At 50.1% G+C, this 57,671-nt stretch carries 40 protein-coding genes (2 of these 40 cut by a window edge); 21 read left to right on the forward strand and 19 right to left on the reverse strand.

Annotated elements, in window-relative coordinates; translation table 11 throughout:
* From nuoK to ACN0YR_RS12700, 7 genes are all read left to right on the forward strand, one after another.
* On the forward strand, positions 1-128 hold the final stretch of the coding sequence (gene nuoK / locus ACN0YR_RS12670) for an NADH-quinone oxidoreductase subunit NuoK (protein ID WP_417849600.1). The gene continues 184 nt to the left of window position 1, outside the view; 128 of the gene's 312 nt are visible here — the last part of the coding sequence; the start codon falls outside the window, past its left edge; it ends in the stop codon at positions 126-128.
* A 66-nt stretch (positions 129-194) separates the two neighbouring features.
* Positions 195-2,642: an NADH-quinone oxidoreductase subunit L gene (nuoL, locus tag ACN0YR_RS12675; protein WP_417849601.1), complete on the forward strand. Its 2,448-nt coding sequence runs from the start codon at positions 195-197 to the stop codon at positions 2,640-2,642.
* Positions 2,643-2,689: 47 nt separating this feature from the next.
* Entirely contained in the window at positions 2,690-4,294 is a 1,605-nt protein-coding gene (locus ACN0YR_RS12680) for a complex I subunit 4 family protein (RefSeq protein ID WP_417849602.1), read from the forward strand.
* Positions 4,295-4,349: 55 nt separating this feature from the next.
* Positions 4,350-6,023 carry an NADH-quinone oxidoreductase subunit N gene (locus ACN0YR_RS12685; RefSeq protein ID WP_417849603.1) on the forward strand — a complete coding sequence of 558 codons (1,674 nt, stop codon included), beginning with the start codon at positions 4,350-4,352 and terminating at the stop codon, positions 6,021-6,023.
* A gap of 35 nt (positions 6,024-6,058) precedes the next feature.
* Positions 6,059-6,493 (forward strand): hypothetical protein, encoded by a 435-nt coding sequence (locus ACN0YR_RS12690; RefSeq protein ID WP_417849604.1) that lies wholly within the window; start codon positions 6,059-6,061, stop codon positions 6,491-6,493.
* A gap of 506 nt (positions 6,494-6,999) precedes the next feature.
* A complete protein-coding gene (locus tag ACN0YR_RS12695) occupies positions 7,000-7,770 on the forward strand; it encodes a TatD family hydrolase (protein WP_417849605.1) in 771 nt (256 codons plus the stop codon).
* Between the two features lie 906 nt (positions 7,771-8,676).
* The gene (locus ACN0YR_RS12700; RefSeq protein WP_417849606.1) at positions 8,677-8,985 is read left to right on the forward strand and encodes a hypothetical protein; all 309 of its coding nucleotides are present in this window, start codon (positions 8,677-8,679) and stop codon (positions 8,983-8,985) included.
* 302 nt (positions 8,986-9,287) lie between these two features.
* Here the strand turns inward: ACN0YR_RS12700 and ACN0YR_RS12705 are convergent, their stop codons facing one another.
* The 6 genes from ACN0YR_RS12705 to ACN0YR_RS12730 all read right to left on the reverse strand — a co-directional run bounded on the left by ACN0YR_RS12705 (position 9,288) and on the right by ACN0YR_RS12730 (position 17,634).
* Complete coding sequence (locus tag ACN0YR_RS12705) at positions 9,288-9,707, reverse strand: response regulator (protein WP_417849607.1); 420 nt, start codon at positions 9,705-9,707, stop codon at positions 9,288-9,290.
* 148 nt (positions 9,708-9,855) lie between these two features.
* Positions 9,856-12,453: a PAS domain S-box protein gene (locus ACN0YR_RS12710; RefSeq protein WP_417849608.1), complete on the reverse strand. Its 2,598-nt coding sequence runs from the start codon at positions 12,451-12,453 to the stop codon at positions 9,856-9,858.
* Positions 12,454-12,829: 376 nt separating this feature from the next.
* Positions 12,830-13,780 carry a C-terminal binding protein gene (locus tag ACN0YR_RS12715; protein ID WP_417849609.1) on the reverse strand — a complete coding sequence of 317 codons (951 nt, stop codon included), beginning with the start codon at positions 13,778-13,780 and terminating at the stop codon, positions 12,830-12,832.
* 372 nt (positions 13,781-14,152) lie between these two features.
* A complete protein-coding gene (locus ACN0YR_RS12720; RefSeq protein WP_417849610.1) occupies positions 14,153-14,818 on the reverse strand; it encodes an RNA polymerase sigma factor in 666 nt (221 codons plus the stop codon).
* A 50-nt stretch (positions 14,819-14,868) separates the two neighbouring features.
* Entirely contained in the window at positions 14,869-16,341 is a 1,473-nt protein-coding gene (locus ACN0YR_RS12725) for a hypothetical protein (RefSeq protein WP_417849611.1), read from the reverse strand.
* 195 nt (positions 16,342-16,536) lie between these two features.
* Entirely contained in the window at positions 16,537-17,634 is a 1,098-nt protein-coding gene (locus tag ACN0YR_RS12730; RefSeq protein WP_417849612.1) for an FAD:protein FMN transferase, read from the reverse strand.
* Positions 17,635-17,920: 286 nt separating this feature from the next.
* Here ACN0YR_RS12730 and ACN0YR_RS12735 point away from each other — a divergent pair, with 286 nt between their 5' ends.
* From ACN0YR_RS12735 to ACN0YR_RS12745, 3 genes are all read left to right on the forward strand, one after another.
* A complete protein-coding gene (locus ACN0YR_RS12735; RefSeq protein ID WP_417849613.1) occupies positions 17,921-18,463 on the forward strand; it encodes a peroxiredoxin in 543 nt (180 codons plus the stop codon).
* 177 nt (positions 18,464-18,640) lie between these two features.
* Complete coding sequence (locus tag ACN0YR_RS12740; protein WP_417849614.1) at positions 18,641-19,264, forward strand: carboxymuconolactone decarboxylase family protein; 624 nt, start codon at positions 18,641-18,643, stop codon at positions 19,262-19,264.
* A gap of 106 nt (positions 19,265-19,370) precedes the next feature.
* On the forward strand, positions 19,371-20,186 hold the full coding sequence (locus tag ACN0YR_RS12745) for a TIM barrel protein (RefSeq protein ID WP_417849615.1): 816 nt from the start codon (positions 19,371-19,373) through the stop codon (positions 20,184-20,186).
* Between the two features lie 128 nt (positions 20,187-20,314).
* Here ACN0YR_RS12745 and rsgA read toward each other — a convergent pair whose 3' ends face one another.
* The 3 genes from rsgA to ACN0YR_RS12760 form a co-directional block, all read right to left on the reverse strand.
* On the reverse strand, positions 20,315-21,490 hold the full coding sequence (gene rsgA / locus ACN0YR_RS12750) for a ribosome small subunit-dependent GTPase A (protein ID WP_417849616.1): 1,176 nt from the start codon (positions 21,488-21,490) through the stop codon (positions 20,315-20,317).
* Between the two features lie 419 nt (positions 21,491-21,909).
* Positions 21,910-22,380, reverse strand: a complete 471-nt coding sequence (locus ACN0YR_RS12755; RefSeq protein WP_417849617.1) for an FHA domain-containing protein — start codon at positions 22,378-22,380, stop codon at positions 21,910-21,912.
* 637 nt (positions 22,381-23,017) lie between these two features.
* The gene (locus ACN0YR_RS12760) at positions 23,018-23,470 is read right to left on the reverse strand and encodes a MarR family winged helix-turn-helix transcriptional regulator (RefSeq protein ID WP_417849618.1); all 453 of its coding nucleotides are present in this window, start codon (positions 23,468-23,470) and stop codon (positions 23,018-23,020) included.
* 673 nt (positions 23,471-24,143) lie between these two features.
* Here ACN0YR_RS12760 and ACN0YR_RS12765 point away from each other — a divergent pair.
* The 3 genes from ACN0YR_RS12765 (at position 24,144) to ACN0YR_RS12775 (ending at position 27,761) form a co-directional block, all read left to right on the forward strand.
* The gene (locus tag ACN0YR_RS12765) at positions 24,144-25,841 is read left to right on the forward strand and encodes a hypothetical protein (protein ID WP_417849619.1); all 1,698 of its coding nucleotides are present in this window, start codon (positions 24,144-24,146) and stop codon (positions 25,839-25,841) included.
* A gap of 197 nt (positions 25,842-26,038) precedes the next feature.
* Entirely contained in the window at positions 26,039-26,512 is a 474-nt protein-coding gene (locus ACN0YR_RS12770; RefSeq protein WP_417849620.1) for a hypothetical protein, read from the forward strand.
* A gap of 217 nt (positions 26,513-26,729) precedes the next feature.
* A complete protein-coding gene (locus ACN0YR_RS12775; RefSeq protein ID WP_417849621.1) occupies positions 26,730-27,761 on the forward strand; it encodes a ThiF family adenylyltransferase in 1,032 nt (343 codons plus the stop codon).
* A 65-nt stretch (positions 27,762-27,826) separates the two neighbouring features.
* Here the strand turns inward: ACN0YR_RS12775 and ACN0YR_RS12780 are convergent, their stop codons facing one another.
* Positions 27,827-28,027 carry a hypothetical protein gene (locus ACN0YR_RS12780; protein WP_417849622.1) on the reverse strand — a complete coding sequence of 67 codons (201 nt, stop codon included), beginning with the start codon at positions 28,025-28,027 and terminating at the stop codon, positions 27,827-27,829.
* Positions 28,028-28,321: 294 nt separating this feature from the next.
* Between ACN0YR_RS12780 and ACN0YR_RS12785 the strand changes: the two genes are divergently transcribed.
* Together ACN0YR_RS12785 and ACN0YR_RS12790 are read left to right on the forward strand one after the other, a co-directional pair.
* The gene (locus tag ACN0YR_RS12785) at positions 28,322-28,552 is read left to right on the forward strand and encodes a hypothetical protein (protein ID WP_417849623.1); all 231 of its coding nucleotides are present in this window, start codon (positions 28,322-28,324) and stop codon (positions 28,550-28,552) included.
* A gap of 22 nt (positions 28,553-28,574) precedes the next feature.
* Positions 28,575-29,327 carry a hypothetical protein gene (locus ACN0YR_RS12790; protein WP_417849624.1) on the forward strand — a complete coding sequence of 251 codons (753 nt, stop codon included), beginning with the start codon at positions 28,575-28,577 and terminating at the stop codon, positions 29,325-29,327.
* Here ACN0YR_RS12790 and ACN0YR_RS12795 read toward each other — a convergent pair.
* The 5 genes from ACN0YR_RS12795 to ispH form a co-directional block, all read right to left on the reverse strand.
* A complete protein-coding gene (locus ACN0YR_RS12795) occupies positions 29,317-31,167 on the reverse strand; it encodes an SUMF1/EgtB/PvdO family nonheme iron enzyme (protein ID WP_417849625.1) in 1,851 nt (616 codons plus the stop codon). The genes ACN0YR_RS12790 and ACN0YR_RS12795 overlap by 11 nt on opposite strands.
* A gap of 55 nt (positions 31,168-31,222) precedes the next feature.
* Entirely contained in the window at positions 31,223-33,973 is a 2,751-nt protein-coding gene (locus ACN0YR_RS12800) for a hypothetical protein (protein WP_417849626.1), read from the reverse strand.
* A gap of 97 nt (positions 33,974-34,070) precedes the next feature.
* The gene (locus ACN0YR_RS12805; RefSeq protein WP_417849627.1) at positions 34,071-35,657 is read right to left on the reverse strand and encodes a glycosyltransferase family 39 protein; all 1,587 of its coding nucleotides are present in this window, start codon (positions 35,655-35,657) and stop codon (positions 34,071-34,073) included.
* Positions 35,654-36,778, reverse strand: coding sequence for a DUF1559 domain-containing protein (locus ACN0YR_RS12810; protein WP_417849628.1), 1,125 nt, complete (start codon positions 36,776-36,778; stop codon positions 35,654-35,656). Before ACN0YR_RS12810 ends, ACN0YR_RS12805 begins: the two co-directional genes overlap by 4 nt.
* A 157-nt stretch (positions 36,779-36,935) precedes the next feature.
* The gene (gene ispH / locus ACN0YR_RS12815; protein WP_417849629.1) at positions 36,936-37,877 is read right to left on the reverse strand and encodes a 4-hydroxy-3-methylbut-2-enyl diphosphate reductase; all 942 of its coding nucleotides are present in this window, start codon (positions 37,875-37,877) and stop codon (positions 36,936-36,938) included.
* 236 nt (positions 37,878-38,113) lie between these two features.
* Here ispH and ACN0YR_RS12820 point away from each other — a divergent pair, with 236 nt between their 5' ends.
* From ACN0YR_RS12820 to ACN0YR_RS12830, 3 genes are all read left to right on the forward strand, one after another.
* Positions 38,114-38,803, forward strand: coding sequence for a 3-keto-disaccharide hydrolase (locus tag ACN0YR_RS12820; RefSeq protein WP_417849630.1), 690 nt, complete (start codon positions 38,114-38,116; stop codon positions 38,801-38,803).
* A gap of 166 nt (positions 38,804-38,969) precedes the next feature.
* On the forward strand, positions 38,970-41,159 hold the full coding sequence (locus ACN0YR_RS12825; RefSeq protein ID WP_417849631.1) for a M60 family metallopeptidase: 2,190 nt from the start codon (positions 38,970-38,972) through the stop codon (positions 41,157-41,159).
* Between the two features lie 498 nt (positions 41,160-41,657).
* Entirely contained in the window at positions 41,658-42,728 is a 1,071-nt protein-coding gene (locus ACN0YR_RS12830) for a PDZ domain-containing protein (RefSeq protein ID WP_417849632.1), read from the forward strand.
* Between the two features lie 329 nt (positions 42,729-43,057).
* Here the strand turns inward: ACN0YR_RS12830 and ACN0YR_RS12835 are convergent, their stop codons facing one another.
* Positions 43,058-43,969: an alpha/beta hydrolase gene (locus ACN0YR_RS12835; RefSeq protein ID WP_417849633.1), complete on the reverse strand. Its 912-nt coding sequence runs from the start codon at positions 43,967-43,969 to the stop codon at positions 43,058-43,060.
* 156 nt (positions 43,970-44,125) lie between these two features.
* Positions 44,126-46,288 carry an alpha/beta hydrolase family protein gene (locus tag ACN0YR_RS12840; RefSeq protein ID WP_417849634.1) on the reverse strand — a complete coding sequence of 721 codons (2,163 nt, stop codon included), beginning with the start codon at positions 46,286-46,288 and terminating at the stop codon, positions 44,126-44,128.
* Between the two features lie 539 nt (positions 46,289-46,827).
* On the opposite strand from ACN0YR_RS12840, the gene ACN0YR_RS12845 reads away from it, so the two are divergent.
* Both ACN0YR_RS12845 and mutS read left to right on the forward strand, forming a co-directional pair.
* Positions 46,828-48,558 carry a proline--tRNA ligase gene (locus ACN0YR_RS12845; RefSeq protein ID WP_417849635.1) on the forward strand — a complete coding sequence of 577 codons (1,731 nt, stop codon included), beginning with the start codon at positions 46,828-46,830 and terminating at the stop codon, positions 48,556-48,558.
* Positions 48,559-48,651: 93 nt separating this feature from the next.
* Positions 48,652-51,324, forward strand: coding sequence for a DNA mismatch repair protein MutS (mutS, locus tag ACN0YR_RS12850; protein ID WP_417849636.1), 2,673 nt, complete (start codon positions 48,652-48,654; stop codon positions 51,322-51,324).
* 117 nt (positions 51,325-51,441) lie between these two features.
* On the opposite strand, the gene ACN0YR_RS12855 is transcribed toward mutS, so the two are convergent.
* Positions 51,442-54,309 (reverse strand): multiheme c-type cytochrome, encoded by a 2,868-nt coding sequence (locus ACN0YR_RS12855; protein ID WP_417849637.1) that lies wholly within the window; start codon positions 54,307-54,309, stop codon positions 51,442-51,444.
* A gap of 671 nt (positions 54,310-54,980) precedes the next feature.
* Between ACN0YR_RS12855 and csrA the strand changes: the two genes are divergently transcribed.
* A complete protein-coding gene (gene csrA, locus ACN0YR_RS12860; RefSeq protein ID WP_145203653.1) occupies positions 54,981-55,184 on the forward strand; it encodes a carbon storage regulator CsrA in 204 nt (67 codons plus the stop codon).
* Between the two features lie 164 nt (positions 55,185-55,348).
* Here the strand turns inward: csrA and ACN0YR_RS12865 are convergent, their stop codons facing one another.
* On the reverse strand, positions 55,349-57,671 hold the 3' portion of the coding sequence (locus ACN0YR_RS12865) for a PQQ-binding-like beta-propeller repeat protein (protein ID WP_417849638.1). 2,183 nt of this gene lie beyond the right edge of the window; the window shows 2,323 of its 4,506 coding nt (coding positions 2,184-4,506); its start codon lies beyond the right edge, outside the window; the stop codon is at positions 55,349-55,351.

Consider the following 57,671-nt stretch of genomic DNA (forward strand, 5'->3'; position numbering starts at 1 on the left):
AGGTGATGTCGTTGTTTGTAATTGTTCTGGCAGCTGCGGAAGCCGCTGTCGCATTGGCGATTGTGCTGAGCTTTTACAACAATCATCGGACAGTGGATGTTGATCAAGCCACCGAGCTTAGCGGATAGAGTGTTCCTTTCAGCTGGCGATTGTTGTCGGCCTTCATACAAACAAATTGACTGCGGCGAGAAACGATGTCTCCCGAAATTTATCAACAAGTTGGTTCCCAGTTAGTGTGGCTGTTGACAGCTGCCTGGCTGTTGCCGCTACTTGGGTTTTTAGTCGAGATCTTTGGTGGTTACTGGAGTTCACGGACAAGTAAAGCCCCAGCGTATATCGCAGTTGGATGTATTGGATCGGGGTTCGTCCTGAGTCTGATCGCTGTTTGCGTTTGGATGAACGCAACAGATTTTGTGCCATGGAAAGTCGCTGAAACTCACGATGTCCATGTCACTGCTGAAGTTGACCATGACGATCACGCTCATGATCATGCTGACCATAAGCACGGTGAGGGCGAAGAAGCTCACGAGCATGGTCATGCCGACCATGGTGAGTCACATGCAAACGAACCTTATAAAAAAGCGTTTGCTGGAACCTTTTACCGGCTGGGCAAGTTCGGTTCCCTCAACATCACTCTTGACTGGTACATCGACGGTCTGACTGTCTTGATGTTTGCGATGGTCACATTGATCGCAACCTGTATCCACGTCTTTGCGATTGGGTACATGAGCGATGAGTTGACAGAGCATTATGAAGATCACTTCGTCCACACAAAAGATGGCGGACACTTCCATCGCGTCGGACGTTTCTATCGGTTCTTTGCCTATCTCTCCCTGTTTTGTTTTTCCATGCTCGGGCTCGTTCTGGCAGGGAATATCTTTCAGGTCTTCATTTTCTGGGAACTCGTCGGACTTTGTAGTTATCTGTTGATCGGGTTTTATGTTGAGCGTCACTCAGCGAGCACAGCTGCGAATAAAGCATTCATCATGAACCGAGTTGGGGACTTCGGGTTCCTGATTGGCTTAATGATTATCTGGACTTGGTTTGGTGTCTTTCAATTTGCAGAAACAAACCCGGAAACGATTGGTGAAACTGGTCTCTTCCAGATGGTTCGGAATGCCGAGGGCGAGATTGTTTCCCACGGAGAAGGGGCTGAAAAAACAGTTGTCTTGCAGGCCCGTCAGGGAATGCATCTGCAGCAAGAAGGTAACGAATCAACAATTCCTTACTGGCTGTTGGTGGTTGCCGGCTTAGGAATTTTTGCTGGCTGTGTCGGTAAAAGTGCTCAATTCCCGTTACAAACGTGGCTTCCAGATGCGATGGAAGGTCCAACGCCTGTCTCAGCTCTCGTTCACTCTGCAACGATGGTGGCTGCCGGGGTTTATCTGGTCGGTCGCTTCTATCCAATGTTCACCGAAGAGGTGTTGTTGGTCATCGCTTATGCTGGATGTATCACGCTATTCATTGGTGCGACAATTGCCGTTGTCGCAACCGACATCAAGAAAGTTCTCGCATACTCGACAATTAGTCAGCTTGGCTACATGATGTTGGCTTTAGGGCTCGGTGGTTGGCTTGCTGGACTGTTCCATTTGATTACACACGCTTTCTTCAAGTCGCTGATGTTCCTCTGCTCAGGTTCGGTGATTCATGGATGTCACCACGAGCAGGAAATGACCAAGATGGGCGGCCTGTATAAGAAAATGCCGATTACCTGCTGGACGATGTTCATTGGAGTTGTCGCGATTAGTGGCTTGGCGATTCCTCTCGTGACAATCCCAGGATTCGGAGCAGCAGCTTTATCTGGTTATCACTCAAAAGATGCAATTGTCGCAACCGCTTTGAGCTTTTCCGGATTGAATCCGCTGCACTCAATGTTGTTCTTCATTCCGCTGATCACAGCCGGGATCACTGCCTTTTACATGTTCCGTATGTGGTTCATGACTTTCTTTGGAACACCACGAGACCAAGATGTTTACGATCACGCTCATGAATCACCGCGATTGATGACAGCCCCACTGTTTGTGTTGGCTTTCTTTGCAGCGTTTTGTGCTGCCGGTGGTGAAAATGGTCCACTTGCTCAGTTAATTCTGTCTACTGAACCAACCCATGTGGCTGGAGGTGTCGAAGCTGGTGGAATCATTGGTTTGAATCTGCCGAGCCATCATCAGATTCACGAGGTCCACAGTGCTGCAGGGAGCTTTGCCCTTCTAGCTGCTTTGATCGGAACACTTTTAGCGTACTTGCTCTACAGCCTGAAGGTTGTCGATACAAATATGATGAAGAACCAGGGTCGTGCGATTCATGAATTCCTGACTGAAAAATGGATGTTCGATGAATTGTACGACTGGATGTGGGTCAGACCTGTTCATGTCGTTTCAAGCTGGGCAGTTGCTTTTGACAAGTATGTCCTTGATGCTTTCTTGCACTTCCTCAGTCGGATGGTCGTTTTGGTTGCCGTCTGGGATCGCAAATTTGATGAAGTTGTCGTAGACCGAATTGTGAATGTGTTTGGAGAAACGACTTACTCTATGGGACGGTCTCTGCGTGCAGTGCAAACGGGTCGCATTCGTCAATATGTGACCTTTATTGCCCTCAGCGTCGTTTCGCTGTTCATTTTGTTGTTTGTCTTTCTGCCTCGTTAGGTTTCGTCCAGCCATTTCAGAACACAATCTGACTGATTTATAAAGCTATGTCCGATCCTGTCACACTACTATCCGCAACGATCTTCCTTCCAGCATTGGGAGCAATCTTCCTCATGTTCTTCGACAAGAAGGCTGAGGATGCAATGCGATCGTTTGCACTGGTGATCACAGCAATCACCTTTGTCTTGAGCTTATTGATCTGGCGAGATTTCGACACATCAATCGGCACAATTCAAATGGCGGTTTCGATACCGTGGGTGCCCACCTGGAACATCAATTATCAACTTGGGGTGGATGGGCTGAGCTTGCCACTGGTTGTTTTGACCGGGTTGATCACCATGCTCTCTTGCATGGCGGCCTGGAGCATTAAGACCAAAGTTCGCGGCTTCCTCATGCTGTTTCTGATTCTGGAAACCGGCATGATGGGAGTCTTCCTGGCTCTCGACTTCTTCCTGTTCTACGTTTTCTGGGAAGTGATGCTACTCCCGATGTACTTCCTGATCGGAGTCTGGGGTGGTCCGCGTCGTGAATACGCAGCCATTAAGTTCTTCCTGTACACACTGGCAGGTTCAGTATTAATGCTGATTGCCATGTTGATGTTCTACTTCAACAGTGGATCGTCAGAACTCACTGGCAATCAGAACATCTTTGATCTGCTCCAACTTGCTGAGATTGCCAAGGCTGGCGGTTTCAACGTGAACATGCAGATTACAGCATTCATTTTGCTCTTCATTGGATTTGCAATTAAACTTCCATCATTCCCGTTCCATACATGGTTGCCGGACGCTCACGTGGAAGCGCCGACACCAATCTCAATGATTCTGGCGGGTATCCTTTTGAAGATGGGTGGTTACGGAATCATCCGAATCGCCATGCCATTGTGCCCGTACGGAGCACAATATGCAGCTTACACCCTCGTCGCGTTGGGGGTCTTCAGTATCATCTACGGAGCCTTCGCAGCGATGGCTCAAACAGACTTTAAACGTCTTGTGGCTTACAGTTCAGTGAGTCACATGGGTTATGTGTTGGTTGGAATGGCGGTCTGGAAAATCTCTGAGACCGGCGCGACTATGAACATCAATCACTGGCAAATGGGCCTCTCTGGAGGAATGTTCCAGATGATCGGTCACGGAATTTCGTCAGCGGGGATGTTCTTCATGGTCGGTGTTGTTTACGACCGTGTCCATCATCGCGATTTGAATAAATTCGGCGGTTTGATGCAGATCATGCCACAGTATAGTGCTCTGGCAATTGTCATCTTCTTCGCAGGCCTGGGGCTTCCGGGACTCTGTGGATTCATTGGCGAAGTTTACGTTGTCTTGAGTATGTGGAACTTCAGCCCGATCCTGGCAATCATTGCAGCCTCGGCTGTGATCCTCACAGCGGGATACATTCTTTGGACGATCCAACGTGTTTATCTTGGACCGGAATACAAGGGACCACACCCTGAGGCGTTAACTCCGATCACTGGTCGCGAAAAGACAGTTGCTTGGACGTTGGCAATTTTGGCTGTCGTGCTTGGAATTTTCCCTTATCAAACTGTGCTTGTTGTGATGGAGCCATCTGTCCAACACTTGACTGAGTCCTTGTCAGTTGGATACGCGGCGATTAACGAGACGATCAATGCTGCTGTCACACAGATTCCAAAGTAATTGAAAGCGTTCATTGAGTCTCACACCGGTCGACGCTAATAAGTAATAATTCACGATGCCTGTTCAATCGATTTTAGATCAAGTTCTGAAACATGAGATCCCACGCTCGCTGGAGATCTTTGCGCCTGAACTTGTGCTTTGTGTGACCGTTGTTTTACTTCTGCTGTGGCGGATGCTCGGGTTGCATAGTAAGGCTCCGACTTGCTGGATTGCTTTGTTCGGATCGTTACTGGCATTCTTTGGCGCCTTTGCCCAATTCATGTACCTCAAGTCCAATGGGGTCGATGCAACTGAAGGCCTGAAACTTCTGTTCAGTGTTTGGCCTCTTACTGCGGAAAACGTTGGAACTCCCGGTCCCTATTTCACCGGCTTGCTGATGCATGATCAGTTCGCAGTCTTTTTCCGCTTGGGGCTCAGTCTCTTTTTGGTGCTCTTGATTGCACTCACGATTCTGACTGGGATTCCGGACGAAGAAGATGGGCAGGATTTCTACACGCTTTTGATTGGTTCAACCATCGGGATGCTGATGGCAGTTGGTTCGAATCATCTGTTGATGCTGTTCATTTCAATTGAAATGATGAGTGTTCCCAGTTACGTAATGGTGGCCTTCCAGAAAGGTCGTCGACAAGCGACCGAGGCAGCTTTGAAATACGTTGTGTATGGTGCCGGAATTGCTGGTGTCATGCTCTATGGAATCAGTCTTATCGCTGGCCTTTTAGGGACAGCGGACATGAGTGAGTTGGGGACTCGATTTGCACTTCTGCTTGGAGACGAAAAGTTCACCATGCTTAGTGCGAATTCCGTCACACTCGTGCTTGGTATCATGATGGTTCTCGTCGGTTTGGCCTTTAAACTGTCACTGGTTCCGTTTCACTTTTGGTGCCCGGACGCCTTTGAAGGTGCATCTTCAGAAGTTTGTGCATTTCTGTCGGTTGCGTCGAAGGCTGCCGCATTTGCGTTACTCGTTCGATTCGTCATGGCATTTCAGGGGGCTGGTGAAGAGTTGTTACTCTTCTTCGGAGTTGCACTCGGTGTGATTTCGATTGTCACAATGACGCTCGGAAACCTCGCTGCTTACACGCAAACCAATATCAAACGACTCCTTGCATACTCAACCATTGCTCATGCTGGCTATATGGTGATGGGCGTTGCCGCGTTGCTCGTGGTAGTGAATTCTACGACGAAGGGTCTCGACGCAAACACTGCCGCTGTGGGGTGTGTTGAAGGTTTGATGTATTACATTTGTGTCTACCTGTTTATGAATCTCTCCGCTTTTGCGGTTGTCGCCTTCCTTCGTAATGAAACCTTCAGCGAAGAGATCGACAGTTATCGTGGAATTTTCCAGAACAACGTCGCGACAAAAGTGATTTGTGTTTGCCTGGGAATCAGTTTCTTCAGCCTCGTTGGAATGCCTCCATTTGGTGGATTCTTCGCGAAGATGATGATCTTCTACAGCGCGATCCAGGCGGGACATGTTCACTGGTTCTTGTGGGTCGTACTGGCGTTTGGTGCACTGAACACTGTCTTCAGCCTGTTCTACTATCTGAAGGTTCTTAAAGCGATCTTCATTTCAGAACCCTCATCAGAGACGAGAGAAGTGGCCGTTCCAGGGATGGCAGGGGCATATGTCCTGTTGGTCACTCTTCCGATTCTGGCACTTGGAATGACACCACTTCAGGGCGACCTGAGTGCGACTGCTCAATATGTTGCAGATGTGCTGTTTAAATAAATCGTCCTCATCAGATCATGACTTACGGAAGTTCGATGGATCCCTCAGCCACTAATTCTCTGGTCAATTCTCTGCTGATTGAGATTCATCGCAGTCTTGTCCAGTACGGTGCCGAAGCTTCTCCATGGTCGTCAGATGCCGACTCAGAGCTTCTGGACCGTATCCAGGATTTCGCTTCGAAGCAGGATAAGTCTGTCGCTGAAATGGTGGACTTTCTGCGTTCACGAAAGCATATTGTCGATTTTGGAGTTTATCCTCCGGAGTATACAAGTTTGCACTTTGTGGGTTTGGGCTATTTTCTGGATCGCATGAAGGAAAGCCAGGAACTGCTGCTCAATGACTTGGAATCTGCTGTCGGGCAACTTGCTGGAGATGCAGAAGCAGTCAAGCTTGTCGAAAGAGCAATCGAACAGAATCAGATTGTGCTTAAGTCACTCGGTGAAGTTCGGCTCGCAGCTACAACCTCGTAGCTATTTACGATCTCGTCTTGGCGGTGTCTCGTAGACGTTCAGCGTGAATTGTCAGATCAACGACTGAATCATGCCGACTCATATGTGTGCTGACTGGCTGTTGCGACGTCTCGTTCAGATCAGCAAAAGCATCTTTCGAATTGATGTACAGATTCTGCCTCGTGGCAAACAGCAATTTTATTGATGAAATGCGTTCTTCATGGGCACACGGTACAGCACACTGCTCTGGCGATTCGAAGATTTTTGTGCTTTTGTCCCCGCATCGCGTTTTTCATTTGATGAATTACTCTGTTGCACAAGACTGTGAATGCACAATTTATCAATTTGCTTTACAGCACATCAAATCTTGATCTTTAAATTCTGCCTTCAGGTGATCAGTTCACGAAATCGTAAGACTGATCATCATGGGTACGACGATTAAGTTTTGAAATGTTTTTCCAGTCATCGTATGTATCCCGATGTCTGATTCGATTCATTTTACTGCCGTGTCCAAGCTGGTGTCTTCTATGCTGATTGATACACATGCTCATCTCGACGAGCAATCATTTCACGTCGACCTCCCAGAGGTTCTTGATCGGGCCCAGCAAGCCGGTGTTAATGAGATTCTGACGATCGGAATCACGCTCGCCACCAGTCAGGCAGCTGTCGAGCTTGCCAAATCTTATCCTCAGGTCCATGCCGTGGTCGGAATTCAGCCGAATTATGTCGCGGAAATGAAGCCCGATGACTTTGAGCAGATTGTGGAACTGGCAAAAGAAGATTGTGTCGTCGGTATTGGAGAAACCGGCCTCGATCGCTACTGGGATCATGCCCCGATTGAACTTCAAGTTGAATGGTTTAGGAAGCACATTGAGCTTTCCCAGTCGATCAATAAACCGTTCATTGTTCATTGCCGTGAAGCAGAAGTGGATGTGGTCGAAGTGTTACGCGAGTGCTCGAAGAATGCTCCTCTGAATGGAGTCATGCATTCGTTTTGCGGTGATCGAGAAACGGCTGACGCTTGTCTTGAACTGGGGATGCACATCTCGTTTGCAGGGATGGTGACATTCAAGAAAAACAACGATCTTCGTGAAGTCGCCAAAGCGATTCCATTGAATCGAGTTTTCGTAGAGACTGATTCTCCTTACCTTGCTCCCGTCCCTTTACGGGGTAAGCGAAACGAACCTGCCAACGTTGTTCAGACCGCGCGCTGCCTTGCAGACCTTCATGATCTCACGCTTGAAGAGTTTGCAAATGCGACAACAGAAAACGCGCAGCGATTCTTTTCTCTTTCTTAATTCGTTTTCTTGCGCGCACGAACTTGGCTTTTGATCGCTTTTCGTCTCTTGTTTCAAAACTTTTTTCAAAATGGAGAAAAAAAATTGGAACACGAATCAACTGTCAGCTTGTGATGGCGACTCACTCAACGTGCAGTGAACTCTTTGATGCATCGCGCCGGTCGATGTGAAAATCGTTGGTTTGTCTCACTGCAAAATGTGTGGCGTCTTGACTTCACTTGTCTCGTGTCGGGCGGTTCAATTTGAACAGAGAGTCACTCCGATCGAGGTCTGGTAGTCTGTCCCTGTGCATACTCTCAGGCTTTGGTTCATACAGTGATCGCTCCAGCCTCTTTATGGGTGGAGTAGATTCACCGCATAAATCGTGCTGCGAAAGTGATGTTGTTCAATTTCTGTTCAAGAGTGTTCGAATCAAAAGTCTTGCGAAGGCGCTTCCGGGGTAGACCAGGATTCGCTTTTAATTTCTGGATGGTCTTCACTCAATGACTTTGAATTGTGATGTGTTATTCCATTCGTGACGTTGCACGAGTGAGCGTTTTGATGACAGTTTTTTCTGTACATCGAATAGGTTTCATCAACACAAAATTTCATGAATCGACTGCGTGTTCGAATTGAGCCATGCTGACGTGTTCGCTCGATGGCAGTGATGAAGTTCTGATGTCATCAAAATGGTTCAAAAAAGACTTGCAAGGATTTGCGCTTTTCGTAACATTTGCCGCAAGTCATTGTTGTCGTTGTGCCTTTGTGTTTTCATCAACCATGATTCACATTCATCATGACGATCACAGTCGGTTCGCCACGGTTGGCGAATCGGGATGGATTCGGCAATGTGGAAACTGAACATGATCTGCCCAGTAGCAACCTGTTCATTCCACAACCTAGAAGCTCTTGGAAGGAGGAGTTTCCGTGGCCAAGAAAAAGGCAACTAAGAAGAAAGCTGCAACTAAGAAGAAAGCAGCTCCAAAGAAAAAGGCAGCTGCTAAAAAGAAAGCAGCTCCAAAGAAAAAAGCAGCTGCTAAAAAGGCAGCTACTAAGAAGACAGCAGCTCCAAAAAAGAAAGCTGCAACTAAGAAGAAAGCAGCTCCAAAGAAAAAGGCAGCCGCTAAAAAGAAAGCAGCTCCAAAGAAAGCAGCTACTAAGAAGACAGCCGCTCCAAAGAAAAAAGCTGCTACTAAAAAGAAAGCAACTAAGAAAAAAGCGACCAAGAAAAAATAGTGATCTCTGCTTGAGATTACTGAGCTTTCGGTACGAGCGAATCAGGTCAAATCTGGTTTGCTCGTTCTTTTTTGCGCTGACACAATTTTCCTCGTGCAGGCCTGTCCTGGTTTCAGCAGTATGGCCTCTGATCGAGACGGCGTCTCTCTGTTTGCTCAGGAGAACCTTGAGAGGGTCAGGGACGCCTTCTGTGGGCACTCTCGTAGTGACTTACTCGTAGCGAGACTGCTTCACTGCCGCGACGTTGTCATCCGCAAGGATTGCTTCAGCGTCCCTCTGTAGGCAATGAGTTGAGCGGGTCACTACTGTTCCGGAAAATGGACCACATCTGCGTAAGCGTTGATGAGTTGGACCAGTTTTTCGCAATCTTCGCCAATGTCCTGTTTTAGCAGATAGCCTGAAATCCCGAGGCTATAGGCGGCGATCACATCGCGTTCTTCGTCCGAAGTTGTGAGCATGAAAACAGGCAGTTGCTGGAGTTCGGTGTCCGCCCGCAGTGCTTTCAGGAATTCAATTCCGTTCATCCTGGGCATGTTGACATCGAGTAAGATTAGAACCGGGCCGGGGATTCGCTGTTGATCCAGTTCGGTTCCTCGAAGCATGTGTAGTGCTTCTGCTCCGTTTCGTGCGACAGTCATGTCGAACGGAACATTGTGTTTCGTAAATGCTCGCTGGAGAGCAATGACATCGAGTTCTTCGTCTTCAACGATCAGCAGGTGCATAGGAACAGGAATTCAGGTTTTGTAGCTGATTCGGAAATCTGAATATGACCTCTCAAAAGATGAGAGAGTTCTGCATGGCAGACGTTTCCGAAGTGGGAGTTCACTCTGCCCAGGAGGCAGGGGGCGAACATGATTTCTAAAAATGCTTTCATCGCTGTTTATCGTCGTCAAAATCGTTCTCGGGGAGATCACGCATGCTTGGCCACGTGAAATAAAACTGTGAACCTTGTCCGGGCTGCGAGACTAGTTCAATGGTTCCGCCTCTAGCTTCGATGACTCGGCGGACGACTGCAAGCCCCATCCCGGTCCCTGAAACGCTGGTGTCGAGTCGCTGGAACATCTCGAAGATCTGTTTTTGATGCTCACTTGGAATCCCGGGACCGTCGTCGCTGACTTCGAATTGGACATATTCCAGGTCAGAAGTTTCAGTCACCCGGACATGAATATTTGGGTCGTCGCGGTTGTGGTATTTTAGTGCATTTTCAATAAGGTTGAGCAGTACATGAAAAAGTGGGGCGCGACCGGTCAGGAGGTCGATGCCATCATTGTGGAGTTGAATTTTTGCCATCGGAGGAGGTTGGATGAGACCAACAATTTCATCAAACATCTCTTGTAAGTCGATGGCCTCGACAGCCACGCGAACCCGTCCTGCGCGAGAGTATTGGAGCAAATCGTCCAGCAGGCTTTGCATTCGTGTCACCTGTTCGTCGAGACGTTTCAGGTGGTCGTTGCATGTCTCGGGAAGTTTTCCTTCGGAGTCTTCGCGAATCCATTTTGTTAAATGTTGAATCCCCCTTAATGGGGACTTCAAATCGTGAGAAGCTACGTATGCAAAACGATCCAAGTCGTCGTTGCTGCGTTCGAGTTCTCGTGTCCGTTTGATGAGATCCAGCTCGGACGATTTTCGATCGGTAATGTCGCGAATGAAGATTGCCACACTTGTCTTGTGAAACTTTACGAGAACAGCTTGGTGCCAAACCTGATCGCCATTGATCCTCATCCGATATTCAATCGTTTGAGACTGACCGGTGTTTGAGAGATTCGTGTATGCGTGGTTGTAGTCGATGGCGACATCACTTGAGACCAGGGACTGTATCTTATGGCCGATATAGCCATCTTCGGGTTGGGGGAAGATGGCTTCTGAGCTCACGCGACAATCCTGTATCAAGCCGTCTCGGTCCGTTCGAAAGAAGAGGTCCGGGCTGGCGTTGAAGATGGCTTCGAGTTCAGCGGTCTTTTCTCGCAGTTCAATTTGTGCCAGCTTTTGGTCGGTCATGTCAACGTGGACCCCGATCATGCGTTCGGGACGCTCGTCGGCATCGTAAAAGACTCGGCCCTGTGCACGAATCCAGCGGTAAGAACCATCTTCATGCTTGAATCGAAAGATCGAAATGTAGCCATCGGTTTTTCCATTAAGATAATTTTGTAACCGCAGGACCGCTTGATCTTTGTCATCGGGATGAACCCGCTTTTCCCATTCTTCGTACCCGTCGATTGTGCAGTCAGTAGGCAGGCCAACTTGTGTTTTCCACTCTGCAGAGTAGGAGACGACACCGCTTTGCATGTCCCAGTCCCAGAGTCCGATGTTGCCCGATCGAAGAGCCTCTTCCAGGCGACGCTTCGTGTGAGAAAATTCGTAGTCGTGTCGCAAATCCTCTGAGAGATCACGTACTAACCCGATGATGAAGGATTCCCCGTCGACATTGATGAGCTTGGCGTTCACCTCCACTGGAATTTGTAAACCGTTTTTCTTCTGATGGGTCGAGCGAAACGTTTTGCTCTTGGCAAAAGTCTCTTGCCACTCAGCTTGCTCCCAGTTTCCGCGTGATTCATTGGGGTCGATGTCCCAGACGGATAAGGTCATGAGCTCGTCGATCGTGTAGCCCAGCGATTCGCACGCTTGCTGATTGGCATCGGTGATCTTTCCTTCAAGAGACAGCCAGAAAATCGCTTCGCCTGACTGGTCGAAAGCGAGTCGGGTTTGCTGCAGTTTCCGTAAACTCTTGCGGGCTTCAGTGACATCCTCAAGCACAGCGGTAGACCGAACAAACTGACTGTGGAAATCGGTCTCGGCGATCGCGTTCAAATTGATTTCTCGAACGCGACCATCTCCAGTGAGATATTGCAGCCCAATGTTTTCACAATGGCCTCGGGACCGAAATAGTTCCATCTGCACAGCGGCATCACGACTTGATTCTTTCGTCAGGAAATCTGTCAGCTTTCGACCGATTACATCAGCACGGCTGTATCCAAAATGTTCCAGCCAGGAATCGCTCACAGAGAGGAGCGTTCCATTTGCGTCAATCGATTGCATGAGAGCGGGAGTTTTCTCGTAAAGCTTACTGAGACGCTTTTCCTGCTTGACTGTCTGCTCGCGTAGCAGATGCTCTTTGTGGTTTTCCACGCATGTGCCAATGTAACCAAGGAACTCCCCGCTGGCTGAGATGTGAGGGATAGCATGGCAGTTCATCCAGCGATACTTGCCATCATTCCGGCGTAAACGGAATTCGACCTCAAATGGTTGCTGACTCTCCTGCATCTGTTTCGCAGCGTTCGTGACTGTGAGGAGGTCATTTTCTGAAAGTGCGTTTCGCCAACCTGATCCGAGTGCCTCTTCTTTTGTTTGCCCGGTGAAGCTGCACCAGCGAAGATTGACATACATACAGTCCCATTCTGTGTTGGAGACCCATATCAGAACAGGTGCATGGTCAGCAAGATTTTTAAAGTCGAGTTCAAAAGGTTTCACGCATGGCCCTCCCAACGATGAGTAATGGGATTATGTTCTTCGCGTTTATCTTCGATAATTGATGTCGAAATGGATAGTGCATCCAAACCGTGATCAGGGCATTTTCAATGCTTGCCGCCCCAGTGAAGGACACATGCATGACTTCATGGGCTGCCTGTCACAAGGCCGGACCCAAACGTCAATTCAAAAAATGTTATCACTTGAAGACCTGTATTGTTTTTTATCTCGCCTCTGTTTGTGATGAAGTTTTGGAGCCGATCCTGAAACTGAATTTACCTTCTCTGACACTGAGGAAAGTGGTCATTTCATAAGTTGTCGGGCTCGTTGTAATCAATGTTGAAGGAGTCGCTTGCAGATCTGGCGAACAGTTAAATGTTCACTGGTTGACGATGTTTGGTGGGGTCTCGCCATTGAAGGCTGCGAGAATCTGTTTTGTGACGCGCATTCTTAGCTCGTCCACCGATTCTTCTGAAACAAACGCAGCGTGCGGTGTGGCGATGACGTTTTCCTGTCGGTACAGCTCGTCCTGCAAATCGGGTGGCTCGGGGTCGAAGACGTCTAAGCCTGCGCCGGCGATCTGCCCGCTTTTCAAACCCTTCAAGAGTGCTGCGGGGTCGATCAATGAGCCGCGCGAAGTGTTAATCAGAATCACTCCATCCTTGAGCTGGCTCAAGGTGTCCTCATTGATCAGATGGTGAGTGGCCTCGGATAGCGGAGCGTGAAGACTTAAGATGTCTGAAGTGGAGAGAATTTCATCCAGCGGAAGCATTGTGCAACCGGTTCCATAGTCGTTTCCTGACGGAGTGTGAGCAACGACATCAAGCCCAAAGGCTCGTGCTCGTTGGAACACTTCTCTTCCGATGTGTCCGAAACCGATGAGTCCCAGTCGCTGCTCACTGAGACGGTGCATCGCTGGACCCGCTTTCAGGTTGTATTCACCCTGCTTGGTTCGCTGATGGAAGAAGCCGATATTCCGCGTGAGTGCCAGCATCAATCCGAGTGTGTGATCCGTGACCTCTTCGACGCAGTAGTCGGGAACGTTTGTGACTGGGATTCCGAGTTCACTGGCTACCTTGAGGTTGATGTTGTCGAGACCGATTCCCATACGGCAGATTAATTTGCAGTTTTTGGCTGCTCGAATAACCGGCTCAGTAACCTCGGCCCAGCATGTTGCGATGGCAAAGACATCGTGAGCGAGACCGATGAGCGTTGCTTCCGCGTCATTTGGAGCATCGACGATTTCGATTCCTGCAGATTTTAGAAGATTCTCTTCAATCTCCAGTTCTGGCCAGGGGTGATCGGTGATTAAGATTTTTCGGGAACTCATGCTCTTTCGACACCTGTTATTGATTTCAGCTGAGTGGTCTGTCGCAACATGGAAGCGAGGATTTCACAAACATGACGCTTCGTTCATGTTCTCTCCTGTGGATCGTGTTGAGCGTCGCTTGAGCTCGTTCTCAACGATGCTTGAAGGCAATGCTGAAGGAGGAAGCAAGGTTCTCCTGGTTCACTTCAGCAGGCACGGTGAGAGCCGCTTTGTTCCTTTCAGGGGCTGATTGTCAGGTTGTGCGCTCGATGAGTCTCTCCATGATTTACTTCTTCCTGTTCAAGACGCATCACGACGATTTGAATGAAAGAAAGAACAGAGCTTCTGTTTTTGTGACGGCTTTTGAAAGACAATCAATCGAAGCGGTCATCTTTATCGATTTTGCGCGAGGAGAGTTTGAAATGCAACATTTTCTGAGAGCATCTCCTGCATACGCTTTAATGATCTGCTGAGGAGAACGCGTGTCGCTGCATCCGATTTTCCGATTTGCTCGGCGATTTCCTTGCTCTGCATGCCTTGCAGGTAGCGTAGTTTCAAAGCTTCACGAGCTTCATCCGGAAGCTGTTCCAAAGCCTCTGCCAGAAAGAATTCTTTTTGGTTGCGGGAGAAGGCAGCGCTGGGGCTGGTCATACTCGCAGCGAGGTCATTTTCGATTCCAGCCCCTTCATTGCCTGGACCGGCACCATGGATGCCTACTTCGCGATTGGCTGCCCGTTTTTTTGCACCGAAATGATGTCGATGAGAGTCGATGATGCGGCGTTCAGCCTGCTGGCACAACCAGCGAAATGGGTCGCGACCTTCGAAGTCAACAGATTCAAAAGAACCGAGGCAGCTCATCGAGAGATCCTGAAAGATGTCGCTGGCTTCGATTTTCTTGCGCAGCTGATCACTCAGTCGCTTGTCGATAAACGCCAAAAGTTGCGGACGCCGAAGTTCGATGAACTCTGCTAAGGCGTCGCGATCTTTCTGGCGGATCCGTTCAATCAGATGGTTCGCGTCCTGGTATTCACCACCTTGATGGTCAGCGTTCTCAGGCATGGGCTCCCCATCATGTTTAAGTTGATTCAGACAGCTCTGGTCGAGCCTCTTTACTCATCTGTTTTCTTCTTGAAGAAGATGCTTGAGAAGAAGGCGTCAATTCCAAACCATGTCCCTGTTGGTAAAGCTGCAATGCAAAGCAGTGCGATGATTTCAATCATGTTTTTGTTGATGTAGAGACTATGCTCTGGTCCCGGAGCAGGTGGCACGCCAGGCCATGGTGGAATCACTAAGTAGAACGACAACACCATCGCGGCGGCCATGACGGCGGAGAACCGTGTGAAGAAGCCGACAATCAGAAGCGAGCCAAGAATCAGCAAGCCCCACATCGCAGCCATGTCTGCACGGTGAAGTGGTGTGTCCGCAGGTGCAGGGGCACCGAGTTTGAGTTGTTCATCCGTCAGAATCTTCATGGCGTTATCCATGAGTTCAGACTCCATCGCTTTGATCGGTCCCGTAAGGTCCGCTCGCATGATGGCGACCTTCTTGGCGAGCATCGTGGCGTGATCGTGCTGATAGCTCATCGACGCCTGAGTCAGAGCCGCTTCGTACTCAGCGAGTAACTCTTTGTACTCTTTGATTTTTCCGAATTTGATGTTGTGCTTTTCCGCACTTTCTTCCTGACGGGTCACAGTTCCCATCTCAATATTAAACGATCCACGTTCGTTCAGTTCGCCAATCACGCCTGTTCGTTCAGGGTCACCCTGAAGCGATGCAGCGAGTCGTTGTCGATACGGTAAAGCTTTCTTGACTGTGGAACTGAGCCGAGAGGCTGCGTAGTTGAAATTCTCGGTATCGACGCCTGAGTCCTTCTTTTTTGAAAGAGCAGCCAAGTCGCCGAGTTGTCGTTCGACGGGAGCCCGGGAATATCTTACGAGTGCATCGAAAGTGCGGAAGAATGCAATTTCGGAATCATCAGCAGGGACGAGGGGGGCATCTTCAGGAGCGTCAGCCGCTTTTTTCTTTGCGTAAGGGATCTCATCGTTCCCTGTAACAACGACATCCACCATCGCTTTGATTCGAGTCTCTTCACTCGGCAAAACGGGCTGCTTCACCGTCAGCTTTTTCGACTTGGCATCGTAGACAACTGTTGGCTTGTACCTGCTGAGATCGACAGATTCCGGAAGAGCAGCGAGTGTTCTTGAAAAGGTGATTTGAGGGGGATTTTCTGCCGGGGCCGAATCCTTTTCAGCATCTCCATCCAGCATGATATTCAGAATCTTTTTTTGTTCATCATTCAGCTTGTAATGGGAAGCGAATGTATCTCGCCAGCTGTACCATTTCTTGCTCATCTTGGCATAATCGAGCCAGTTGAGGTCGTCGGGATCACCGGTCATGTTCCGGAAGTGATCACGAAAAGGGCCTTGGGCATTCTTGAGATAACCTTCAGAAGTCCATGGATTGGGACCATCCATTTGGTCGTACTTCCACATTCCTTCGTAAAGTAATTGCCAGCCAATGGAAATTCTCAGCACAATGATGAGTAAAATGGCGAGCCCGGAAATACGTTTGAGGTCTTTCACTCTGACGTTCCTCAGAATTTTATTTTGAAGTGATGGATTTCGATTAATTCAGGCGGGAGGATGGACGGCATGCTGATCTCGTTCGACAAGAAGCAGTCTTCATCGAAACAAAGTCAATTCGAAACGATCTGGATGCGATATGACGGGATATTTCCCTGAGTTCGGATCGATCTTGGTCGTCTTCGAAGTCGAATTTCAGTCGCTCATGACTGAAACGCCTTCCTCGAAAAACAGTCGATCAAGAGGAAAATTCTTGATCACAGGTTCGAGGATTCGTCCATGAGTTGGCGCAGCGACAAGGATTGCACCAACTTGGGGATGATCATCGCAATACTGGACCGCCTTGTCGAGTCCCATCGCATAGAAAGCCGTTGATAATGCGTCCGCTTCCGTCGCTGTGGGGGCGATCACAGTGACCGAAAGTAATCCCTTGGCTGGCCATCCTGTGCGGGGATCGAGTAGATGCCCGTAGCGTTTTCCTTCAAATCGGAAAAACTGGATGTTTGAGCCACTCGTCGACATTCCTGAGTTTTTAAGCAAAATTGTTGCGTAACGTTTGTCTGTGAAGAGTGGGTTCTTGAGCCCGATCGGCCAGCCGTCTAAATCACGATGAGTTCCCGAGGCAAACAGGCTGCTTTGACCACCGTGGACCAGGAAATTTTCAATTTCTTCAGTTTTGATATGTGTGGCAGCTTTGTCGATGCCGTATCCCTTTCCAATCGAAGCAAAGTCCAGCAATAAATCCCGCTCGAATTTCACTCCCTCCTCACTTTGGACGACATATTGCATCCCGGAGTTCGCGAGCGCTTCATCGACTTCAGCCTGTTCGGGAATTCGGTTGTTGAGGCGTGTTGATTTCCAGAGCTGGATCAGCCGACCGGTTGCCGGATCAAAAGCTCCTGATGTGGAGTCATAGATTTCTCGGCATGTTTTGAGAAACGATTCCAATTCTTCGGAAACTTCTTGCCAGCCTGAAGATGCCTCTCGGTTGAGCTGAGCGACATCACTGTCATCACGATAAATTGTCAGCAGTTGTTCTGCATCCCGGACACAGTCAAACGCATCTGAAGCAACCATCACCTGTCGCGGCGGCCCCGGATTCATGATCACACACCAGGGGCAGCCCATCGCTTTTGTTTCCAGCCGCACTGTTTGGCTGGCCACCGGAGCCACCCGGCCCGGTTCCGCATCAACGAGTGCATCTGCGATCTCATCTCCGACACGACGGATTTCTTTATGCACCGCTCTCCCGGTCAGGAAATCGCGTCGAGAGGAATCGTGTGGCTTAGACATGTGTGATATTAGATTCGTAATTGGGCACTTGAAGGACTCTGCGATGGCAATCCGGATAAGACTTGAGCGATTTGGACGTTTCAACTCCTTGAAGTCACGCTTGTTCAGACTATACTTCCATCGTCAGGAATCTATTGAGCGGCGGGTCTTCCGTTCGAGCGTCCCAAGGTTAAGGTGACGCCATCAATAATTACAATTCCGCTTCAAGACGCAACCCCTTCGTTCGAGCGACGTCTCCTTGGCGTCTGCCGGACAATCTGATGATATTCAACCAGGAGAGATGACGATGAGTGCACAAATTGGACAACCAGCTCCCGACTTTAAAGTGAATTCTTACGACCGCACGAAAGATGGCGGCGACGACCAGTTCAAAGAAATTTCACTTGGCGACTTCAAGGGGAAGTGGGTTTGCCTGTTCTTCTATCCACTCGATTTCACATTCGTCTGCCCCACTGAAATCGTTTCGTTCAATGACAAATTGGGTGATTTCGAAGATCGTGAATGTGCCGTGCTGACAGCCAGCACAGATAGTGTTTACTCACACAAAGGCTGGTGTGATTCACACGAAGATCTCGGGAAGCTCAAATACCCGATGCTGGCGGATACAACTCATCAACTCTCTCGTGATTATGGCGTTCTGAAAGAGGATGCTGGAATCGCGTATCGAGGAATCTTCCTCATCGATCCGAACGGAGTCGTTCGCTGGATTGCAATTCACGACTTGAGCGTCGGAAGAAATGTTGATGAAGTCCTGCGAGTTCTCGATGCGTTGCAAACAGACAAGCTCTGTCCTTGCAACTGGAGCAAAGGCGAAGAAACCCTGAACTAGAGCAGAGTCGTGTTTCTCGTATTCGCGAAGTACATCTTTCGTAAGGGAAGAGAATGCTCGCCGCGAGACAAATGCGTACATCTATTCTGAAATCGAACGACACTCGTTCTCAAGTTCTGCTTGAGAACGATTTTTTTACATCACTCCCGTCGTGTGCAGCTAAGCAAGAGTCCCATTATGCCTCGTTTTGAACCTGTCGAAGTTGCCAGTGCCCCGGAAAATATCGCCAAGCTCTACGGGCGTATTCAAGAGATGCTAGGTGAAGAACAGATCCCTGCGCCATTTCTGGTTTACGGAAATGTCGAAGCGTTTCTGAAAGACTTTTATATGAACTTCAAAAAGTTCGTATACAGCGATGGCCACACCGACAGTAAGACTCGGGCCGCCATCGGACTGGCAGTCGCTGCGCATGCAAAGTCAGATCCGTGGATTCACTACTTCCATCAGCGGTGTCTCTCTCTCGGTTTTTCAGAACAGCAAGTTCTTGAAATTCTCGCCATCGCTGCGACGAATTATATGTACAACACCTTCTTCAAATTTCGCGATCTCAGCGGAAGCGATCTCTTTGAAGGGATGGGTGTTGGCCTTAGGGCTCACACGTTTACAGGAACGTCGCTCGATGATTCGCTCATTGAATTGATCAACATCGCCATCAGCGATTTGAACGCTTGCAAGCCCTGCACTTCAGGACATGTCGAGAAGGCCAGCAAACTCGGTCTGACAAAAGAGCAGATGTTGGAAACCATTCAGTGTGCCGCAACAATTTACGCTGGCGCACAGTTTTTGAATGCCGCGTCGTAAGTTGCCAGATGATGGTCAGGCTGCCGTTTCACTTTCAAATTGAGGGAAAGATGCGTACAAAAGCACTCTCTTCACTCAATCACACTTAAATCGGAAGCCCCCTTCTATGATTTCTTCAGCAGTAACGATTAGCCTTGTCGAACAGGCACGTGGTGGACCTTTCGTACTTTGGGACGACTTGGCAGCCGGTGTTCGACTGGCGAAAGAGCTTGGTTACGACGCTGTGGAAATCTTCGCTCCTGGTCCAGAGGCGGTTGATCGTGGTCAGTTTAAGTCTCTGTTGGAAGAAACCGGATTGAAGTGTGCTGCGGTCGGAACCGGGGCAGGCATGGTGATCAGTCAGCTGAGCCTCACTGATACGGAAGCTGCAAAACGTCAAGCGGCAATTGATTTTGTGAAATCAATGATCGATTTCGGCGGCGAGTTCTCAGCTCCGGCGATTATCGGTTCGATGCAAGGACGTTGGACAACTGATCTTCCCAAAGACAAAGCGTTAAAACTACTCGGAGAGGCGTTGTCCGAACTTGGTGAGTACGCGAAGCAGTACAACGTTCCGCTCATCTACGAGCCATTGAATCGCTACGAGACGAATCTCTGTAACACGATGGCAGACGGTGTTCAGTTGATCGAATCACAATCGATAACGAATGTCGTGCTGCTCGCAGATTTGTTCCACATGAACATCGAAGAGACCTGCATAGCGCAAGGCCTGAAGGATGGGGGACGCCACATCGGCCATGTTCACTTCGTCGACTCGAACCGTCGACCAGCTGGCAACGGACACATGAACTACGAGCCGATCGTCTCGGCTCTGGAAGAGATCAACTACCAAGCTTACGCTTCCGCAGAAGCCTTTCCTTGGCCCGACCCGACGGCAGCAGCCAGGCAAACCATCGAAATGTTTCAGAAACTGTTTCGATAGAGAATTTTCGTTCTTTCTTTGCCCACCGAATGTGCCCATGTAGAGACCCGGCTCTACAGTAAACTGCTGTGCGTCACGAGGCAGAACGCGAAATCGCTCTATGCGGGCACGAGCAGCAGCAAATTGCTTTAAAAGAACTCGTCTTCATTCACTTGTTGAGTGGATGGTGCGCGCTGGTGTTTATTTTCGTTGAGGACCATCCGCAGGAAGCTTTGGTATCGCAGCGGAGCGATGAGTCCCGCTTCGACTGCAGACTTTACATCGCAGTTGTTTTCGTGGGTGTGAGAACAGTTTGGGAATCGACAGCGAGTTACGAACGGGCGGAACTCAATAAACAGGCCTTCAATTTCTTCTGTTTGAACATCCCAGAGTTGAAGCTGACGGATGCCCGGCGTGTCAACAACCCATCCCCCTCCATCGAGCGAGATCAGTTCTGTGACTCGAGTCGTGTGGCGACCTTTGTGTGAATCGCCGCTCACTGAACTGGTGAGCTGACCAAGTTTCGGCTGGACTGCATTGAGCAACGAAGATTTCCCGACTCCGCTCTGGCCGGTGAAGACCGTTTCTTTTTCGAGCAGCAGGCGTTTCAGCTCATCGATTCCTTCTCCCGTCAGTGCGTTCGTCATCAACACCTGATAACCCAGACGAGAGTAAATGCCGGCAATTTTTTGCAGGCGAACACGATCTCCAAGATCCATCTTGTTGAGGCAAATGATCCCGCGAATGTTTCCTTTTTCTGTGCTGCACAGGAAGCGGTCGATCAATCCCGGTTTGAGGACAGGCTCATTGACTGAGGCGACAATGACTGCCTGGTCGACATTCGCCACAATCACATGTGCTTCGCCACGACTGATCCGAGTGAGCGTTCCGAAACGAGGCTCGACCCGTTCGATAACTCCGTCTGTTTCACTCAGTGGGGTGAGCAGGACATGGTCGCCTGCAACAACTGCGTTTCGACCATCACGCGCCATGGTCCGGAGTACCTGGCGGGCAGAGCACATGAATTTTCGACCGTCTTGCAGTTGAACGGAAATGCTGTTTGCACCAATTGAGCGCAGGACTCGTCCTTTCAGACAAGTGCTTTCATCAACAGTTCGTCCGTCGTCATCGGCAATGACCGTCCGGTATCGAGAAAGCTGACCTTTGCCGGAAAGCCGTTCGCCGGTTTCCAGGTCTTCGACATGTTCCTGGTTTTCGTGAGATTGCTTGGTGAGATCCTGAAAGCGAGTCCGGGATTGACGATTCTTTTTAAATTGAACGCGGACTTTTCGAGCCGATTTTTTCTTCTTTTTCTTTTTCGCCACAGGCTCAGTCTTTGTTTTCGGTTTTGTGCATATGTTTAGGGACGCTCTCGGTTTTCGCCAGGTTCGCAGCTTGCACGGGACAATGGTCCCGTGCTACGAACAGTTTTCGAATAGGTGTTCGTCTTCTGCTTTGTGGCGAAAGCAATTTTACTAGTGAGACGCGTTCTGCACAGGCACACGTCTCAAGCAAACAGCTCCAGAGAAGAGAGTGTAAAGCATTCTTGGGGGATAAAGTATTCTGGGGATTTCTCCAAGTGCCTGGTCGTCGCCAGAACTGATGGAAATCCTCATTCCCGATTTAAGATTGCCAGGGCCTCTTAGAGTATCTTTCGAATTGGTTTGCAGGTCCTGCCTCGTGGCGAACAGCATTTTTCCTAGTGAAATGCGTTCTTCACGAGCACACGGTAGCGCAAACTGCTCTAGTCTTCTCCCATGAGCCAGTCCATCGCTTCGTCTTCTTCAGCACTGAAGGATTGTTTTTTAACAGGTTTGGCGGAGGCGGGAGGAGGCGTTGCACGTCGTCGTTCTGCTTCCTGTTTCTGCAGCCCCGCTTTCTCTAACAGTCCCATTTCGAAAGGGTCCTCTTCTTCAGGAGGAGCGGTTCCGACTGGCTCGTAGGAGATTTCGAAGTGGTGTTTGGCAATCGAAATTTCATCTCCGGGGTGCAGCCACTTCTGATCATGACGTTCTCCGTTGACTTTAATACCGTTGCGGCTGCCCATGTCACGAATTTGCCAATAGCCATCGACATACGTCAGTTCACAATGTTGTGAAGAGACATTTGGGTATGCGAGGACAATCTCACAGCTGCTCCGACGCCCGATCATCAGTCTCGGTTCAAGTAGCGGAATGCTGTCCCCGCCGCCAACGGGAATCAGTTCGCCCAACATAGTTGTATCCTTAAATTTGAATCAGTCGATTGTGTGAATTGAAGACCCGTGTTCACGAGTTCAAGCGAAAGCTGAACACATGACTCTCTTTGAAGTGCTGAAGACTTGGTGAAACCTCATTCATCAATCTACATGCGTTGTTTTTTGAAGTCAAACATATTCGGTGAGCGCACTTTTCTGAATTGTATTCGCGTTCCGTCTCAAGGAGTCCAGAACTTTCCCAAATGAAAACCATTCATCACGGACACAAATCGTGAAATAATGCATGCTCACAGTTGGCCTGCAGCGATATCGCTGCATCTTTGGAGGTTCTCTCGCCACTGGAACTCACCGGCGGATAAATTCGACACTGAAGACTTCAATGAAACATACTTTAGAGCAGTTTGCTCTACCGTTTGCCCGTGAAGAGCGCATTTCTCTAGCAAAAATGCTGTTCGCCACGAGGCAGAACCGGCAAACCAATTCGAAAGATGCTCTAGAACTGATGCTGCACCTTGAATTTGCTCTCAAACATTGAGAAAAGTGAGAGCCACAGGCACCGCAAGCGTTGAACATGATCCAGAATAGGACCGGATAAAAATCAGAGCGCATTCGGACAGACAGTAGAGTCACACCGCAGAAGATGCATGAATTGTGATTACAGCAAACCTGACCCGTCGTCCTCGGCCAAGTTTTTGTAAATGTCTGACAACGTTTTGTTCAGTGCGTTGAGCCGTGTTTGAGAGATCCCTTTGACTGCACGGTCTCGGGTAATCATGCCTGCGTTCACAACTTCCGTCCAGATCGGCTTGACCTGGTCAGTCAGTTGCAACAGCTTCACTCGTCGATCTGTCGGGCTTTGTTGGCGGATGATCCAGCCATCTCGTTCCATCCGATCGACAAGCCGGACTACGCTCGATGGTTCCACTTGAACTCGCTCTGCCAGCTTGGTTTGCGACATCTCGCCAAAGACGGTTAAAGCTCCGATCACCTGGGCTTGCCTGTACGTCACTCCGAGCGGCTCAAGGGCGATGTTGCCGATGCGTTCCAACTCTTTGCCAACGAGTAGTATCCAATAGTCCAGAAGATAATCTAGGTTGTCTGAATTCACTGGCCGCCCAACTGAATTGGTTTACGAACTCGATGTTCGACAGAGTCTTTACGATTTTTCCCACTCTGCCGATCATCGATGATTTGAAAAATTGAGAACCAGTCTGAAAGCCTTTGGAATCGCTGCTTTTCTCATCGTTTGAGAGAACAATTTCAAGCTTCAGGATCGGTTCCAGGAGTTTTCTGCACTCCTAACCTTCATTTCCGCAAGTATCTTGATGGTCGTGTCGGAGAAACGCAAATGTAAATCGATATGATCTCAGAAAGAATTTAGAGTGATCAAAGTGAGAAAATTCTTTTGTATTTTAGACGCATGGACCTATTGGCGGCTGTTGATGTGAGGGTTGTTGAGGCCGCGAAGTAAGTGGTCCTGATTGGTGGACGCGGTCTGTTTCGTCGAATGACCTTTTACACCGTGGCGAATAAGAATCATTCAGTCTCTTCGCATTGACAAATTCTTGTGCGTTGATTGTTGCTGAGAGAAGGACGGCGGAGAGTGAAAAAGAGCTCCGGCGATTTGCCTCCATTCGGTGGGCAGACTACTATTCAAATAGTAGCCATCGTTTTGATTGCAACGTGCTTTCGCATTCGCGCCAAAGAAGTCAACAGCTCGTTTGGTGGCGGTTCTACGAATTCGAAGGTCTTCCCGCTACAGAGTTCTCAGGAGGTCTACTTTGACTACGTCTACTGTTGACCTGCAGAACGCTCAATCCCATGAGATAGATGTCTTTTTGTCTGCATTACGGGAAAGCTCTGCGGGATTTTCTCGTGTTTCTATTGCAGAAAAAAAATCTGCGATCAAGGAAATTCGTAATGCGCTCCTCAGCAATGCTCCGGAGTGGATTGAACTTTGCAGTCGCGCAAAGTCGCTGAAAAACTCCTCGCAGCGAAGTGAAGAGGTGCTTTCTGGCCCCATGAGCACTGCGCGATATTTGACTCTGTTGCTGCAATCGTTAACAGCGATCGAAGATCATGGGAAGCCGCGACTCCCCGGGAAAGTCTCCAAGCTCAGGGATGGACGCTTGAAGGTTCCAGTGTTTCCCGCAAATGGGATTTTTGATTCGATTGCCTACCTGGGTCTCACTGCAGAGGTCTGGATGCAGCCGGGCGTCGACGAGGAGTCTCTTCATGGAAACCTTCTGGAACCTCTTCTTGGTGGTTCGGAACAGCCAGCCCCGATCTCTCTTGTTTTGGGGGCGGGGAATGTTGCGTCGATTCCACTTACCGACTCTCTCTCCAAGTTGTTTCAAGAGGGGCATCTCGTCTTATTGAAATTGAATCCTGTCAACGACTATTTATTTGATGTGTACTCGAAGATTCTGGCTCCGGTGATAGAACGAGGCTGGTTGCGAATCTTTTGTGGAGATGCAGAGGCGGGTAAATACGCTGTTGAGCACGACGACGTTCAGCATGTTCATATTACAGGATCGCATCATACGCACGATCAAATCGTGTGGGGCGCCACACCTGAAGAGAGACATAAGCGGCAGGAAGAAAGTGATCCGGCGCTGAAGAAAGACATTACGAGCGAACTCGGGAATGTCACTCCGTGGATGATTGTTCCGGGCAAATACTCTCGGAAAGAACTGCAGTTTCAGGCGGGAAACCTTGCTGCTTCCCTCACAAACAACGCTGCTTTCAACTGTATTACAACCCGAGTGATAGTCACGTCGAAGAATTGGGCACAGCGTGAAGAGTTTCTGGGAATTCTTAAGGAGACGCTTGCGAAAATACCGAGTCGAGTCCCTTATTATCCGGGAACTTTGGATCGGTTGGAGCGATTCACAGGTGAACCTGCGATCGTAGATGATGAGGGAACTCTCCCCTGGAGAATTCTGGAGAATGTTCATCCAGAGGAGATGCCACAATTCTTCATTGATGAAACGTTTGCACCTGTTTGTGTTGAAGTTCAACTCGATGCCGAAACTCCGGAACAGTTTCTGGATCAGGCTGTCGTGTTCTGTAACGAAGAACTGTTCGGGACACTGGCTGCCTCCATCACCGTGACAGATCAGTTTCAGAAACAGAACCCAGCTCAAGTTGAAGACGCCATCTCGCGGCTCAACTATGGGAGTGTCTGTATCAATCAATGGGCGGGTTTAGTTTATGCCTTGATGACTCCACCTTGGGGAGCATCTTCTGAAAACGACCTGTACGATGTCCAAAGCGGAATCGGCAGCGTCCACAATCTGTATTTCCTCGATCAGTTTGAAAAGACTGTCTTCCGCGGACCTCTGTGTAATTTTCCCAAGCCAGTCTGGTTTTCTTCGCATAACCATTCCGAACAAATCGCCTGGAAACTCGTCGATTTGTACTGTCAGCCTTCTGTTTTCAAGCTTCCCGGTTTACTGGGGCCAGCATTGTTGGGATAACCTGTTGTTGCGGGGGCGGTTCGAACTGAATACGGGGACCGGCTGACATGAGCGAATCGTGAATTCTCTTGATTCGTAAAACGAATCAGGCTGGCGGTTCTTCGGGAGAGACGCTTGTTCGCGCATCTGGAAAGAAGTACGCCTCTTTTCTCGTGGAAATGAATGATTCTTCTTTGTTATCGATCAGGGTGAGCGGGATGCGTTCAAGCCAAGTCAGTCTTTGGAATCAATCGCTGACCACCTGTATCGTCATTGTGAGCCTTGCAGGAGTGTGGCTCCTCGCTTCGGAGTCGGGAACGTTCGCACAACAGGAAGATGCCAAGCCAGAAGATGCCAAGATAGTACAGCCTCTTGCCCCTTCGACTTACACGATTTCACCCAGCGAAACCGCACGAACATCCGGGTTGGATTTAAGTCTCTCTCAGAATGATCCTGCCAGATTTGGAGTCTGGAAATCACCCACAGCGACCGGACGCGGTTCAGGCGGGCGGAAGTACGATATCGTTCCTGGCAAGCCGGATCAGTCGATTTTAGTTTACCGAATGGAGTCCGATGAACCGGGAGTTCGAATGCCGAATCTGGGCCGGAATATCTCTCATCCGGAATCGATCGAATTGATTCGCGAGTGGATTCAATCGATGTCATTGGAGACCCCCAAGCCGGGAGAGTAACGACTCGTACGAAAAACGACCGAGTGGGAATTCGCTGCCTGTGCGAAAGTGTCAGGACAATCGTCAGAAACAGTGAGTCAATCATACAGGTCTCCCCCGAGCTTGCGAATTCGATATACTCGAACCCCTTTGTGTTTCTCGTGCCTGAGTCGATCACTTTCATGGCTCCACGAATACTCTCAATTCACGAATTCTCAAGCGGCAAATTGTTGCGACCATGATTGAACGATATCGAAAGCAAATTCTCTTTGATGGAGTTGGTGAAGCAGGTCAACGAGCGCTGCTCAATAGTCGCGTCGCCTTGATCGGTTGTGGTGCTCTCGGGTCTGTGATTGCACAAACGATTGTCCGGGCTGGATTCGGTTTCGTGCGGATCGTTGATCGAGATTTTGTTGATCTTTCGAATCTGCAACGTCAGGTTCTTTTTGACGAAGACGATGTTCGACAGCGTTTACCAAAAGTGGTCGCTGCGACCAGAAAACTGGAAGCAATCAACAGCGAAATTGTCATCGAACCGCATGTCGCAGATGTCACGTTTGAGAACATTCTAGGATTCGTCAGCGATGTCGATTTGATTCTCGATGGGACGGACAACTTCGAAATCCGTTTTCTTATCAACGATGCATCAGTCGAAACAGGGACGCCCTGGGTCCATGCGGGATGTGTTGGAAGCCATGGGCAAGTGATGACAATCATTCCGGGCGAGACTCCCTGCTTGCGTTGTCTCATGCCGGAAATTCCTGACCCCGGCAGTGCTGAAACATGCGACACCGCAGGAGTGCTGGCCTCTGCGATTCAGGTCGTTTCGTCATTACAGGTCGTCGACGCGATCAAATATCTGACCGGGCAAAAAGATTTGATTTCACGGTCGCTGACGATCGTCGATGTCTGGGATGGGACGATGAGGAAGCTGGATGTTTCCAAACTGAACGAAGCAAAGTCCTGCCCGTGTTGTTCAGGGAAAGATCGGGTTTGGTTGAACGGAGAGTGTGGTTCACAGTCGACAGTGCTTTGCGGGCGGAACTCGGTGCAACTTTCACCTCCGGCGAAAATGTCGCTCACATTTCCTGAGCTGGAGAAGAGGCTTTCGCAGTCGGGTGAAGTCAAAAACAATTCATTTCTACTGATCTTCAAGCCGAATGAATCCGACCACGAGTTTACAATCTTCCAGAACGGACGCGCAATTATCAGCGGGACGGAAGATCTTGCAGAGGCCCGCCAGTTATACGCTCGCTACCTGGGTAACTGAGCACTCGTTGTTCGCTTAAATCAGACTTAATTTCCTGGCCCGTTGCTATTGCAGACTGTGCCCTGCTATTGGGCATACCCGTTGATGTCAATGATTTCTTCATCGACGACTTTCGCGTTTTGATGATCTTGCTTGACCCGTTCAGAGGTCGCCTCAATTCGCTTCATTCCGAAGATCGTGAGTGCGACAAAGACAATCACCAGCATTCCGACCATCATGTAGCCGACAGTTGAGTCGATGGTTGTTCCGTTGTTTTGTAGTGCCATTGTTCGTCCTTCTCATCCTTCATTCTCGATTGTGAATGCGACTCCTTCTGCTTCACCGATCAGTGATGGAGGAATTGTTTTCAGTTCCTGAAGCGAATACTTCAGGGGCCCATTGTCAGAGCAGATTCAAAAAATTGCCATGGCGCTCTGTCTCGTGGTGTGTAGTCAATGAAGTCATGTAGGGGAACTTCACGGATTGCAGGCGGATGACGGCAAGCATTGAAAACGCACCGGAGAGGCCGATCTTTATCATCAAGATGCGTGCGGACCCGTTGCAAGAAAAGTTTTTTTAATTTGAAAATCAGAGTTCGCTTGCAAGTCAACAAGCCGTTAGAATCGGGAGAATCTGAAGTCAGCCAGGGAATTCTTCGGTCTGATTTTGGAGATCCGGTGTTCTACGACTGGTTCATCCAAGTCCAACATGTGGCTGCTGTTGAGCCAATCATGCTGGTTTTGCCTTGCAGTGGTGAGGCGTCCGGAGACAAGCTGGCGTATTCACGAGCCATCGTTAGAGATTTGGTCTGAATTCATGTTTGAGGACTCATCGATGAAAAAAATGAAACGGCAGCAATCGAATCTCGGGACTGTCGTCTGTTTCAGTGCCTTCGCCTTGTTGGCAGCGACCTGGAATTTCAGTTTTTCAGACGAACCAGTACAGGTCAATGTGGCGCGTGAGTCTCTTGAGCGTCTGAACAGTCTGATTGGGGAATGGCGAGGGACAGGACAGGTCCGCCGAGGCTCGACGCGTGGCGCGTGGAGGCAAACCGGTGAGTTTGTCTGGGACTTCTCCAAGAAAACACCAGCTGTCAAATACGTTGTCAACGATGGTCAATTGACAGAAAGCGGACTCATTACCTGGGATGAAACCGATAAGTATCGGCTGGAGCTGATTGATTCGAAACAGCAATCAAAAGTGTACACCGGTGACTGGGACGACAATAGACTTTTGTTGACATCTCCAGCCGATGATGAGGGAGTCCGGTACCGGATCACAATCACTCCGCTGAATGAGAAACGGTCGCTGGTGTTGCATGAGAAGACATCTGCTGGTGGGGCGTCTTTCTTTCGCATCGCAGAAGTCGGATACACACGTGCCGGGACAAGGTTAGCCATTCCTGGTGGCGGAAAACGCGAATGTGTTGTGACCGGTGGAACCGCTCAAACTGCGGTGACTTTCGAGGGTGAGACCTACTACGTCTGTTGCAGCGGATGCAAGCAGGCATTTGATGATGATCCCGCTGGCACGATCGCTGACTTCAAAGCTCGGTTGAAAGAGCGGGCGAAAAAATTTAACGAATAGGTTCGCAAACAACGCGAAATCCGACCACGGGATTTGATTTCCAGGGGGGAAGCATCGGGTAGTCGATGTGGCATGGTTCGCCAACGAAACGCCAATCGCTTCCACGGACAACTTTGAGGTATCCGGTCGGTGGACCTTGAGGATTCATTTTAGGAGATCGACTGTAATAGTCGCGGGCGTACCAGTCGGCCGTCCATTCCCAGACATTTCCACGCATGTCGTGGAGGCCGAATCGGTTTTCTGGAAATGATCCGACTGGTGAAATCGGTAACGCAGGGAAAATTCCGGCGGACTCTCCAGAAACATCACCCTGCTGACGGTTTGGAGTCCATCGATACGGAATGCTGTTGCCTTCTCGAGAGCAGTATTCCCATTCTGCTTCTGTGGGCAATCGATATCTTCGTTTGTGACCGAGCGCCTGTTCTGTTTCTGTCAACTTTTGGCAGAATGCGACAGCTTCATTCCATGTGATATTTGTCACCGGCAATTGTGAAGAATTTCCTGTTGTTACGCTGGTCGCTTCATGCCGTCTGTATAAGAGTTCTCTGTCTGTTGGAAGCATCACTTTTGAAAACTGTTCGATGGTGACTTCGCATTGTCCCATCCAGAAGCTGTTCGGTATTTTCACGGGATGAGCGGGAGCTTCTTGGGGAGCGGGACCATTTCCGAAGTCAGGGAGACCCATCTGGAACTCACCTGAGGGGATCACAACGAACCGCATTCCGACTGAATTCGTGAACGGGCTCAGAACCTGCGGCGACTTGCCGGTCTTTGGGGCGGGAGATTGGCTGTTCTTCGGTTTATGTGGTGGGTGAGCTTCAAAGACTTCGGGCGGTGTTTCACGTGAGTGTATGACATGCCACAGCCCCGGATCGATTTCATTGCTCAGGAAACGGACGCTTCCATCGATGAAGGAGACATAGACTCCCCCCGGATGCCGGCTGCGGGAAGTTGCCTGCTGATTCCGGTCGACGTAATCGACGCACGGCATCCCCAGTGCGGTGAGTCTCTCCGTTCCCAAAGTCTCATGAAGTGATTGGCAGCCGAGAATGTCATCTGCTCTCACCCAGTTGTGGTTCGGTGCGTAGTTGTCGCTTCCGACTCCATGCCCCCAGGTGATGCTTCCGCCGATCTGTCCCAGCGACCAAACTCCACGTGGATCGAGTGGATCGATTCCAGCTCGAAGTTCTTCCAGAGCAATGAGAGTCCCCGTTCCGTTCTTGAAATCGTCGAAGCTGAATGCGGTGTTAATTCCGGCGATTCCGTTTCCTTCCATTCGATAGGATCGTGTTTCAGGATCGATGGTACAGATCGCTCCATCTCCAATCGGTTTAGCGGTTGATGGAGCTTCGGTTTGATAGTTGTGAGAACCTCCGTTGATTCCATAGTTCCCTCTTGCAAACAACAGCGGTGGCTGAGTCGAATGACCTGTTCGGAGTGCGTAGTGATTGTCCGCGCGATGGAAGTCGTCGACCGGACAAGTCATTAGGGGAACAGAAGATGTACGGGCAACCTGATTGGCGGAGCTGCCGATTGGCTTCTCGTTGTGAAATGCCTGAGCGAGTTCTTCGTATCCCGCGTGGGGAAGGAGCAGTTGAACCCAGTTCTGCATCGAGATGGCGTCGACCTGTTTGGACTCATGGAGGAGCAACGAGGTTGTCGCATCTGTCGACCAAAAAGCTGCCGGCGGAAGTGAGCGATGAACGTCATGGTAAGTGTGGAGAGCTGTTGTCAGTTGCTTTAAATTCGCCTGGCATTGTGTTTGACGAGCCGATTCTCTGAGGCGGGAGAGCACGGGAATTCCGATGGAAGCAAGTCCCGAGAGAATGATCAGCAGCACCAGAACCTCTGTGAGTGTGATCCCCCTACGGAGGGAGCAGATTCGTTTGCGTGGGTTAGCCTTCATCATTTCCTCGCTGGAAAGCTGACTTCGGTCGAACCATTAGGAAGATGATGGTGATGAGAATCAAAACGTTGAATCCAATGAGCCCGACAATACGCCAGTCGGTATTATTGATCTGTTCGGGGACGATGTTCTCGGAAACTGTTGGAGGAATTTGGGGAGGGCTCGGAGTGTGCAGGCTGGACTGCGGCAGTTTTGTTCCGTGAATGGCAGCAAGGAGATTCGCCTGATGTTGAATGAACTCTGAAAAGGAAAGAGTTCTGTTGCCGTCGTTGTCAGCATGTCTCCAGGCATCCTCGATTCGCATGATTTTTGAATCATAGCGAGCCAGCGCCAGCTGGCCTTCAGGTCGTTCTCCGGCAGCTTCTTCAATAGTGAGCTGTTGATCCTGATTCTGATCGAGAATTTCAAATACGATTTCAGCTGGAATTTTGCGAGTGTCCAGCGAAAGTGGGTACTCCTGCCTGTTGAGAAAATGATTGTCATCGAGATCGAAATTCGAGAACATCCAGTTGGCTTCACCCTGAGCGACATTGGGGAATGCCGACGTAAATTCCTTTCGGGAGAGGCGCCCATCGAAGTCGAGGTCTTTCGCTTCAACCCAAGTCGCTGCCAGATTCGCAAAAGGGGTCGAGCGAAATTCTAAAAACGAGAGATGCTGGTCGTTGTCTTTGTCGAATGCCTTGAGGGTCCGTTTCACGAGCGGTTGCTCCCATGGTTTCGAGGCGGCTTTGAGCTCCGATTCACTGATTTTTAAATCCTGATTCTGGTCATACTTTTGAAACAGCGAGAGAAGGTCGGACCAGAAGAGTGTGCCGTTTTCGAGTTCTAAGAGCTCGATCATTCCATTCCCATTGCGATCCAGACTCGCGAAGAGTTTGTGGTTCGCCGCTTTGCTTTTTCCGGATCCTTTTTTTAACTCGGCTTCCGAAAGTTGTTGGTCAGAGTTCGTGTCGAATTGCTGGAACGAACGATATGCGAACAGCGTCCCGTTAGGTTTTCTCAGTTGTAATCCACTGGGATGCCAGACTCCGAAGTGATCTTCGAGACCAATGCGAAGCTCGGTGAGACTCAGTTTCTGATCGCTGTTTCGGTCCCATAAAACGATCTTGTCGACCGGCATATTGGGGATTCGCTTCGCGAGTTCTTTTCGGGCATGCTCGTAGGTGACAGGGTCAGCTTCCGACGGGAGAACATTCAGGAGGATCGATTGAATCAAATATGTGACAGGATCCTCAATGGGGCCACGGATGGCTGAGTTCGACCTCCCCTCGTAGCACATAAATTCATTGAAGTCGTGGACCCCATCCGCATTGGCATCGACAAGATTGAACACATACCGAAGTGCTTCGCGATGCCTGGGCTGCGAGTTTTGTGAGATCTCTTCAAAGCTGAGGTGAGCGTCTTTGTCGATGTCGAGTTTCTGGAATTTCACAATGTATGTTGATCGCAGTTGACGCTCTAATTGATAAGCCTGAAACAGTTGGGGAGTAGAGTCGAATTCTTCTCTGGAGAGCGTGCCGCTTCCATTTCGATCCGCTCGTTCAAACAGATGTTGGTGGCTGACGAATATCGGTCCGGAGGATTCTTTTGAATTTTCAGCGGGGAAGAATTCGGCGAAGGAAATTTCGTCATTCGCATCCACATCGAGGAAGTCGAAGAAGTCCTCAAAGTGAACATTCTCGGGTTCGACCTTGAATCGAAATTCACTTAAGTTGAGACGTTGATCATTGTTTGTATCAAGAAGACTGAAGTAGATCGCGGAGATGCCCAGGAATTGCCAGTCTCGACCGGGATGGAATTCATCGAGAGTCAGAACTCCATCCTGATTGAGGTCGGTCATTGGTTGTGACCAATCCAGATACGGGATTGCGAGAGGGGATCTCAAGAATTCCGTGAGCGATAATTTCTGATTTTGGTTGCTGTCAAACGCTCGCAGTACCCAGGGGATATAACCTTGCTGCCATGCTGGGAGTGTGGCGATTTCAGCTTGGTCGAGTGCTCCATCTTCTGTTGCGTCCAGCTTGCGAAAGACCGCCAGTGGATCGCGAGAATGAAAGGGAACTGCAATGAGTTCTTCACATGAGTAGATGCCATCGCCGTTGACGTCACTTGCCAGTGAACGCTCTTTTAATTCTGGTCGGTATGCTCCGATGAGCTTTTCAAACTCCTGTTTGTCGAGTGTTCCATCAGCGTTTGTGTCTCCGGCGACAAAGTGGTGTCTCCAGTCGAAACGCGTCCCATTTTCGAAACGTAATGGGATTCCATCGTGATCATGGATTCCGAAAGCGACTGAGAATCCATGCCGAATTTCTTCTTCCGTCAGCCTGCCCGACTCATCCTTATCGAACTCTTTATAGAGCGAGCCCCACCAGTTCTTTGCGAACGTCGTTTCCCACAAATCAAGCTGGACGCCAGAGTTTTGGTCGAGATTCTTCTGTGTTAACTTCAAGACATGCTGAACAGTCTTCTCAAAATGCTCTTGAATCGGGTCGGGGATCGATGAGCGTTTTTTGAGATTTCCAATGTTGTGAAAAAGTTCGTATTCGTCCGGCGAGAGCGTCCCGTTTTCATCGAGGTCGGAAGTGAAGTAGTCTCCTCGCTGTCGGCCTTCAGCTTTCAAGCCGATCGCTTCCACGAGGCTGAGTTTTCCGTCAGAGTTTTTGTCGAGTTTCGAAAAGATGGCTTGTAGTTCTGTTGTTTGCGAATGGCAAACCATTGGACATAAGAGAATGATCAGCAACGAGAAGATCTTCTGAGGAAGGCATCGATTGAATTTTCTGAGTGCGCAAGGGGACATTATCAGGACCAAATGTTTGTGGCTTGTATGAAGCAGCGTCTCAAGGAAATGAGCGGGCGGGGGGGGGCTCTTCGATGAGTCGATATTCTCGAATGACGTAGTCGATTCGATACCCATAGCGTTCTGGGAATCGTGCTTCAGAAGAGAGCTGGTAGTCACTCGGGAGTTTGACACGAACCGACTTTCCAAACAATCCAACAACATCAACCGCCCAGATTTTGGTCGGTTTATCAGACTGGAGAATTGAATCGGTTCGGGAAAAATCTTTCTGTTGAATCGAAGGTCCGGACAACAAGTCGTCGCGGTGCTCTCTGCGATACTCGACTATGAAGTTCTTCTCTGCGTCGACACTTGGGGAGAGTAGAGTGAAGACAAACGGTGAACTCGCGATACATGGGTCGGCACTGTCGATTTGTTCGTTGATGTATCTGGCTGCGCTCATTCCACCGGGAAATTTCGCTGCGTCGAGGCGAGACTTCGTGAGTTCTAAACACCAATAACCGTCCCATGCAACAACTGAAACCAGTACAGCGATTTGAAATTGACGCTTGTTGATGCGGCGGGTCAATATGGCAATTGCGATGAGTACAAAGGTTTGAGCGAAAATAAGGTACCGCACACCGAGAATGTTGCGAATCAACACGCTATATAAAATGACTGTCAGCAAAGGGCTGACGATGCAGAGACCGATCAGAGAATCATTGCTTTCACGCGAACAGAGGAAGAAGATCCCAATCGCAAACCACGAGAAGAAGAGAACTGGAATCAGGATTTCTATGAGTCCCGAATGCTTGCCTCCAGCAAGTGCTTGAAATACCGTTTCAAGGAGTGAATTCGTCGTCAGTGGAGGGAACCAGAGTTGGTCGACCGCTCGAGTATGTTGAAACAGGAAGGTCTGCCACCACGGAGCCCAGCTGATTCCGATGACTGCAGCGCTCAGAATAGAGCCTCTCCACGCACGTCGCTGAATGGAAACGCCAATGGCAAACAGAAGCATGGCTCCAACGCTCCATAATCCGTAATAGTGTGTCATCGACAACGCAGTGACACAAACTCCAAAAGCGATCCAGGTTGAGAGTCTGGCAGGGCTTTTGTGACTGGAGTCCTTCCGGTTTGCCCGGACGAGAAAAACCGCAGACAGCACTGCGAAGAATGTGCCCATCGTATAAGGACGTGCTTCCTGACTGAGTTCAATATGCAACGGGTTCATCGCCACGAACAGGGCTGCCAGTAGCGGGGCGACTCTGTCACGCCTCTGGTAGGGTTGATTGACTTTCGGCGCACTCAATTCTCGCACAAACCACCAACTTGCAGCAGTAGTGCTCACGCCGAAGAGAACGCTCAGCAATCGGACTGTTGAGGTCGCATTTCCAAAGCAAATTGTCCAACCTTTGAGTGCGAAGTAATACAAAGGAGGATGGGCATCACGAGAAATCGCATCAAGCATTTCATCGAGCGGGAATTGACTGATCCGCAAGGAGCAGGCTTCGTCGTACCACAAGCTGACAGCCCCCAGAAGATGGCAGCGTAGTAACGTTGCGATTCCTAAAATGATCAGCAGCGCGGGAAGTTCACGTGTGCGGAAGTGATAGACCTGATTGGGATCGTGATGAGTGAGGGACTTCAAAAAAAGTCTCCGTCTATAATCACCTGTTGCAGCGATGTTTTATCGAGCAGGAGACCTTGAGCGCTTGCCAGTGCAGCGTAAACCGCTCCATCTATCGACTCTGACAAGAACGCCACGTGCCCATCGGCGTAAGCCATGTTCACGCCTCCCTCGTGGAGGCTGTTCGGAACTGGTGAGCTTCCTTCGGGAGATGTCAGTCCACCGTTTATTCGATTCAGCCCTTCATTGCACCGCTGGTAATTCACTGAGGCCGCTGTGCAATCGCCATTCTCGCATGGGCTACCGATATAGAAGGCGCTCCGTCTGGGATGAGGGTCGGCAAAAGAATGGTTCGGCTGATCGGGATTGAATCCAGTTCGTATGTTTTCGCAGACAAGAAATGTTTGCGAAGTGCCATCGATAATCTCTGCGATGGAATAGTGCCGCTTTGTCTCCCCTTGCTTCCAGTTTTCCAGAAAGAAGAGTCCCATGCGTTTGAAGAGTTGCAGGTCAAGTTGATCGGTTGTTGTACCGGTACAGGTGAGTCCATCGCCATTGAAGTCGATCTGCTTTCCTTCAAGATCGATCGGACAGTCAGCAACACCCTCCCTTGTGCGATGAGTAAATCCGACACCCCCATTCACAGCGTATGACTGATCACCGTGTGAGCCTCCACTCAACGAAGGGTCAAGTGGGCATTGATAGATTGGAATACTTGTTTGTGTGAGTGGCAAATTGTGTGGGCTGTTGAAAGCCTGATCCAGATCCCATTGGTCGTAAAGGTTACCCTGGTTAATCCAAGGCAAGATCGACACCGCCCAGCTGTGTCGAGGTTCGCTCGGCTGATTGTCTGGATCAAAGTAAGTTCCCGAGGCGGGCAGACGCTTGTGTAAATGGTCAAATTGAGTGAGACCAAAACTGATGTTTCGTAAATTGTTGACGCAACGTGTTCGCTGAGCCAAGAGACGCGCCTGGCTGATGGCTGGGACCAGCAATGCCATCAGTAGCCCAATGATCGCTAATGCGACAAGGAGTTCGACAATCGAGATTGCGACCCTGTTCGTGGGTTGGTTAGCAGGTCGGTCGTGAGGCCGGGCAATTCTGCAAGCTGTAACAGTCACGTGGTGAAAACGGCGTCTCATGATCAGGCACTGTTGAATGCGACGAGCACCCGGGGAACTCGAAGTTTGCATCCCTCACATTAAGGCGCAAAATTCGAGCCTGCCCTTTGGAGAGGAAGCAGAAGCCCCTGCTCGTCTCGAGGCAGTTTCGACCGGGTGATTTACTCATCGACTCAGGTTATTCTCGCAGCGATTGAAGTTGTCTCAATTCCTTGGGAAGCGGGAATGTGACATTCTCTTCACGAGTGGTGATTTCCTCAATCGTGGCCCCATACTCCTCTTGCAGGTGATTCAGGCAGTCTTGCACCACAACTTCAGGAGCGCTCGCTCCAGCGGTGATCATGACTGTGTCAACGGTTTCAAACCATTCTGGCTGAAGTTCGTCTTTTCCATCGATCAGATACGCCTGTTTCCCTTCTGCGAGGCCAATCTCCATGAGCCGCTTGCTGTTCGAGCTGTTCTGGCTGCCGAGAACGAGCAGCAGGTCAGCCTGCTGAATCAGTTGTTTGACTGCATGTTGGCGATTCGTGGTGGCGTAGCAGATATCTTCCTTAGGAGGTGATTCAATGTTTGGGTAACGCTGCTTGAGGCGTTCAATCACCTGGTTTGCTTCCTCAACACTCAACGTGGTTTGAGTCAGGTAGACGAGCGAATCGTCCTGGGAAAATGAAAGCTGATCCACATCGTCTGGGGTCTCGACAAGGGTGATACTTTCAGGCGCTTCGCCCATCGTACCGATGACTTCATCATGTCCATCGTGACCGATGAGAATGATATTGTAATTCGCTTTGGCGTACTTGATCGCTTCCAGGTGAACTTTGGTGACCAGTGGACAGGTGGCGTCAATGGTCCGCAGGTCGCGCTGTCTCGCTTCAGCCCGAATTTCGGGAGAGACACCATGGGCGCTGTAAAGCAGAATGGAACCTGCCGGGACTTCGCTCAGGTGGTTGACAAACTTCACACCCTGGCTGGAGAATTTCTCGACGACGTAGCGATTATGCACGATCTCGTGGTAAACAAAGATGTTTGTACCAAATTCTCGAATACATTCTTCCAGGCATTCGATGGCCATATTGACACCGGCACAGAATCCACGAGGATTAGCGAGGAGCACCTTCATTGTTCTTTGACTCAAGTAGAATGGTTGCGAAACACTTTGGATGAAAGCGGATCGCTTGTTGTCTGTTGATCATCACTTTGGATGATCTTCCAACCGAAGTTTACTCGTCTTGTTCACTTTGAATCCAGTGTTGATTGGAATCTCGGTTGAAACCATCCAAACTCTCTGCTCCCGGTTGTGGTTTGAGTTAGATCGGCTACAACTGATGTGACCTGTCAATCTGTGAGGAATTTAATATGAAAACATCGCTTTCGCTCTTAACAGTCGCCATCTTCATTTCGAACCAGCCATTTGTGCTTGCTGCCGATTCAGCCTGCAAAAAGTCCGACTCTGAAGAGGGCTTTGTGTCATTGTTTGACGGAAAGACCCTCGATGGGTGGGTTGGAGCAAAGGAAACATACAAAGTCGAAGATGGAATGATCGTTTCGCTCGCTGATAAGAGTGGAAATATGGTCACCGAGAAGGAATACAGTGATTTCATCATTCGATTTGAATTCTTGCTGACACCTGCTTCAAACAACGGGATCGGTCTCCGTATGCCCGTGAAGGCTCACGCTGCCACAGAAGGGATGGAGATCCAACTTTTGGATGAAGACGATGCCAGATACCGGAAGTTGAAGCCCTATCAGTTTCATGGCTCGGTTTATGGGGTGATTCCCGCAAAGAAAGGGCATTTGAAGCCGCTCGGCGAATGGAACACTCAAGAGATTCGATGCATCGGTCCGCAAGTGACAGTCATCCTGAACGGAGAGACGATTGTTGATGGCAACGTCGTTGAAGCGGTCAAAGATGGTGCGATGGATGAGCGTGAACATCCGGGGGTCCTGAGAACTGCCGGACATATCGGTTTGTTAGGGCACAAGTCAGTTGTGAAAATACGCAACTTGCGCGTCAAGGAGATCGTTTCGGACACCGCATCGAACTGAATTCAACTCGATCAACTGGCAAGATCTTGAAATTGATTCTGAAGCTTGTCGCTGACGTCTCGTACATTACGAATGTCGTCAACAATTAGGTTCTGGATTGGTTTTTGAGGTTTGCTGAGTGAAGTCAGTAAAAAAGTGCACCAGATTTTTCTATTTCGGATGAACAATGCGTCGACTCTGCATCTCCTTTGTATTAGTGACTCTCGGATTCCAGGTTCACGGGCATTCTTTCGCCGCCGATCATAAAGATCGCTCATTGCTGGTTGAGGGTGTCACGGAGATCGCGGTGCCGGGGGTCGTTGGCTCATTGAGTGTGTACGGTCCCGATGCATTTGTGATCGCAACTGGCGAAACAAAAAGTGGTCAGCCTGCGGCTCTTGCCGCAGCTGCAACTTTGGGAAAAGGGCGCCTTGTCGCTCTCGGTCACAACGGGTATTTCTCGCGTAAGAATGCACAGGTTGGACAAACCGGAAAGTTCGTTTCCAACTTGATGTTGTGGTGCGCTGGATTGAATGATTCACAATCAAGGCAGTTGCAAGTCGGTGTTCTAGGCAATCGGGATCTTGTCAATAGCCTGAAAGAATCTGGACTCAAGACGAAAGAACTTACGGGAAACTGGTCTTCGAACCTTCGAGGACTCAATCTCATCATCTGCGATCCTCGTTCCCTGACCAAACAAGAGGCCACGAAGCTGATTGAGTTCACCAAGGCCGGGAATGGGCTGCTGCTCGGAGCTGCGGGCTGGGTCTGGGAAGGATACAACGCGAAACAGGGTGAAGCTCTTGTCAACGATTTCCCCGGTAACATCATCGGTTCGCAAGCTGGTCTCGTTTGGGATTCGCCCACCCTCAACTCTCCGGCGAATAAGCGGATTGCAATCACTAAAACGCTTCCTGAAAGTACTCACGCTGCCGGTGCATTGCAGTCACTTGAAGAGAATCCGCAAAGTGCAGATACAAAACTCGCAGTCGAAACAATCTCGCGAACATTGCAATCGATTTGTGGTGACGACGAACTCTTTCTCCCACAACTTCAGAAAATGCTGGAGCAGAAGCTGGGGGAAGTCGTCATTCCAGGACGACGGAATGAAGTGAAAAACTCGCAGCCGCTCGCCCGACTTCAGGTCGCACTCAACACACGACTGGCCCTTGGGCAGCCAATCGAGAAGCTGACAGCAAGTCCTTTAGCGGAAGAGTTTCCGAAGCAACCCGCCAAACGGATCAAGCCGACCGACAAAACAGTCTCGATCAATACACAAGTTCCGCGATGGCACAGTACTGGCCTTTTTGCAAAGGCTGGCGATGTGGTCTCGATTACCGTTCCGGCTGCTGCGATCAAGGCCGGATTGGGAATTCAGGTTGGTTGTCATAAAGATAAACTGTGGCACAAAGCCGAGTGGAGTCGTGCACCTGAAATCACTCGGGAATTTGCCATAACAAAGACCGAAACTAAAGTCGGTAATGCTTTTGGCGGGCTGATTTATGTTGTCGTTCCTAACGATTGCAAGCTGGGTGAAATTGATGTGGAAATCTCTGGAGCGGTCTCCTCTCCGTTGTTTATTCTTGGCGAGACATCAATTGCTGACTGGAGGAAGATCCGCTCACTCCCCGGCCCGTGGGCAGAACTTGCCAGCGATCGATTCATTCTCACTGTCCCGAGTGAAGCGATTCGAGAACTGAATCGACCCGATCAGCTGATGGGCTTTTGGAACCAGGTTCTCGATACCTGCGCCGATCTGGCGATGATCTCTCCCGAACGAAAATACCCTGAACGATTTGTGACCGATGTTCAGATTTCTGCCGGCTACATGCATGCTGGGTATCCGATTATGGCTCCTCTCAATCTGGCGTTGGAAACAACCGATTTGCAAACGCTGCAGGAAAAAGGGAACTGGGGAGTCTTTCATGAAATCGGACACAATCATCAACAGCCGGAATGGACTTGGGATGGCTTAGGCGAAGTGACCGTCAATCTGTTCTCGATGTACGTTTTCGACACGCTCGTTCCAGGAGCCACTCAACATGGACAGGTCCAGCCCGCTAATATCGCTAAGATGCGGCGCGAGTTTGAACAGACTGGAAAACTGGAAGGCCCCTGGCCAAGGCTTGTTCCATATATTGAACTGAAACAAAATTTTGGATGGCAACCATTCAAGAAAGTCTTCGCAGAGTATCAGGAGATTCCGCGAAACAAAAAACCGAAAACGCTTCAGGAAAAGAAAGACCTGTGGTTGGTCATGTTCTCACGTGCAGTCGGGAAAGATCTCAGCGACTTCTACGACGGTTGGAACTTTGGAGCTTCTGATCAAGCTAAACAGGCAGTCAGCGACCTTCCCAAATGGTCGCCTTCGCGATAACTAGAGCATCATTCGAATTGTTGTTCAGGTTCTACTTCGTGGTGAATAGTAATTTTATTGATGAAACGCGTTCTTCGCGGGCACACGGTAGGGCAAACTGCTCTGAGTGACCTGCATGCACTTCAGTCTTGCTCTCGCCACCTCTGAGGAGATCAGTGAAGCGGCCTTGCGTTCATTTTCTCTCCTCCAGTCCTCTTCTACACGCAGTCCCATCATTCATCGGATGTCTCTCTACCAGAAGTCTGGTTCATCACGTTGGGTGAGGTGGCTGGTGGATGATCACGCATCGCCTTGAGTGCTTGGCTACCAATTTCTGGTGAAAAAAAACGCCGCAGTTGAGCTTTGCGATTTTAATGAATTGAAATCTGTGTTGATTCACACAGATTTTCTTAAGTCACTCAGCTTCTCCTGAATTGGCACGGTCGTTGCGGAATCCTGATCTCAAGAAGCGAGGGACCTCGCTGTTTGTATTCCAATTTTCAAATGGAGGAAACGACTATGAAACCTTTAATTTATTCACTCTCTCTAGCACTCATCGCGGGAGGCGTCGGCGTCGGACAGAATGCAGCCTACTCACAGGTAGAACCTGTGCCAGCTGAAGCTCGTGACCAAGCGAATGACGCGGCTGAGGATGTTAGAGAGCAAGCTCGCGACGTGAAAGAAGATGTACGCGAGGAAACTCGTGATGCACGCGAAGAAGCTCGAGAAGCTGTCGACAATCCAGCAGAAGACGTTCGTGAAGCGACGCGACGCGCGAAAGAAGATGCTCGCGAGTCAGCACGTGATGTGAAAGAAGATGTTCGCGAAAATCGCCGAGACATCAAACAGAATGCGAGCGAAAATCTCGACACAATTCCGGCTGCACCCGCAACCAACGGAGAGGCACAACCGGGAACACCCAAGATTGAAGAACGCGTTCGTGAGACACAGAACGAACTTGAGGAAGCTGCCCCTGAAGTCAATCGCCGTATGCAAAAGAATCGTCAAGGCGACATCAACGCACGAGGCGATATTAACGCAAATGGTAACGTGAATCAGTTGGGGATCTCGCTTGATGAGTCTGCGTCAACGGGTATTGTTGTTGGACGCGTAACACCGAACAGCCCGGCGGCCCGCTTTGGACTTCGCCGTGGAGACCGAATCGTCCGGTTTAATAACCAACAGTATGTGAACCGTGCGGAGTTTCGTGATTCACTGAGAAACTGGACAGCAAATGGTCCAGTTCCAATCGTATATATCCGGGACGGACGCCAATATTCGCAGACAATGCCGCTCACTGTCTGGAGTCAGGAATCGACTCAATCTTATGGTCAACAAGTTCCACAAACATACGCCAATGATACAAGTCCGGAACCGCAACCTTATACAGCTGCCCGTCCGATCTATGATGATGCAAATCAGTATTCCGGACAGTATTCAGAAGGTGCGATTCAACCTTGTGCATGTGATGTGGTCCAACCTGTGATCATTGACCCATGTGATTTTGGATATCACAACTCCTACGGATATGATGGCTACGACCGCCGTGCAGCTCGTCAATACCGACGAATGATGCGTAGAGGGTACTAAGAGCATCTTTCGAATTGATGTTCAGATTCTGCCTCGTGGCGAACAGCATTTTCATTAGAGAAACGCGTTCTTCACGGGGGTACGGTAGAGCAAACTGCTCTATTCGTTTAGTCACTGAGCAGACAGCAATTTGCGAAGGAGCGAGTCTGTGTGGCATCAGAAATGAGGGCTTGATTCGCAGAATGTGAATCCAGTCATCGGAAAGAGCGATTGCCTCCCGTAGCAATCGCTCTTTTTTTCTGTTTTGAGCTCATCGGAAAACTTCACTGCTTTCGGATACGACAGGTGGTTTTACAGGAGTCGAATTGCTTTCTGCTGCGAGCATCATTTCAAGGACGCTCCAAAACTATTGGTTCGATCATCTTTTGTTGAGTCAGAAAATCTTCGATCCTGAGAATGCCAGCGTTGTAGAGATCGAGATCGAAAATTAAGTATCCGTGAATCCCCTCTCGATGAGAGACCAATTCGCACTGATTCCCCTTTTCTTTCATCAATCGATGAAACTCAGCTGCCCCGGCATAGGGTGTCACGGTGTCGCCGGTTCCGTGAAACAGAATGGTGGGTGGCATTTTCCTTTTGAGTTCTTTGATCGAGTGAACTGGCGAGAGTTCCTGCCAGCGTTCGCCGATTTTCGCCTTTCCGTAGCCCTGTTCTGAAGTGTCGATCACGGGATATAGCAACACCAAAGCGTTCGCTCGTGAAGAGGTCTTCTCTTCAGGTTCATTTTTGTCGGACGTGTCGGGGATTAAGGTGTCGAACATTGATGTGCTCAACGCAAGATGTCCCCCCGCAGATGCACCTGCGACAACAATTCGATTCGGGTCAATCCCGAGCGTATCTGCGTTTTTACGGAGATATCTCACTGCATCGCGAGCATCTTCAACACAATCAAAAACTGTGGTCCCCTGCTTTTTGTTCATGAAGCGATATTCCAGGCTGATCGCAAGCATCCCTCGCTGTGCAAAGTGGTCCGCCATCGGATAGAACCAGCGTGGGCTTCCTCCAGTCCAGCCCTCTCCATGAATCACCAGGAAGACCGGTCGCTGATCACTCTTTTTCAACCCCTCCGGCTCTAAGATGTGCAGTCGCAACTCGCGATCTTCGACAGTCTTGTAAGTCTCAAATCGACCCGGTTCCAGCTTCGCAGCGATCGCATTGAGCGGACGTTCACGCTGAGCAAATGCAGAGTGAGAAATCGATGCGGCAAAATAAATCGCCACGATGTACGTGATTGACTTCATCGTTAAGCAAACACTTCCATTGAAAAGCTTCGCAGCACATTTGAGCTGTACTGCGAAGCGATCTTGAAAATCATCAACCCTGAATGACAGTCTTATCGCAGCCATTGGCGACAGTTTGGCCTGTGGTCTCGTCTTCAGGGTTTCTTTGAAACGAAATTAATGGCCGGAAGCTTCGGCGCCCCACGGTTCGATCTGTTTCAGGTTTTTCGACTTCAGAGCTGCGTAGCAGTCTGGAAGGTCGAACTCTGAGAGAACGTTTGGAAGCAGTGTCGAGAGTGGCCATTCGTAGTGTTCGGTTTCAGCGAGGTCCGTATACGAGGTTAATGCGTGCTTGAGTGTAACCTGATTGACCTGATCGGAGAGGACGGCTGCAAAGGTTGCAGGGAGTCCCCCCCAGCCATTGCCGACGATGTGGACTTCTGTGTGACCAAAACTTTTCATCCAATCAAGAACCCGCAGGACATCGAGCGTTTTCTGGCCGACATACGGACGATCCAGCATGATGCTGTGAATGGAGTAGAAGTAGTCGTTCCCGTAGCTGCTGTGGAATGAATTCGGGCTACAGGTGGCCGGCAAGGATTCACCGATTCCGCGAACGTCACAAGTGAAGAACGGGACATCAGGTTCCGCTTTGACTATTTCCTGGATCAACTCTTCATTACGAAGCTCAGCGTCGCTGGAGAGATGGGAGACGTACAGCGTTGCCCGTTTGCCCCCTTGTGGCGGACGCGATGAGAGCCGTTCATCCAGCAAGCGGTAGACGATGGCCTGAATGCCGGGTTCGGTGTTCACAGCGTATGCCGTTGCAGATTTCTTCGGATATCCGCGTGAGCCGATCGCACGATAAATCTGGAAGTCAGGCGTGTTCTTGGGCTGCTTCGGCAACTTCAAGACATCTCGGACAGCCACTTGTAAAGCATCCCCTGAGAGCGATTTTCGCTTCGCTGCTAGTTCCTGAGAGGTGTCACGCGTGAAGTCGAAGATAGTACGTGTGCCTTCGAGAGTGGAAACTTGTCCCTTTGGCGTACACCAGAGAGTTTCATCTTTTTCAAGCGTGATCTCCGGTTCCGCCGTGAAGGCCAAATCGGCAGCTGTTCGTAACACGCCATCAAACTTCGCCTGGTCGCCTGGTTTGTCAGGGGTCATTCCGGTCGCGCGGTTGAACCAGCTGTACATTGCCTCCCGGTTTTCCTGCGAGTACCCATGTGGCGTGGGACCGTAGAACAGGGCCAGATTGTCTTCAGCTCCCAATAATTTGTAGAGGTGCTTCAAACGCGAGTAGGCTTCCTCAGATCCACGAACATCGAAGAAGTCTTGCTCCTTGGCCAGGATAATGGCCGGTTTGGGAGCCATCGCTGCGATGAAGTCACAATGGTCTAACCCGAGAGCGAGTGCCTTTGGCGGGCACTGTTCGGTATCTGCGGGGAGTTCGTTTTCCATGTTTCGGAGGAACGTTGTCACGAAGCAGCTCGGAGCCGTCATTGACCAGCGGTCTTCCACACCGGACAACCAAGTCGTCATGGTTCCTCCGCCGGAATTCCCTGTCACACCGACTTGAGTCTTGTCGATATCGTCACGCGTCAGCAGGTAATCAAGAGCACGAATTCCGTCCCAGGCTCGCCATGAGCCGAGGAATTCGCCGACAAGAAATTGCTGGTTGCCTGCGTGCAGGTGTTCTTGAACACCAACTCCGATTTTCGATTTCAATTTCTCGTTCGGATACTGGAGTCGTTCCCCTTGTCCGATCGGATCGTAAATCAGGCAAATGTATCCGAGTTTCGCGAGTCCCTGGGCGAATGATTGATACGACCCGGCAGCCTTTCCGTTCGAGGAATGCCCGCATGTCCCTACAACTCCAGGAAACGGTCCCGATTTGTTCGTGGGAACATAGATGTTTGCCGTCACAGGAAATCCGGGGCGGCTCTCGAAGATAATGTTCTCGATACGATAGCCGTCTCGTTCGACGGTACTTGTGATTCGTGGGTTGAGCGGGGTTCGTTCCGGTTCTGAGCCAAAGGATTCACGAATTCTTTCCTGAGTTTCCTTGACGTGACGCTCGGCATCTTCTTTTGTTTTGAGTTTGGCGATCCGCTGTTTGCTGACTTGACCCGCCATGCGAACCTGCCGGACGAAATGCTCATGGACCATCCGCGGGTAGCGATTCAGGGGAGTGTATTCTTTTTGAGCAACAGCGACCGACGGTGCGGACCAGAACGCCATCGGACCGGCAGCTGCAATGGTCGCCAGGCTGGTGAGGGCGTCGCGACGGGTGAAATCGGTGGGGATTGAAGGTGAGGGAGTTTGCTGTGAGTGGGACATAAGGACTTTCTTCAAGTAGAGAATAATTAGAGTTGGTCCTGAAACCTGATATTGCTCTCTCAAACGTTGAGGCAGTCGGCTATTCCAGAGGTTTTCGGACTGGTTCTACTCAGCAACGTAAATACTCAGATTGTATGCCGACTTCGGAGGCACATTTTCAAAGTATCAACGTGTGGAACAAAATAACAATGATAGATGGATCGTAACCTCTTCGGTCGGGAGAAGTACAGCCTCACAATTTGCCGCTTGGCGATTCAAGGCCACTCGCTCATTGAGGTTCGGAGAGAGTGTTTCCTCACTCGATGCTTTAAGCGGAATTCCACGGGACGTCGCCATGTCGGGAGGGCGGAGCCAGACTGGATCAGCAATGATCGAATGCTCCTTATGGAAAGTCGGGTGGAGATAAGGGAAGATTTTTTTGGAATGAATTTAACAAGGCAGTGGAACACTCGACAGCGACGCCAAATGTCGTGATGATGCGACTTCATCACCAAAAAGGTGCTGTTGAATTGAAATAATTGTCGTTGCAGGAGCGAAGTGTGCGCTGGTCTCAAACGTTAATCCCGACCATGAAAGAAGTTCCCTCGGATGCGGAAGTTCCGAGTCACCAACTCATGCTCCGGGCCGGGCTGATTCGTCAACTTATGGCGGGGGCTTACACCTATTTGCCGCTCGGATACCGCTCCATTCGGAAGGCTTCCGACATTATCCGTCAGGAAATGGACAAAGCTGGCGCGGTCGAACTCTTCATGCCGGCACTACAGCCGATTGAACTGTTCGAACGAACAGGTCGTAAAGAAGCGTTCGGAAACGTCCTGATCAACTTCCCGATCCGACGTCGTGACAACGAACTGCACATGGCGCTCGGGCCGACTCACGAAGAAGTTGTGACTGACCTCATGTCCAAATTGATCAACAGCTATCGGCAACTTCCGATCACTGTTTATCAAATTCAAACGAAATTCCGGAACGAAGAGCGTCCACGATTCGGCGTTTTGCGGACGAGCGAATTTCTCATGAAAGACGCTTACAGCTTCGGGACCAGCATCGAGCAACTCGATGAATCGTACCAGAAAATGTACGACGCTTATTGCCGGATCTACTCTCGCTGTGGATTGGAATACATTCCTGTTGAAGCCGAAAGCGGTCCCATCGGGGGCGATGCGTCTCATGAGTTTATGATTCCTGCAAAGAACGGTGAAGACAGCATCGTCCGTTGCGAGTCTTGCGGTTATGCCGCCAATCTGGAACGTGCTGATACAGGTCGCAAACAGCCAGAACTGGCTGGGAAGTCTTCAGCAACGGAAGTCGCAACTGTCGAGACGCCCGGTTTGGGCAGCATCGAAGCGGTTGCTGAATTCCTGAAGATTGAAACCAGTCAAATGATCAAGACGTTGATCTTCCTCGCTGACGAAAAACCTGTGGGAGTTTTGCTTCGTGGGGATCATGAGGCGAACGAAGGTAAAATTCGTCGTGCTTTGAACGTCACCGCGCTCGAAATGGCCGACGAAGAGACCATCAAGAATGTGACGGGAGCTGCAGTCGGATTTGCTGGCCCGACCTCATTAAAGTGTTCGTTCATTGTCGATCACGATGTGGCAGCAATCGTGGATGGAGTGACCGGAGCGAACGAAGTTGACAAGCACTTGACTGGTGTCAATCCGGGTCGCGATTTTGAAGTACAGGAAACGTTCGATCTGCGAGATGCAGAAAATGGCGATCCCTGTCCTCGCTGCGATGGAACACTCAGCTTTGTCCACGGAATCGAAGTCGGACACGTCTTCAAACTGGGGACGAAATACAGTACCGCACTCGAGGCAGAGTATCTGGACGAGAAAGAAAAACGACATCCGTTGATCATGGGTTGTTACGGCATCGGCGTGAACCGCATCATCGCTGGTCTTGCTGAAACGTGTCATGACGAAAACGGCCTCATCTGGCCGATGACGGTCGCTCCTTACGAGGTTGAGCTGATTCCGCTGAACGTCAAGGATGACGACGTGATGAAACACGCAAACCGCATCTATGATGAATTGCTCGCAGCCGGTGTTGACGTTTTGATGGATGACCGCGAAGCGAGACCGGGCTTCAAGTTTAAGGATGCCGACCTCGTTGGGATTCCACTGAGAGTCGTCGTTGGCGGCAAGGGACTCAAGGATGGCATCGCGGAAGTGAAATGGCGAAAAGGTGGCGACGCTGAGCGAATTGCGCTGGCTGATGTCACGAACCATGTTGCGGAACTGGTTCGAGAAGAGAAAAACCGATTGTAAGCTCGTTCTCTTTCGCCGGGTGCTTGAAGTACCCGGCGAAACAATGATCTTTCTTTCGATCAAATATCATTTTCAACGACGCTGAATTTTTCCATGGCAAAGAAAAAGAAAGAGACCAAACTGACTCCCATGATGCAGCGGTACATGGAAGTCAAAGCCGAAACACCCGGGACGATCATGCTGTTTCGGATGGGGGACTTTTACGAACTCTTTCACGATGATGCCGAAGTCGCTGCGAAAATATTGGGGCTCACTCTCACCAGCCGTGACAAAAACTCTCCCAATCCGGTTCCGATGGCGGGGTTCCCGTATCACTCTCTTGAAGGATACCTGCAAAAGCTGATTTCCGCCGGGCACAAAGTTTCAATTTGTGATCAGGTCGAAGATCCCAAAACAGCCAAGGGGATGGTTCGCCGGGAAGTGACGCAAATCATCACGCCCGGAACTCTCACTGACGATGCCCTGCTCAACCCGAAAGAGAACAATTACCTGGCAGCAGTTTGCCCGACGAAAGACTCAATCGGGCTCTCTTGGCTGGAGCTCTCAACGGGGCGTTTCCAGTGTATGGAGCTCTCGCACTCTTCAGAAGAGTTGCCCGCTCAACTCGGAAGCTCCTCCCCTTTTGCGGACGAAATTGCTCGGATCGCCCCTGCTGAGTGTCTGCTTCCAGAGACCGCCAAAGATCAGCCCGTTTTCCGTCAACTCTCCGAAATGAACGGAACGGTTCTCACTCAGCGACCCCCATGGACCTTTGCTGCCAATCAGGCCCGTGAAAATTTACTCAACCATTTTGAGACGAAAACGCTCGAAGGTTTCGATTTAGGTGATGAAGACTCTGCAGGCATTACCGCCGCCGGAGCGTTGCTCGAGTATGTGCAAGAGACACAAAAGTCATCGCTGGGACATATTGCCAAGTTGGAACCGTACCGACATGGAACCAATTTGCTCATTGATGAAACGACCCGTCGTAGTCTTGAGCTAACTCGCACGCAACGTGAAAACAAACGTGACGGATCGCTGATCAGCATTCTCGATGAGACAGCAACTCCGATGGGAGCCCGCCTGTTGATGGACTGGCTCTCCAATCCGCTGACAGACCGGCAGGCGATCGAAAGACGACTCGACGCCGTCGAAGAACTTAAAGAGAACAGTAAGCTTTCCCGTGACTTACGAGAACAGCTCAAGGATGCTTACGACCTGCAACGTCTTTCTGCTCGTGTTGCGACACTGCGAGTCTCTCCTCGTGATCTGGGGGCACTGGGGCGGACACTGGCGTTGTTGCCGAAACTCAAAGCGAAGATGGCTGAGCGATCGTCTGATCTTTTGAAGACGCTGGAAGCTCGTCTCGATTTGTGCTCCGAAGTGCGGGCCGATATCGAATCCTCACTTGCCGACGAACTTCCGATCACCACGTCTGATGGAGGGATGATCCGGGCTGGTTACAACTCGCAACTGGACGAACTACGCGATTTAGCTCGTGGTGGGAAAGAATGGATTGCGAAGTACCAGGCTGAAGAAATTGAGCGGACCGGCATCACTTCGCTGAAAGTTGGTTTCAATAAAGTCTTCGGGTATTACCTGGAAGTGACAGCTGTTCACTTCAACAAAGTCCCCGATGACTACATCCGCAAACAGACACTCAAGAATCAGGAACGATACATCACTCCGGAACTGAAGGAGTACGAAGAGAAAGTTCTGCGGGCAGAAGATCAGTCAAAAGCTCTTGAGGCGGAACTGTTTCAGGCGTTGCGGGAACGTGTGGCAGGTGAATGCAAACGTTTGCAACAAACAGCCGAGATCATCGCTGAAATTGATGTGCTGGCCAATCTGGCGACTGTTGCACTCAACCATCGGTACTGCCGACCTGTGATTTCCGATGATCCCTGTCTGAACATCATCGATGGTCGGCATCCTGTGCTCGACAAGTTGCAGCCTTCGGGTGAGTTCGTTCCGAACGACATCATTCTTGGAACATCGTCCGCTGAGGATTCCGAAGCCTCCTCTGAGCTGATTGCAATGATTACCGGTCCGAACATGGCTGGGAAAAGTACCTATATCCGTCAGGCCGCGTTGTTAACGATCCTCGCTCAGATGGGATCATTCATTCCTGCGTCATCGGCCACGATTGGAATTGCAGACCGAGTTTTCGCACGCGTCGGAGCGAGTGATGAACTCGGCAAAGGTCAGTCGACATTCATGGTCGAGATGACCGAAACCGCCCGCATTCTGAACACAGCGACCAATCGTAGTCTTGTTATCCTCGATGAAATTGGTCGGGGAACCAGCACTTACGATGGGATCTCGCTGGCTTGGGCGATTACTGAATATCTTCATGACCACACAAAGTGCCGCACGTTGTTCGCCACCCACTACCACGAACTGACACAGCTTCCCAAAACACTCAAGAACGTTTGCAACTGGAACGTGTCCGTCCATGAGCAGGATGGAGATGTCATCTTCCTGCACAAGATCGTCCCCGGCTCAGCGGATCAAAGTTACGGAATTCACGTCGCCCGGCTGGCAGGTGTTCCACGAGAAGTGATCAGCCGCGCCGGCGTCATTCTGGAGACATTGGAAACGGATCATCAGGACGACCACGGAAAGCCGACGATTCCGAAACGCCCAAAGAAAAACTCCCGGCAACTCAGGCTCTTCGACATCGAACCTCATCCGGTTCTTGGCGAACTCAAAGGTCTCAATCTCGACGAGATGACTCCGCTCGCAGCTCTTCGGGAACTGCACCGTATGAAGGGAAAGATAGACTGATCCTGAAATCGGACTTTGCTCTCCCAAGTGCCCGTGGAAAAGATGTTTCACCAGAAAACGTGCTGCTTGTCACGGAGCAGACCTCGAATATCAATTCGAGAAATGCGATAAAGTAAATCAGTTATTTTGGTTTTCCGCAGATTCTTGCTTACGTTCTCGATCGACACCGGGAGGGAGCAGGTCGTAGATCACGACTGCTTCGGCGGCGTGGTTGGCTGCGGGGTACTTTTCTCGTGCAAGTCGGACTGCTCGCCCTTTCGCGTTGTCGTCTGGCTTGAACATTTCATGCAGTTTTCCGTGATGAGCTGCCTGATCTTTGTTACCGATTTCTGTGTACAAGTGTTGCAGGTTGTAGTGGGCGGTGAGATTCTCTGAATCGATCTGGAGTGTCTTTTCAAATTCAGTGATTGCTTCTTCCCAAAGTTTCTCAGCTTCTTCTTCACGTCCCTGACGAGCACGTTTGCGTCCGAGGTCAAAGAGAGCTTGTCCCAGTAAGTTAATCACTTCATAGTCCAGGCTGAAATCGAATCCCCGCTTTTGCATTTCGGGTGTTTGATCGGTGAGGACGCTGCGCAGGTTTTGGATTGCTTCCGGGAGCCGATCTTGCTGCCGGTTAATCACTCCACTCAGCCAGGCCCAGGTCCAGCGTGGATAGCCATCCTCTTCGCTGAATTCAGCAGCGCGTTGGAGAGCTGCGACTGCTTCATCGAGTCGACCTTCACGCTCCAGCACGCGCGCTAAATTCATCGGACCGTCCCAGCGGTTCAGTTTTTCAACTTCGGTGAAGGCGTCTGCTGCCTGCCGAAGCTCTCCTTTTCCTTTCAGGAACAGGCCGATGCCGTAATCGTTCCAACGTTGCCAGAGCGGAAACTCCTCTGCGTCATTGGAAACTTCTGCGTCGATTCCTTCAATCGGAAAGGTGACGCGATCAACGGCGAGCGTCGTCACTGGCAAGTTGTTGACGTATTCTTTCCCAGGCTGACTCCCACGAATCGGGACACCGAGCTTTCGAGTCGCTTTGTCTACAATTTCCATATATTCCTGATCAAATTTGCGGTACTGCAATTTCACTTCGACTTCGAGAGGGGCTGAAAGGTTCTCCGGGACTTCGAAAGAGTAATGAACCGTTTGTCCCGCACCGGGTGGAATCTGGTGATTGTAAAGTGGTGTGACGATGTCTTGAGGGTTCCGCCGGTTGATGCGGTTTCCATCTTTGTCGAGCATGAAAACATTGACGAAATGGCTCCACGGGTCGACTTCGTTTTGCTTCTCCGGATCGATGCCGCCGCTTTTGCCGATGACCTTTCCATCAGAAGTGACTGTCACTTCCAGCCAGACCTCGTTCGAGTCCGCAGTTCCTTGTGTAAACAGGTGTCCCAACTTCAGAGTTCGAATGACAGTCTCGAATAGATATGTCTTTCCAGGTTGAAGTTCCGGAACATTTGGACTCAGCGGGGCTGTTAGTTTGCCGTCGATTTCACCATCTTCGCGGACACCAAACAGGTCGACGCGCATTGTTCCGTGCAGGAACTCTTGATGGGCTTTGATGGTGTCGGGGTGATCGATTAACCACGCGATTCCTGTATTCGCAGAGGGGAACAGATGGTCGTGAATGCTGAGCTCTTTCGCGCCAGCAAAGAACTTGGCCCCGAAATCATTCGAGGGTTTCAGTGGCATGTGACAGCCGTTGCAGTTGACCTCTGCTTTGGGGGGATAGTAGAAACTCCGCGCCCCATGTCCCGAAACTCCGCTGAGCAGGTAATTGTCGTAGTGGTTTTGTCCACGCAGAAACGCTTTGTAATGGTTGAGTTCGTAAGGCAAATGGACTTTGTGGCAGGTTGAACAAAATTCGGCAGACTTATGAAACGGTTTCAGGAAAGTCTTCTTGTGAAATGAAGGTTTCGCTTTGATCAACTGGTTGTTGACCCACTGCAGAAGTTCATTGTCGCTATAGGCGAACGGGTAATGTTGCGGCTCTTCGATGGTGTAGTCTGCATTTCCTCGTGTGCTGTTCACATTGGTGATGGCATGGCAAGACGTGCAGGTAATTCCGGAGTGAGCTGTCGGGTGGTCCACCATGTCAAAGTTAGGATCATCAAACGCTCCGCTGAAAAATGGGACGGGATCATGGCAGCCAGCACACCAGCGAGCCGCCTGCACATTCCCGTCTCGGGCAAGGGCGACCTGTCGGGTTTCATGAACACTGGCAAGGTAAGGCGGGTTGTTGAATGAACTGAAGCGATGGACCGATTTTTCCCAGCCAGCATGAACGTCGGCATGGCATCGCTTGCAGTATTCGTCGTTCATTAATGCTTCTGCGGGGATAAAGTTTCCGCTGGCTGTCCGTGCAAGAGATGGCTCGAAGTATTTTGTGCCCGATTCCGGACCTTGAGCAAACCAGTTTCGCGGGTCTTGAAACTGTCCCCAAACCATGACCCCGACAATCATTCCCACGAATCCCAAATAGCCGACGCCGATTCTCCATTTGATCCGCGGCCCCGCCAACCGGTGCAGCCAGTACAACCAAATTGCCAGTAATGGACAGATGACGTGCATCCAGTAGACGGCAGAACGCACAATTGGCTGTTTCAAGTCAAAACCGCCTGCACGGGTCAGCAAGATGCCGGAAACAAGAACGGCGATCGACATTGCAAACAGCGCATAGCCAATTTTGACAGCCCTGCGATTTCGTCGTTTTCGAGCCAATCGTAAGTGCGAGATCCCAAAGGCGAGGAATGGGAGAATAAGCATCAGCCCCAGAACCAGATGCCCCAGGAACATGAACTGATAAAAGTAATCCTGATACGTCTTTCCGCTGAACCATTCCAAAGCTGTAATTGCTGAGAGGTAGAAGGCATTTGCAACCAGAAGTGCGACCAGCACGAAGACCAAAACGAGGACTTTCCTCATTCGTGGAGTGATGGTCCTGACGATTTTCTTTTTCGGCAGCTCAGCAGGATCTGGCAGCACGACCGGCTTGAACATTCTGTCACTTTCGCTTGGGAAGGGGCCATTTAAAGGGTGGTGAAAGGAGAGAGGGGAATGGATTTATGAGGAGTATGGCGGATCTATCACAGAGCCTCAAAGGAATGGACTCATTTTGCGGTGACGGGCTCTTTCAAGCCGGGTGAAAGATTCAAACTGTAACATGATTACACAGGGACTCCACCAGGAAATCAACCATCACATGAACCGCCGAGCGAGGCCTATGGAGTTGTCAGCAAACATCGTGACGATTTGAGGCAACAATTTTGAGGTAATCATGTTGCAGCTGTTTTGCTTTTGACTGCACCTGAAGTTGTTGCTCAAGTTGTGTCCATTTTCAGCTCAGGGATAGTAAAGACCTGTTGTCGAACATTTATTGAGTGGATTTACCTCAATTCGCATCCGGTGGTGATTCCCGGTTTCTGAGTGTGAGTGATCGTTACAATTGGTCCGCTCGTTGTGATCGTGCTTGTCCATTCGTGTCAATCGGCTTGCGCTGTGCGATGCGTTCTGGCGGAGTGATCCATCAAAACTGTCCTGTTCGAACGAAGTTCTTGGAAATAAAGACTTTCCGAGCGCTCTTTGTCAGGAGGGCTGACGTAGGTTCTAACATCTGTCCGACCATAGAGGAGTGGACGATTTATCAGGAGCCGTGAATAGGAACTGGAGCGATGTTAGTACTCAGCCGGAAACAGGACGAGAAAATTATTATTGGTGATTCGATTACCCTCATGGTGGTTTCGATTCAGGGCGATAAGGTTCGGTTAGGAATCGAAGCTCCCAAAGAGGTGAGCATTCACCGCGAAGAAGTTTACAAAGCGATCAATTCGGAACACAAAGCGTCTCCCGATGAGACCGCCTCGTCTCGCGATTGAGCTTCTCGTTGACCTTTGAAGATGCTGTCGGAAAATCGGCTCGATTTGTCCACCGACATCGCTTTTGAGTGTCTGCCTGCTTGTGTTGAGGACGAATCCGAAATCTGAATTTGCTCTCTCGTATACAGAGAAAAATAACCATTCCACTTGTTTTCGAACTGGCTCTATTCTTCCTTGGGTGCTTCTTCTGCATCACCAAGGCGTTCCAGGCAATCGAGACTCACGGTCTTGCGCCCGTAGGCAATCCAAATTTGCATTGGCTGGACCGACGACTGCCAGTGAATCCAGGTTCGATCATATTCGAACTGTTCCTGAATCACTTTCTCTCCGGTCAAACGATTCAGGATTAACCCACGAATAGAGTTTCCGTAACTCTTCCCAAAGAACAGAATCGGCCACGCACTCGGCGTTTGCGTGCACATGTGCTGATCTTCGATTTCTTGAGACCATTCCACCTCTCCGGTCAGCTCATTGATCGCTACAACCTTTCCGGCGACTGTCTTTTCAATGGTGCGCGTAATGCGTGAGGGATACGAATAGTCGTACTGCACCGGTTCACCCGTTCCTGGCAGGACGATCCACTGGTTCGGCCGTTTCAGAATGGTCATTGAAATGACTTCTTCGTCAACCGGGATCTTTCGCTGTACCTTTTGTTCACCCGTAAGACCGTCAAGAATTGTCAGCGTTTGATCTGGAGCAAGAAATGCGATGTCCCTTTGGCTCACAGTACACCAGATTGATCCGCTTGGAGCTTCGAAGCTCCACAGCGATTCCTCGGACACTGGATCGACCATGGCAAAACGAATCGTCTCTTCGGTCTCCTGAATCGTTGGGAAGTAGCGCCCCCAATCTCCGTTTAGACGTTCCAGGTTGGAAGCAATAGCACCCTGAGGAATGGGGCGTGTTCCCAGGTCCATGCCGTCGCTGGCACGAAGAACTCGGAGGTGATCTTCATTCGGAGCCAATGTGAGAACAAATTCGTCGTCGCTGAAAATTTCACTTCCGGAATCGAAGTCGTAGCGACGCCATTGAACTTTTCCGGTCAATGGGTCGATGGTGGTGAGTTGAGTTCCCAATCCAAAACTGAGTGTCGAAGTTCCAATGGCTCCGACGTTTCCAGCTGGTGTTCCTGTCGAGGTCATTGAGAGAAATGTTCGGAAACCAGTAGTTGGCTGCTGCTGATTAGGATTGATGACACCCGGCGCTCCAAGAGGATTTTGCTCTTCTGCGACAAGATTCTGGCTGGCGATCAAGCGTGGTGAGTCTTTGCGGTGCTGGAAGTCTAACAGCAGAAAACGATCGGCTAAGACGATGAGTGCCAAGTGGCCATGTGTCGAAACATATCGTCCTATTGATGATCCAACAGGGATGCGTAACGAAGCAATTCGTGTCGGCAATTGAGTCTGTCGACGACCATGTTCGTCATAGATGTCGATTTGTGATCCCATGTGATTCAAGAAAAACGTCCAGCCTTGAAGCGGAACCGATTCCGGACCAACATGCGGGATTTGATGACGGGCCGCCTTCGTGAATTTCTTTTGTTGATCAGATTCCGTCACTTGGTCAGGCCAGCGCGGAACGGAATTAAATAGTTCGTCCCACTGTTCTTCGTTTCGAATTGCAGCTGCCATCTCCGCAGAGGAGAGGTCTGAGTCGGAAGCTTTGACATCTTGATGTTCGAGCAATTTCAAGTAGTGATCGGCGGTTGAGCCATCCTTAAGCAGGAGGGCGAGTCGGGCCAACTCCTGATTGGCGACTTGTGAAATTGCAGGGTCCAGAGCACTGGAGAGTCGTGAGTAGATCTGCGAGAGGTCTCCTGCGTTCTGTGGACGTGCTGTGATTTGCAGGAGCTGCGATAAAGCCTGTTTTGCAGGAACCAGCTCAAAGGAGCTCATTCTTAAGAAATCGAGAACGGCAATTTCGTTGGAAGTCGATTCGAGCCATTGCTGAATCTCAGTAATGAATGCAGCTCGCTGATCCATGGGGACCGACTCATAAAGTGCTTCCAGTTGAGCGAGCGTCCAGCGTTGATCACTGACTTCCTGGAGCCCGTCAAGGTCTCGCAATGTCGCTTTCCGGACCAGGCTTTCGAATAGCTGTAAATAATTTTTCAACGCACCAATATGGTCTCCTGATTCTTTGAGGCCATTTGCGCGGGTGAGGAGAAATGTGAAGGTCTGCTCTTCGGTGGTCAGTAACTTTTCAATACTGGCGATCTCTGATCGGTGTGCTTCGAAATCAGAATGCAACCCATCAATCTTGGCCCAGCCTAAGACCGTCTTCGCACGAGGAGTCAGGGCATCTGGATCGATTGAGTCCAGCAGAGACATGGCCTCATCTCGTTCACCTTTTTGCAGGAGAAGTTCGCCTTGAATCGCTAACTTCTTCGAGGTCTCCGAAAGAGTCGCCAACATCTCTTCGACTTCCTGAGACGATTTGAAAGCCAGAATTGCTGTCCCCGATTGAGCGACTAACCTTCCATGAGCA

Origin of the sequence: Thalassoglobus sp. (genome assembly GCF_048270125.1) — a bacterium.
Lineage (GTDB): Bacteria > Planctomycetota > Planctomycetia > Planctomycetales > Planctomycetaceae > Thalassoglobus.

What these genes read in the sequence shown, in the direction of transcription:
- nuoL (WP_417849601.1), top strand. Translation starts at nt 195, where the DNA reads ATGTCTCCCGAAATTTATCAACAAGTTGGTTCCCAGTTAGTGTGGCTG.
- ACN0YR_RS12680 (WP_417849602.1), top strand. Translation starts at nt 2,690, where the DNA reads ATGTCCGATCCTGTCACACTACTATCCGCAACGATCTTCCTTCCAGCA.
- ACN0YR_RS12685 (WP_417849603.1), top strand. Translation starts at nt 4,350, where the DNA reads ATGCCTGTTCAATCGATTTTAGATCAAGTTCTGAAACATGAGATCCCA.
- ACN0YR_RS12690 (WP_417849604.1), top strand. Translation starts at nt 6,059, where the DNA reads ATGGATCCCTCAGCCACTAATTCTCTGGTCAATTCTCTGCTGATTGAG.
- ACN0YR_RS12695 (WP_417849605.1), top strand. Translation starts at nt 7,000, where the DNA reads ATGCTGATTGATACACATGCTCATCTCGACGAGCAATCATTTCACGTC.
- ACN0YR_RS12705 (WP_417849607.1), bottom strand. Translation starts at nt 9,707, where the DNA reads ATGCACCTGCTGATCGTTGAAGACGAAGAACTCGATGTCATTGCTCTC.
- ACN0YR_RS12715 (WP_417849609.1), bottom strand. Translation starts at nt 13,780, where the DNA reads ATGAGTTCCCGAAAAATCTTAATCACCGATCACCCCTGGCCAGAACTG.
- ACN0YR_RS12720 (WP_417849610.1), bottom strand. Translation starts at nt 14,818, where the DNA reads ATGCCTGAGAACGCTGACCATCAAGGTGGTGAATACCAGGACGCGAAC.
- ACN0YR_RS12730 (WP_417849612.1), bottom strand. Translation starts at nt 17,634, where the DNA reads ATGTCTAAGCCACACGATTCCTCTCGACGCGATTTCCTGACCGGGAGA.
- ACN0YR_RS12735 (WP_417849613.1), top strand. Translation starts at nt 17,921, where the DNA reads ATGAGTGCACAAATTGGACAACCAGCTCCCGACTTTAAAGTGAATTCT.
- ACN0YR_RS12740 (WP_417849614.1), top strand. Translation starts at nt 18,641, where the DNA reads ATGCCTCGTTTTGAACCTGTCGAAGTTGCCAGTGCCCCGGAAAATATC.
- ACN0YR_RS12745 (WP_417849615.1), top strand. Translation starts at nt 19,371, where the DNA reads ATGATTTCTTCAGCAGTAACGATTAGCCTTGTCGAACAGGCACGTGGT.
- ACN0YR_RS12755 (WP_417849617.1), bottom strand. Translation starts at nt 22,380, where the DNA reads ATGTTGGGCGAACTGATTCCCGTTGGCGGCGGGGACAGCATTCCGCTA.
- ACN0YR_RS12770 (WP_417849620.1), top strand. Translation starts at nt 26,039, where the DNA reads ATGCGTTCAAGCCAAGTCAGTCTTTGGAATCAATCGCTGACCACCTGT.
- ACN0YR_RS12775 (WP_417849621.1), top strand. Translation starts at nt 26,730, where the DNA reads ATGATTGAACGATATCGAAAGCAAATTCTCTTTGATGGAGTTGGTGAA.
- ACN0YR_RS12780 (WP_417849622.1), bottom strand. Translation starts at nt 28,027, where the DNA reads ATGGCACTACAAAACAACGGAACAACCATCGACTCAACTGTCGGCTAC.
- ACN0YR_RS12790 (WP_417849624.1), top strand. Translation starts at nt 28,575, where the DNA reads ATGAAAAAAATGAAACGGCAGCAATCGAATCTCGGGACTGTCGTCTGT.
- ACN0YR_RS12810 (WP_417849628.1), bottom strand. Translation starts at nt 36,778, where the DNA reads ATGAGACGCCGTTTTCACCACGTGACTGTTACAGCTTGCAGAATTGCC.
- ispH (WP_417849629.1), bottom strand. Translation starts at nt 37,877, where the DNA reads ATGAAGGTGCTCCTCGCTAATCCTCGTGGATTCTGTGCCGGTGTCAAT.
- ACN0YR_RS12820 (WP_417849630.1), top strand. Translation starts at nt 38,114, where the DNA reads ATGAAAACATCGCTTTCGCTCTTAACAGTCGCCATCTTCATTTCGAAC.
- ACN0YR_RS12825 (WP_417849631.1), top strand. Translation starts at nt 38,970, where the DNA reads ATGCGTCGACTCTGCATCTCCTTTGTATTAGTGACTCTCGGATTCCAG.
- ACN0YR_RS12830 (WP_417849632.1), top strand. Translation starts at nt 41,658, where the DNA reads ATGAAACCTTTAATTTATTCACTCTCTCTAGCACTCATCGCGGGAGGC.
- ACN0YR_RS12835 (WP_417849633.1), bottom strand. Translation starts at nt 43,969, where the DNA reads ATGAAGTCAATCACGTACATCGTGGCGATTTATTTTGCCGCATCGATT.
- ACN0YR_RS12840 (WP_417849634.1), bottom strand. Translation starts at nt 46,288, where the DNA reads ATGTCCCACTCACAGCAAACTCCCTCACCTTCAATCCCCACCGATTTC.
- mutS (WP_417849636.1), top strand. Translation starts at nt 48,652, where the DNA reads ATGGCAAAGAAAAAGAAAGAGACCAAACTGACTCCCATGATGCAGCGG.
- ACN0YR_RS12855 (WP_417849637.1), bottom strand. Translation starts at nt 54,309, where the DNA reads ATGTTCAAGCCGGTCGTGCTGCCAGATCCTGCTGAGCTGCCGAAAAAG.
- csrA (WP_145203653.1), top strand. Translation starts at nt 54,981, where the DNA reads ATGTTAGTACTCAGCCGGAAACAGGACGAGAAAATTATTATTGGTGAT.